The sequence below is a fragment of the Streptomyces sp. NPDC033216 genome, from assembly GCF_055577115.1.
This window is the reverse complement of sequence record NZ_JBVIQK010000023.1, coordinates 1-55,649: the sequence shown is the minus strand read 5'-3', so window position 1 is coordinate 55,649 and position 55,649 is coordinate 1. Positions and strand designations below refer to the sequence as shown.

Here is a 55,649-nt window from a genome sequence, read left to right as displayed (position 1 = left end):
GCTGCTCGCGTACGGCCGTTTCGTCGCCTCCCTCGGTGGGCGGTACGTGACCGCCTGCGACGTCGGCACCTATGTCGCCGACATGGACGTCGTGGCACGCGAGTGCCGCTGGACGACCGGGCGCTCGCCGGAGAACGGCGGCGCGGGCGACTCGTCGGTGCTGACCGCCTTCGGCGTCTACCAGGGCATGCGGGCCAGCGCCCAGCACCTGTGGGGCGACCCGTCGCTGCGCGGCCGCAAGGTCGGCATCGCGGGCGTCGGCAAGGTGGGCCACCACCTGGTGGAGCACCTGCGGGACGAGGGCGCCGAGGTCGTGATCACGGACGTGCGCGAGGACGCCGTGCGCCGGATCCTCGACCGGCACCCCGAGGGCGTGACGGCGGTGGCGGACACCGAGGCGCTGATCCGGGTCGAGGGGCTCGACGTCTACGCCCCCTGCGCGCTGGGCGGGGCGCTGAGCGACGACTCCGTGCCGGTCCTGACCGCGCGGATCGTGTGCGGGGCCGCCAACAACCAGCTCGCCCACACGGGCGTGGAGAAGGACCTCGCCGACCGCGGGATCCTCTACGCGCCGGACTACGTGGTCAACGCCGGCGGCGTCATCCAGGTCGCCGACGAGCTGCAAGGCTTCGACTTCGAGCGGTGCAAGGCGAAGGCGGCGAAGATCTTCGACACCACGCTCGCCATATTCGCACGTGCGAAGACGGACGGAATTCCGCCGGCCGCGGCGGCCGACCGGATCGCCGAACAGCGCATGCACGAGGCGGCTCAGGCACGCGGTTGGTGAGCGCGTTCGGTACCCGCCGGGGGGAAGTTCGAGAGAACTCTCACTCTCCCCGGCGGGTCGCCCGCCAATAAGTGGTTAAAATCGCCAGTGACCAGCGAGGACAGGGCGCCTCGAAGGTTCTGTGCACACGCGCGTGCTACGGGCGACGTACCGTATGGGTTCGGGCTCAGGTACCGTGGAAGCCCTACGGACCGGCCTCTCCGCGGAGAGTCCGTTCCGGACCATGAACGCGTGTCAAGACTCTGGGGCCGTCGAGCCCCGTCGTTGAGGGGGTCGAGCCATGGGGCGCGGCCGGGCCAAGGCCAAGCAAGCGAAGGTCGCCCGCCAGCTGAAGTACAACAGCGGCGGGACGGATCTCTCACGCCTGGCCGAAGAGCTGGGCGCATCGCCATCGAACATTCCGCCGAATGGCGAACCGTTCGAAGACGATGAGCAGGAGGACGACCCGTACGCACGGTACGCCGAGCTGTACGGGGACGACGACGAGGACGAGGACGAGGACTCCTCGCACCAACACCGTCGCGGCGCTTGACCTTGCTTCGAGCACTCACCCGGTCGGTGACTTCGGTCACCGACCGGGTCTTGTGCTGCGCACAGGTCCTCAGCCCGCATACCGGTCGCAGCAGGCCTGCCGGTTTCAGCAGGCCTGCTGGTTTCAGCCGGTGTAGTCCCCGACCAAGGCCGCACCGCTCGTGTGCTCCCCGCGGTCGGTGATCTCGCCCGCTACCCACGCCTCGACTCCACGGTCGGCCAGCGTGGTCAGCGCCACGTCCGCCGATTCCTCCGGGACGATGGCGATCATGCCCACACCCATGTTCAGGGTCTTCTCCAGCTCCAGCCGCTCGACCCGGCCGCTCCGCCCGACGAGGTCGAAGATCGGGGCCGGGGTCCACGTGGAGCGGTCCACGATGGCGTGCAGTCCGTCCGGGATGACCCGGGCCAGGTTGGCCGCCAGTCCGCCGCCGGTCACGTGCGAGAAGGCGTGCACGTCCGTCGTGCGGGTGAGGGCCAGGCAGTCCAGCGAGTAGATCTTCGTCGGCTCCAGCAGCTCCTCGCCGAGCGTGCGGCCCAGCTCCTCGACGCGCGCCTCCAGCGAGAGGCCGGCCTGGTCCAGCAGGACGTGACGGACCAGCGAGTACCCGTTGGAGTGAAGGCCGGAGGCCGCCATCGCGATCACGGCGTCCCCCGAGCGGATACGGTCGGGGCCCAGCAGCCGGTCGGCCTCCACGACGCCCGTACCGGCGCCGGCGACGTCGAAGTCGTCCGCGCCCAGCAGACCGGGGTGTTCGGCCGTCTCGCCGCCGACCAGGGCGCAGCCGGCCAGGACACACCCTTCGGCGATGCCCTTCACGATGGCCGCGACGCGCTCGGGGTGGACCTTGCCGACACAGATGTAGTCGGTCATGAACAGCGGCTCGGCGCCGCACACCACGATGTCGTCCATGACCATGGCGACCAGGTCGTGGCCGATGGTGTCGTAGACGCCCATCCGGCGGGCGACGTCGACCTTGGTGCCGACGCCGTCGGTGGCGGAGGCGAGCAGGGGGCGCTCGTAGTTCTTGAGGGCGGAGGCGTCGAAGAGGCCGGCGAAACCGCCGAGGCCGCCGAGGACCTCGGGGCGCTGGGTCTTCTTCACCCACTCCTTCATAAGTTCTACGGCGCGGTCGCCCGCTTCGATGTCGACGCCCGCGGCTGCGTAGCTGGCACCAGTTGTCTCAGACATGGCAGGTGAGAACTTTCGTGTCGTACGGCAGGTATGACGGGTCCGTCTACGGGCGGCGGATCGCGTCGGCGGCGGCCGTCGCGGCCGGGCCGGCGGCCAGCTCCGTCTCCAGGAGCTGCTTGCCGAGCAGCTCGGGGTCGGGCAGATCCATCGGGTACTCACCGTCGAAGCAGGCACGGCAGAGGTTCGGCTTGGCGATGGTGGTCGCCTCGATCATGCCGTCGAGGGAGATGTACGCCAGGGAGTCGGCGCCGAGCGAGGTGCCGATCTCGTCGATCGACATGCCGTTGGCGATCAGCTCGGCGCGGGTGGCGAAGTCGATGCCGAAGAAGCAGGGCCACTTCACGGGCGGCGAGGAGATCCGGATGTGGACCTCGGCGGCGCCGGCCTCGCGGAGCATGCGGACCAGGGCCCGCTGGGTGTTGCCGCGCACGATCGAGTCGTCGACGACGACCAGGCGCTTGCCCTTGATGACTTCCTTCAGCGGGTTCAGCTTCAGGCGGATGCCGAGCTGGCGGATGGTCTGCGAGGGCTGGATGAAGGTTCGGCCCACGTAGGCGTTCTTGACCAGACCGGCGCCGAAGGGGATGCCGGAGGCTTCCGCGTAGCCGATGGCGGCCGGGGTGCCGGATTCCGGGGTCGCTATGACGAGGTCGGCCTCGGCCGGGGCCTCCTTGGCGAGTTTCCGGCCCATCTCCACACGGGAGAGGTACACGTTCCGGCCGGCGATGTCGGTGTCCGGGCGGGCCAGGTAGACGTACTCGAAGACGCAACCCTTGGGCTTCGCTTCCGCGAAGCGGGAGGTGCGCAGACCGTTCTCGTCGATGGCGACGAACTCGCCCGGCTCGATCTCGCGGACGTACGCCGCGCCGCAGATGTCGAGAGCGGCGGACTCCGAGGCGACGACCCAGCCGCGCTCCAGGCGGCCGAGGACCAGCGGGCGGATGCCCTGCGGGTCGCGGGCGGCGTAGAGCGTGTGCTCGTCCATGAAGACGAGGGAGAAGGCGCCGCGGACCTGCGGGAGGATCGAGTGGGCCGCCTCCTCGATGGTCAGGGGCTTGCCGTCCTCGTCGACCTGGGCCGCGAGGAGCGCGGTGAGCAGGTCGGTGTCGTTGGTCGCCGCGACGCGCGGGGTGCGGCCTTCCTGCTTGGGCAGGTCGGCGACCATCTCGGCGAGCTGGGCGGTGTTGACGAGGTTTCCGTTGTGCCCGAGCGCGATGGAACCGTGCGCGGTGGCGCGGAACGTCGGCTGGGCGTTCTCCCACACGGAGGCTCCGGTGGTCGAGTAGCGGGCGTGTCCGACCGCGATATGACCCTGGAGCGAACCGAGCGAGGTTTCGTCGAAGACCTGGGAGACGAGGCCCATGTCCTTGAAGACGAGGATCTGGGAGCCGTTGCTGACCGCGATTCCCGCGGATTCCTGGCCTCGATGCTGGAGGGCGTAGAGCCCGAAGTAAGTGAGCTTGGCGACCTCTTCACCGGGAGCCCAGACCCCGAAGACGCCGCAAGCGTCCTGGGGACCCTTCTCGCCGGGGAGCAGATCATGACTGAGTCGACCGTCACCACGTGGCACATCTTCGAGTGTAGGCGAGATCGACCACTGGTCCGAATTGGGGATACCCGTCGGTAACTCGATCTTGGACTGTCAGGGGTGCCCGATGTCGCCACATCGCCCCAGGTCAGACCACGTTTAGGGTGGTCCGTTCACCGGCCGGCGGCGTCGCGACGGACGCCCTCCGGGGGTCCGCGCCACGGGCATGAGTGAGGTGTCGCACACCGTGGGGCATCCGCCGCGTCAGGACATGAGCGGCAGCAGCTGGGCGAGGTCCGCCCGCTCCCCGCTCGCGCCGACCTTCGCCTCCTCGACGGCCGCCTTCCAGGTCAGCCGCCCGGAGGCCAGCCGTACCCAGGTCAGCGGGTCGGTCTCGACGACGTTGGGCGGGGTGCCACGGGTGTGCCGGGGCCCCTCGACGCACTGCACGACGGCGTACGGCGGGATCCGCACCTCGGTCGCCCCACCGGGCGCCCTGACGGCCAGGGCGTCTGCCAGCAGCCGGGTGGCGGCGGCGAGGGCCTGGCGGTCGTAGGGGATGTGCAGGCCGGGGACGGCCGCGCTCAGGTCGTCGGTGTGGACGACGAGTTCGACGGTGCGGGTGACCAGGTAGTCGGCCAGGGTCAGCGCGCCCGCATTGGTCTCCAGCAGCCGGGAGCCCGGGTGGGCGTCGAGCTGCTCGACGAGGTCCTGCTCCACCGCCGTGAGGTAGGCGTCCAGGTCCGGGTGCTCCGCGGACAGCCGCCGGGTGAAGGCGTCGATGGCGGAGGCGCTCACGGACGTCGCGAACGGCCAGTCGAGGAGCGTGGCGTCGGGCTTCGCCGGCTCCGGCAGGTCCAGCGACCGCCCGACGGCCGTGACGGCCATCCCGATGTGCGCGACCAGCTCCCGTACGGTCCACTCCCCCAGCCGCGTCGGCAGCTCGAGCTGCTCCGGGGCGAGCGTGGCGACGGCCTGCCGCACATGGCCGAGCTGGGCCAGCACCGCGGCACGCGTCCGGGCGGGGTCATAGGTCCTGGTGCGCTTCTTCGCCGGGGGCATGGCGCAGAGCCTATTGCCCGGCGGCGAGCCCGTTCAGGTGGATTTCCGCGCGGCGGGGCCCGTGATCGCCGGTCGGGCCCCCGGTGTGCCGGCACGCCAGGAGCGCCCGCTTCCCGACCCGGTCGGGTTCGCCGGCCGGCACGAGGCAGCCGGCGCCCGGTGCCCGCGCCGAAGGCCGCCGTCCGGGCAGCGGGAGAAGCCCGGACGGCGGCCTTCGGCAATACGCACGGCCGAGAGCGCGGCGCGCTACGCGAGCAGCGCCGGGATGGTGTCCTCGTGGGCCCTGCGCAGCTCCTCCAAGGGGAGGGCGAACTCGCCCTGGACCTCGACCGTGTCGCCGTCGACGACACCGATGCGGGTGGCGGGCAGGCCGCGGGCGCCGCACATGTCGGTGAAGCGCAGTTCCTCCGAGCGGGGGACGGCGACGACCGCGCGGCCCGCCGACTCCGAGAAGAGGAAGGTGAAGGCGTCCAGGCCGTCCGGGACGACCAGGCGGGCGCCCTTGCCGCCGAGCAGGGCCGACTCGACGACCGCCTGGATCAGACCGCCGTCGGACAGGTCGTGCGCGGAGTCGATCATGCCGTCGCGGGAGGCGGAGATCAGGATCTCGGCGAGCAGGCGCTCGCGCTCCAGGTCGACCTTCGGGGGCAGGCCGCCGAGGTGGTCGTGGATCACCTGGGACCAGGCCGAGCCGCCGAACTCCTCACGGGTGTCGCCGAGGAGGTACAGCAACTGGCCCTCCTCCCGGAAGGCGACCGGGGTGCGCCGGGCCACGTCGTCGATGACGCCCAGGACCGCGACGACCGGGGTGGGGTGGATGGCCGCCTCGCCCGTCTGGTTGTAGAGGGAGACGTTGCCGCCGGTCACCGGGGTGCCGAGCTGCTGGCAGGCGTCGGCCAGACCGCGGACGGCTTCCGCGAACTGCCACATGACGGCCGGGTCCTCGGGCGAGCCGAAGTTCAGGCAGTCGGAGACGGCGAGCGGCTTGGCGCCGGTCGTCGCCACGTTGCGGTACGCCTCCGCGAGCGCGAGCTGGGCACCGTGGTACGGGTTCAGCTTCGCGTACCGGCCGTTGCCGTCGGTGGCGATGGCGACGCCGAGGCCGCTCTCCTCGTCGATGCGGATCATGCCCGAGTCCTCGGGCTGGGCCAGCACCGTGTTGCCCTGCACGAAGTGGTCGTACTGGGACGTGATCCACTTCTTGGAGGCCTGGTTCGGGGAGGACACCAGCTTCAGGACCTGGTCCTTCAGCTCCTCGCCCGTGGTCGGCCTGGGCAGCTTGTTCGCGTCGTCGGCCTGGAGGGCGTCCTGCCAGTCCGGGCGGGCGTACGGGCGCTCGTAGACCGGGCCGTCGTGGGCGACCGTGCGCGGGTCGACGTCGACGATCTTGCCGCCGTGCCAGTAGATCTCGAGACGGTCGCCGTCGGTCACCTCACCGATGACGGTGGCGATGACGTCCCACTTGTCGCAGATCTCCAGGAAGCGGTCGACCTTCTCCGGCTCGACGACCGCGCACATGCGCTCCTGCGACTCGCTCATGAGGATCTCCTCGGGCGAGAGCGTGGAGTCGCGCAGCGGTACGTCGTCCAGCGTCACGCGCATGCCGCCGGAACCGTTGGAGGCCAGCTCGCTCGTCGCGCACGACAGGCCCGCCGCGCCGAGGTCCTGGATGCCGACCACCAGCTTCTCGGCGAAGGCCTCCAGGGTGCACTCGATGAGGAGCTTCTCCTGGAAGGGGTCGCCCACCTGGACGGCCGGGCGCTTCGACGGCTTGGCGTCGTCGAAGGTCTCCGAGGCCAGGATGGAGGCGCCGCCGATGCCGTCGCCGCCGGTGCGGGCGCCGTACAGGATGACCTTGTTGCCCGCGCCGGACGCCTTCGCGAGGTGGATGTCCTCGTGTCGCATCACACCGATGGCACCGGCGTTGACCAGCGGGTTGCCCTGGTAGCAGGCGTCGAAGACGACCTCGCCGCCGATGTTCGGCAGGCCGAGGCAGTTGCCGTAGCCACCGATGCCGGCGACGACGCCCGGCAGGACGCGCTTGGTGTCGGGGTGGTCGGCCGCGCCGAAGCGCAGCGGGTCGACCACGGCCACCGGGCGCGCGCCCATCGCGATGATGTCGCGGACGATGCCGCCGACACCGGTCGCGGCGCCCTGGTAGGGCTCGACGTACGACGGGTGGTTGTGCGACTCGACCTTGAAGGTCACGGCGTAACCCTGCCCGACGTCCACCACGCCCGCGTTCTCGCCGATGCCCACGAGCAGGGCGTCGGATTGGGGCGCCTTCTCGCCGAACTGGCGGAGGTGCACCTTGGAGGACTTGTACGAGCAGTGCTCGGACCACATGACCGAGTACATGGCGAGTTCGGCGCCGGTCGGGCGGCGGCCGAGGATCTCCACCACCCGCTCGTACTCGTCCTTCTTGAGGCCGAGTTCGGCCCAGGGCAGCTCGACGTCGGGGGTAGCGGCCGCGTGCTCGACCGTGTCCAGAGGCGTCCGGCTCATGCGTTGACCAGCTTCTTGAGGATCGAGGTGAAGAAGGGGAGGCCGTCGGTGCGGCCGGAGCCGATGAGCGGCTCGACGGCGTGCTCCGGGTGCGGCATGAGGCCTACGACGTTCCCGGCCTCGTTGCTGATGCCGGCGATGTCACGGAGCGAGCCGTTGGGGTTGAGGTCCAGGTAGCGGAAGGCGACCCGGCCCTCGGCCTCCAGCTTGTCGAGGGTGTACTCGTCGGCGACGTACCGGCCGTCCATGTTCTTCAGCGGGATGTGGATCTCCTGGCCGGCCGTGTAGTCGGCCGTCCAGGCGGTGCCCGCGTTCTCCACCCGCAGCTTCTGGTCGCGGCAGATGAAGTGGAGGTGGTCGTTGCCGAGCATCGCGCCCGGGAGGAGGTGGGCCTCGGTGAGGATCTGGAAGCCGTTGCAGATGCCGAGGACCGGCAGTCCGGCCTTCGCCTGCTCGATGAGGGGCTCCATCACCGGCGAGAAGCGGGCGATGGCGCCGGCGCGCAGATAGTCGCCGTAGGAGAAACCGCCGCACAGCACCACGGCGTCGACCTGGTGGAGGTCCTTGTCCTTGTGCCAGAGGGCGACCGGCTCGGCGCCCGCGAGGCGGATCGCGCGCTGCGTGTCCCGGTCGTCCAGGCTGCCCGGGAAAGTGACGACGCCGATACGAGCGGTCACTTCGCGGCCTCCGCGACTTCCTCCACCTTGACGGTGAAGTCCTCGATCACGGTGTTGGCGAGGAAGGATTCCGCAAGATCGTGGATGCGGGCGAGCGCGGCCTCGTCGACCGGTCCGTCAACTTCCAGTTCGAATCGCTTTCCCTGACGTACGTCGGAGATGCCTTCGAAACCCAGCCGCGGCAGTGCGCGCTGCACCGCCTGGCCCTGGGGGTCGAGGATCTCCGGCTTGAGCATGACGTCGACTACGACGCGTGCCACTGGCACTCCCGGTGTTGTGGTGCTGAGCAGGTTCCTGCGTGTGTCTTCAGACTACCCGTACAAAATTTCTACGCGGGTAGAGTTGTAGGAAACTACGTGACCGTGATCACGATGGGGTACCGGTCCAGGTGGCGGAGCAGGTCCTTCACGAAAAAATTCCGGGAAAGATGCGCGATGCGCGCCGGTCGCCTATTGCGCCCACCCGTCTCCGACCCGCACCCTCAATGGAAGTCGCTCGCGTCCCCTTGATTCTCGGGACACGCTGACAGATTTAGTCGGGCTTCACATTCCATTGCCGGGCACTGTACAAATGAAATAGCAATAGCCGATACTTTGCCCCATAACAGGCGGACAGTCGACATCTCCGTGACGTCTCGGCACGTCATCGCAGAGCTGTCGCACGAAGGGACCGATATTCGTGGCGCAGAAGGTCGTGGTCACTCTCTTTGACGACATCGACGGCTCGGAAGCGGCGGAGACGATCGCCTTCGGACTCGACGGCAGGTCGTACGAGATCGACTTGAATGAAGCCAATGCCAGGAAACTGCGCAAGGCGCTCGCGCCCTACGTGGAGGCCGGCCGCAAGCGGTCCAGGTCCGGCAAGGCGTACAAGCAGACGGAGGTCGCTCCCGACCCGGCGGCGGTCCGCGCCTGGGCCCAGGCCAACAAGCTGGACGTGCCCGCGCGCGGGCGCATCCCCAAGAAGGTCTACGAGGCGTTCACCGAGGCGCAGTGACCCGGTCGGGCCGGTCGTGAGCACCGGCCCGGCACGGTCTCCGCGCGCCGCCCCGGGGTCCGTCAGGGGCCCCCGGAGGCAACCGACTTGCGCTACCCCCCACATGGTCGGCTAATGTCTGGAGCACGCCAGCGGGGCGGGGCCGAAAAGCCCAGCTCACAAAGGTCGTGCGGGTGTAGTTCAGTAGTAGAACATCCCCCTTCCAGGGGGAAGGCGCAGTGTGCAATTCCTGTCACCCGCTCCGCATCGCCGTCCCGATCACACATGTGGATCAGGTAGGCTGGTGCCCGCGCCGACCGGTGAAAGCCAGTCGGATGCAATGCGGACGTAGCTCAGTTGGTAGAGCGCAACCTTGCCAAGGTTGAGGTCGCGAGTTCGAGCCTCGTCGTCCGCTCCACATCGAAGGCCCCGGTCACCGACCGGGGCCTTCGGCGTATCTCCTTCTTTCCCGCTCCCCTTCGTCTCGCCGCCGGTCCTGACATTTGTCATGGCGAGCGATGACAAGGCGCACTGCCGTCGGCGGCCCTCCGACGGGACGCTGGAACCATGGAAGCCAGGAACACGAATGAACACGTGATCGAGGTCACCGACCTCCGGCGTGTGTACGGGGGCGGGTTCGAGGCGGTCCGCGGGATCTCCTTCCACGTCGGCCGCGGGGAGGTCTTCGCGCTGCTGGGCACCAACGGGGCCGGCAAGACCTCCACGGTCGAGCTGCTCGAAGGGCTCGAACGGCCCGACGGAGGGCGGGTCCGGATCCTCGGCCACGATCCCTTCACCGAGCGCGCCGCCGTACGGCCGCGGACCGGGGTGATGCTCCAGGAGGGCGGCTTCCCGTCCGAGCTGAGTGTCGCCGAGACCGCGCGCATGTGGGCGGGCTGTGTCAGCGGTGCCCGGCCGGTCGCGGAGGCGCTGGCCCTGGTCGGGCTCACCGGAAAGGCCCGGGTGCGGGTGAAGCAGTTGTCCGGGGGCGAGCGGCGGCGGCTGGATCTGGCGCTCGCGCTGCTCGGGGAGCCCGAGGTGCTCTTCCTCGACGAGCCGACCACGGGACTGGACGCCGAGGGCCGACGCGACACCTGGGACCTGGTGCGCGCCCTGCGGGACGCCGGTACGACCGTACTGCTGACCACGCACTACCTGGAGGAGGCGGAGGGTCTCGCCGACCGGCTGGCCATCCTGCACCAGGGGCGGATAGCGGCCTCCGGGACGCCCGCCGAGGTGACCGCCGAACAGCCGTCCCGGATCTCCTTCCGGCTCCCCGAGGGCTACTTCGTGGGCGATCTGCCGCCGTTGGACGAGCTGGGCGTGTGCGACCACGACATCGACGGACGGCTGGTGCGGCTGCGCACCCACGAGTTGCAGCGCGCGGCCACCGGGCTGCTGGTGTGGGCCGAGCGGGCCGGAGTCGAACTGCGGGGGCTCGACCTGCGGTCGGCCTCGCTGGAGGAGGCGTTCCTGGGCATCGCCCGGGAGGCCTCGGAGAAGAACGAGGAGGTCGCGGCATGAGCGGCGTTCCCGTCAGAGGCCCGGTGGGGGACTCGGTCAGGGGCGCGGTGACCACTCCCCTGAGCCGGATGGGCGCCCTCGCCCGTGCCGAACTCACCCTGCTCGGGCGCAGCAAGGCCACGGTGGTCGCGGCCGTGCTCGTGCCGCTCGGGCTGCCGTTCAGCCTGCGGCCGGTGGTGGACGACATGAACGTCGAGGACTCCGGGCTCAGCGTCGGGCTGGTGCTGCTGCCGGCCGCGATCGGGTTCTCGCTGCTGTTCGGGGTGTACTCGGCACTCACCGGCATCTACACCGCCCGGCGCGAGGAACTCGTGCTGAAGCGGCTGCGCACCGGCGAGCTGCGGGACGCGGAGGTCGTCGCGGGTTCCGCGCTGCCGGTGTTCACCATGGGGCTGGTGCAGTGCCTGGTGCTGGCGGTGGGTTGTACGGCCTTCCTCGGCGTGCCCGCCCCCGAGGCGCCCCATCTCGCCGTAGTGGGCCTGCTGTTGGGCCTTGTGATGTGTGCGGCACTGGGAGCGGTCACCGCGAGCGTGACGCGGACCGTGGAGAGCGCTCAGGTGACCACGCTGCCGTTCGTGCTGGTGTCGATGGCCGCCTCCGGGGTGGCCGTCCCGCTGGAGCTGCTGCCCGACCGGCTCGCCTCCGGCTTCGAACTGCTGCCGCTGAGCCCGGTCATCACCCTGGTCCGCGGCGGATGGACCGGCGACCTCTCGGCGTACGAGGCTCTGGGGGCGCTGGCGACCGCGCTGGCCTGGACCGTGCTCGCGGTGTTTGCTGTACGGCGGTGGTTCCGGTGGGAGCCGCGGCGCTGACGGACCGGGGTGACGGGGGAGAGACGCGGATGCGCGGGGTGGCACGGGAAGAGACGGATCCGGGCGGGCGGGGCGAGACCGACCCCCGTTGGACGGAGCTGCGCGGGGCGGGTGGCTGGTGGCGGCGGAAGAGTTCGCCGGCGAAGGTCGAGACCTACACACGGTGGTCGTTCCACTTCTTCGCGCTGGCCGAGTTCACGGCGGTGGGCGTGCCGCTCGGCAGCGGGGTGTGGCGGGGGCCCGTGCTGGGGCTGCCGCTGATCATGGCCGTGCACTGCGCGCTGTCCGCGGTGACGGCCTCGCGGGCGCTGGACTGGACGCGGGGCCTGCGACCCCGGCCGGTGCGGTTGATGGTGGCGTTCGCCGTCGTCACCGCGGGGGTCGCGGCGGTCGCTCTGTGGACCACGCGACACGGTCCGGGGGGCGAGGCGGTGGACACCGCGGCGGGCGGGGTCTTCGGCGTCGCCCTGGTCTTCGCGGCGTGCGTCACCACGCTCGGCGTCCGCGGCTGGCGCCACGCGCTCGCGGTCGTCGCCGGTCACTCCGCGGGCGCCGGGGCCCTGGCACTGCTGCTCGGCGCGCCCGGTCCGGCCGTCCTGGTCTCGGTCGCGGCGGTGCTGCTCGGCGGCGGCTTCATGGCCACCACCTCCGTCTTCTCGGTCTGGCTCCTCGACACCGTCTACCAGCTCGACGAGGCCCGCGAGACCCGCGCCCGGCTCGCCGTCGCCGAGGAACGGCTGCGGTTCGGCCGCGACCTGCACGACGTGATGGGTCGCAACCTCGCGGTGATCGCCCTGAAGAGCGAGCTGGCGGTGCAGTTGGCCCGCCGGGGCCGCCCGGAGGCGGTCGAGCAGATGATCGAGGTCCAGCGGATCGCGCGGGAGTCCCAGCGGGAGGTACGGGATGTCGTACGCGGTTACCGGGAGGCCGACCTGGGCGTCGAACTCGTCGGCGCGCAGGGCGTGTTGACGGCAGCCGGGATCGACTGCGAGGTGCGTGGGGAGGTCGGCGGGCTGCCCGCCGAGGTGCAGTCGACGCTCGGCTGGGTGGTGCGGGAGACGACCACCAACGTGCTGCGGCACGGGGACGCGGGGCGGTGTGCGGTGGAGGTCCGGACGAAGGGCGGGAAGGTGGTGCTGACGGTGGAGAACGACGGGGCGGACGGCGCCGGCTCGGCCGGCGGCGGTTCCGGGCTGGCCGGGCTGGCGGAGCGGTTGCGGAAGGTGGGCGGGACGCTGGAAGCGGGGATCGCCGGGGCCGGGGTGTTCCGGGTGGTGGCCGAGGTACCGCTGGTCGCGGAGGACGCCGTGGTGAGCGAGGTCGCCTCGTGAGCGGCGTGGTGCGGGTGCTGCTCGCCGACGACGAGCACCTGATCCGGGGCGCGCTGACCGCGCTGCTCTCCCTGGAGGACGATCTGCTGATCGTCGCCGAGGCGGCCACCGGGCCCGAGGCCCTGGCGATGGCGCGGGCGCACCGGCCGGACGTGGCCGTCCTGGACCTCCAGATGCCGGGTGCCGACGGTGTGAAGGTCGCCACATCGCTGCGGACCGAACTGCCCGGCTGCCAAGCCCTGATCGTCACCAGCCACGGCCGCCCCGGCCATCTGAAGCGGGCGCTTGCGGCGGGCGTGCGCGGGTTCGTCCCGAAGACGGTGAGCGCACAGCGACTCGCGGAGATCATCCGCACCGTGCACGCCGGAAACCGTTACGTCGACCCCGAGTTGGCCGCCGACGCGATCGCCGCCGGGGACTCCCCGCTGACCTCGCGCGAGGCGGAGGTGCTCGAACTCGCCGCCGACGGGGCGCCCGTCACGGAGATCGCCGAGCGGGCCGCGCTGTCGCCGGGGACGGTGCGCAACTACCTGTCGTCGGCCGTTTCCAAGCTGGGGGCCGAGAATCGTCACGCGGCGGTACGTCTCGCGCGAGAGCGCGGTTGGGTATAGTTGCTCTCGCGCCACGGCGCAGTGCGGACGTAGCTCAGTTGGTAGAGCGCAACCTTGCCAAGGTTGAGGTCGCGAGTTCGAGCCTCGTCGTCCGCTCTGGATCAAGCCCCCCGGTCTCGGCCGGGGGGCTTTTCCGTGCCGAGGCCCTACGACCAGCTCGTGCCCGTCAGCCGCTCGTACGCCTCGATGTACTTGGCGCGGGTCGCGTCCACGACCTCCTGCGGCAGCTCCGGCGGCGGCTGCTCGCTCGCGCGGTCCCAGCCGGACGCCTCGGAGGTCAGCCAGTCCCGCACGAACTGCTTGTCGAACGACGGCTGCGCGCGGCCCGGCTGCCAGGTGTCGGCCGGCCAGAAGCGGGAGGAGTCCGGGGTGAGGACCTCGTCGGCGATGACGAGCGTCTCACCCTCGAAGCCGAACTCGAACTTGGTGTCCGCGAGGACGACGCCCCGGTCGCGGGCGATGTCCCGGGCCCGGCCGTAGACCGCGAGGGTGGTCTGGCGCAGCCGGGCGGCGGTGTCGGCGCCCACCTGGCGGGCGACCTCCTCGTAGGAGACGTTCTCGTCGTGGTCGCCGACCGCGGCCTTGGTGGCCGGGGTGAAGATCGGGGCGGGCAGCTCGGAGCCGTCGACCAGGCCTTCGGGGAGGGCGAGGCCGCAGACGGTGCGGGACTCCTTGTACTCGGCCAGGCCCGAGCCGGTGAGGTAGCCGCGGGCCACGCACTCGACGGGGACCATCTGGAGCGACTTGCAGACGAGGGTGCGGCCGGCCCAGTCGGCGGGGGCGCCGACGGGGGGTTCGGTGCTCAGGACGTGGTGCGGTACCAGGTCGGCGAGCTGATCGAACCACCACAGGGAGAGCTGCGTCAGGACGCGGCCCTTGTCGGGGATCTCGGTGGGCAGGACCCAGTCGTAGGCGGAGATACGGTCGCTGGCGACCATCACGAGGTCGCCGGCCTCGTCCTGGTACAGCTCGCGCACCTTGCCGGTGTGCAGATGCACCAGGCCCGGCACCTCGAGGGGCTCGGGCTTTTCTACGAATCCGGACACGGTTCCTCCCCGTGGTTCTGTCTGAGTGGCTCGATTGTCCCGTACAACGGGATCGGCCGCGGACGGCGGGGGTCCGGGCACGGCCGGACGGGGGTGGACGGGGCCGGACGGAGCCGGGCACGGCCGAACGGGGTTGGACTGGGCCGGGCACGGCCGGACGGAGCCGGCAATCCTCAGGCACGCTTGCAGATGCGGTCCAGGAGGTTCGCGGTGGCGCGCTGGACGCGGGGGTCCACGTGGCCGGGGCGGTCCAGGGCCGGGGACCAGGCGAAGGTGCCGGAGGCGAAGACCAGGGCCCCCGAGGGGGCGCGGTAGAGGGAGGTCTCCTGGTGGCGCGGGGCGCCGCGGCTGTCGGTGTACGGGGAGTGGGCGAGAAGGGTGCGCTCCTCGTGCGGTGGCAGTGGCGTGCGCGGGAAGTAGCGGTCGGCCTCGCCCGCGACCAGGCCCTCGATGCCGTCGCCCTCGTGCGCGCCGGTCGCCTCCCACAGCCAGTGGTCGGCGTTGCGGACGATCAGGGGGTGGGGTTCGGGGACCCGGCCCGCGTACTGGATGCCCAGCAGCCGTTGTTCGGCGCGGTCGATCTCGCGCCACAGGACGGGCCTGCCGGGACCCTTGCGCTTGCGGCACGTCAGCAGTCGGCCGGGGACGCCGGACGGGGAGGGGGCCAGCTCCACCTGCCAGTACAGGGTGTTGGCGGAGAGGAAAACGAGCGAGGTGCCGCTGTCGCGCGCGAGTTCCACGGTGCGGCGCATGGCCGTCGACCAGTACTCGTCGTGGCCTGGGAAGACCAGGCCGCGGTAGCGGGTGGGCCGGACGTGACCGGCGTGCAGATCGCGGGCGTCGGCGTAGGCGAGGTCGTAGCCGTAGCGCTCGGCCCAGCGGATGACGTCGTAGGCGTGGCCGACGTGCAGGGGAAGTCCGGCACCCGCGTAGGGCCGGTCGAAGGAGACGGTCGTCGCGGCGTCGGCCTCGCCGAGGAGGCGGCCGTCCTCGTCCCAGGCGTGGTAGAGGCTGGCGCCGGTGCGGCCGTCCTCCGGATAGAGGTTGTAGGCCTGCCAGGTGATGTCGGGGAGCAGCAGGAGGAAGTCGGCCGGGCGGTCGTCGCGGACGGTGAACGGGATGTGGGAGCGGTAGCCGTCGGCGGTGGTGAGGACGGCGACATACGCTCCGACGTTCCAGTACGAGGGGACCTGGAGGCGCCAGGAGAGCCACCAGTGGTGGCAGGACACCGTGCGGTCGGCGGTCAGGGGCGGGGACTGCACGATGCCGGGGAGACGGGGGCTGCTGGTGATCTTGGCGGCGCCGTCACCGTCGTAGTGACCGATGCGGTAGATGTCGACGCTGAATTCCTGGGGCGGGTCGACCGTGATGTGGAAGTCGACGGCTTCGCCCGGGGCGACCGCGCCGGTGGAGGTGAAGCCCTTGATCTGGCGGCCGACGTCGTCGGCGGAGCGGGGGCCTCCGGCCGAGCGGGGGGACGGGATCCGGGGAGCCGCGCCAGGGGTGGCGGCGGGGGCCGGGTCGACGTACCAGGGGACGACCTGGCCGGTGTCGTCGAAATAGGTCTCGCTGCCGCGCAGCCACGGGAGGGGGCCCTGGCCGAAGGGATCCGTCACGGCGTGCGCCAGCGCTCCCGACTCCCATCGGCGGATGTGTCGGTGTCCCATGGTGCTTCCCTCCCTCTGACCCCCGTCTTGCTGGTGCGTGCGCGGCTGTGCGTGCTCGGCCTGTTCCCCTGCGGTGCGGATACGGCTGTGCGGTTGCGGGGCGTGTACCTGTGGTCGGCAGGCGGTGCGCCGGGGGCGTGCGGGTTGCTGCGTGTTCGGGCGTGCCTGATTGCTCGCGTCCGGCCCGTGGTGGCCTGGTGCGGTGCGACGGTTCGTGTGCTTGTCCTATGTCGCGAGCCCTTGCCATGGGCGGCATCGGTCCAAGCACATCACATGATGCGCGCAGACAGTCACTATTCGTTGCGAATTGACTGGAAGTGGAACTAAGCGCTCCGCTACGGGCGGACGATCGGCGGCCTCCTGTCCTTCGGGGCCATCGGGCCTTCCGGACCCCTCGGTCTTCCTGGTCTTACCGGTCGGTCTGAATTTCCTGGTCTTCCGGGGTCTTCGGGGGCCCTTGGCCTCCCGGTCCTTTCGGTGCCCCTGGCCTTCCGGCGCTGCGTCGGCCGGCCCGCGTCAGCCCAGGCGTACCGGCTTCTCCGGGCGTATGCCCACTTCCACCAGCCAGGTGCGCAGGGGGATCGCGTCGCCGTCCTCGACCAGGCTGAGCACGCGGGGCATCAGGTCGGTCACGCGCTCGCCGTCGACCAGGAGGGTCGGACCGTCGAGCCAGTCGAGGCCCGGTGTGGCGCCCACGGTGTCCATCGCGGCGCAGCAGACCATCGCCGTGACGTGGTCGGTGAGGAGTTCGCGGTCGGTGCGCGGGGGTTGGAGCGGGAAGAGGGGGAGCGCGCGGTCGTCCCAGAGCGCGGCCTCGGGCCCCTGGCCGACCGGCTGTCCGACCGCCCCCGAGGGCCTGCCCTCGGCCTCCTCGCGGGCGACCTCGGCCCCGAGGCGGATGGCCAGGGCGGCCCCACGGGGGTTCTGGGGCAGGTCGTCGTGCTCGTCACCGAAGGGGGTCCGGGAGGTGGGGCCGGGGCCCGGTTCTCCGTCCCAGGTGGGGCCCTGGCCGGTGAGGTGGTTCAGTACGCGGGCCAGGGTGGGGCCGTCCGCGGCGGCGGGGGTGGTGCGGCGGACGCCCAGGGCGTCCAGCACGCGGTGGAGACGGGCCGCGTCGGCACGCCACTTGCGGTCGACGACCTCGTCCGGATACTCCTGCCAGGCGACCGGGGACCAGTCGGGGCCGGTCTCCGCGGGGCCGCCGTGGAAGAGGCGGGCGGCGAGGAGGGAGGTGGCCTCGTCGACCGCGCCGGGCTCCTCCAGCAGATCGCAGGCGGGGCGCTCGCCCAGCCGGGAGGTGAAGCCCTCCGCCAGACGGTCGCGCCGGGACAGCTCGGTGAGGGCGGCGACGACACCCGCGTCCAGCCGGGAGGGCCAGCGGCCCATCCGCCAGGCGGGCAGCGCCACGCGCGTGAGGAGCCGGTCCCAGCCGGCGTACGCCAGTCCGACCTGTTCCTGGGCGACGATCCGCAGCCCGTAGTCCACGGCCTGGGCCCGCTCGGCCGCCGCCGCCGCCACCCCCCGCTCCATCTCCGCCGCGTGCACCTGGCAGCTCCGCAGGAGCAGGCGGGCCGCCCAGCCGACGCCCGCGCAGAGCAGACGTAGGGCGGGGCCCCGTCCGCGGTCGGCCGACGACGCGGCCACCGCGGCGTCCAGCCCGCGCACGAAGCGCCGGGCCGCCGCTATGTCCGGGTGCGCCGACGGGCCCGTACCGGCGACGACCGGTGCGAGGACGGCGCGCAGCTCGCCCACCCGCATCCACCACAGGAACGGGGAGCCGATGACGAGGACCGGCGCCGTCGGACGGCCGTGGGGGTGGTGGCCGGGACCGGCTATCTCGTCGGGTGCGCGGGGCGCGGGCGGGCCGTGAGCCGGGTGGGTGCGGTCCTCCAGCCAGCTGTCGCAGTCCGGGGTGAGCGCTATCGCGGAGGGCGCGGGAACGTCGAGACGGTCGGCGAGTTCACGCACCAGCCGGTACAGATCGGGGGCCGAACTCTCGGCGATGGCGACCGTGGGAGTGACGGCGGGCCGGGCCCGCGCGACGACCAGGGCGACCGCCCCGGCGGCCAGCAGCACCAGGACCGCGAGCACGGACGTCGCCCACCGGGCGATGTCCCAGCCGTGACCCACGAAGTGGCCGCTGGAACCACCCGCGAGCAGGATCACCGCCGCAGCCGTGGGCAGCAGCGCGATCGCCAGCGCCCGGCTGCGGACCCGCAGCACCGCCAGCGCCCTCGTCCGCGCGCCCTGGGCGCGCGCCTCCACTCCGATACCGGTCACGCCGGACCTCACCCCCTCCCCTCGGTGCAGGCCGTCCTGGCTCTCCTGGTCTTGCTCACTCCCCCACTGTGGCAGCCGCCACTGACATCGCAATGCCGGTGGGCCAAGTGCCGGAACGCTTGCGCCGCACCCTAGTTGGCACGTCGGCCGCCGTCAGCCGGATGGAACAGCGCTCACCCGATGGAATGGCTTTGGGGAAAGGTGGATGACTGCGGGCAACGAACAGGCCCCGGGTTCGGTGGGTGTTCCCATCCTGAGCCCGGGGCCTGGAAGTGCCTGCTGGGGGCGGTGTCTCCGCTGAGGGCTACGCCTGAGACGCGGCCTTCGCCGCGATGTCCGTACGGTGCTGGGAGCCGTCCAGACCGATCCGCGCGACCGCCCGGTACGCCCGTTCCCGCGCCTGCGTGAGATCCGCGCCGGTCGCCGTGACGGACAGGACACGGCCGCCCGCGCTGACCACCGCGTCGCCCTCGCGCCGGGTGCCGGCGTGCAGGACGTACGCGTGCGGGGCGTCCTCGGCGGCCACCTCGTCGAGGCCGCTGATCGGGTCGCCCGTGCGGGGGGTGCCGGGGTAGTTGTGCGAGGCCACGACCACCGTGACGGCCGCCTCGTCGCTCCAGCGCAGGGGCGGCAGGTCGGCGAGGTCGCCGGTGGCGGCGGCCATCAGGACACCGGCCAGCGGAGTCTTCAGACGGGCCAGGACGACCTGCGTCTCGGGGTCGCCGAAGCGGGCGTTGAACTCGATGACCCGCACGCCCCGGCCGGTGATCGCGAGGCCGGCGTAGAGCAGGCCCGAGAACGGGGTGCCGCGACGGCGCATCTCGTCGACGGTCGGCTGGAGGACCGTCTCCATGACCTCGTCGACCAACTCGGGATCGGCCCAGGGCAGCGGGGAGTACGCGCCCATGCCGCCGGTGTTCGGGCCCTCGTCGCCGTCGAGGGCGCGCTTGAAGTCCTGGGCGGGCCGCAGCGGGACGACCGTCACGCCGTCGGTGACGGCGAAGAGGGAGACCTCGGGGCCGTCGAGGAACTCCTCGATGACGACACTCCCCCGCTTCGTGGGAGCGTCCCCCATGCAGGCGGCGGCGTGCGCCTTCGCGGCCTCCAGGTCGCCGGTCACGACAACGCCCTTGCCGGCGGCCAGACCGTCGTCCTTGACGACGTAGGGCGCGCCGAACGCGTCGAGGGCCGTGGCGACCTCGGCGGGCGTGGTGCAGACGTAGGAGCGGGCGGTCGGCACGCCGGCCGCCGCCATCACGTCCTTCGCGAACGCCTTCGAGCCCTCCAGCTGCGCGGCCTCCCTGGAGGGACCGAACACGGGGATGCCCGCCTCGCGCACGGCGTCGGCGACCCCCGCGACCAGCGGCGCCTCCGGGCCCACGATCACGAGCCGGGCGTCCAGCCGGACGGCCAGCTCGGCCACGGCCTTGCCGTCCAGGGCGTCGACCGGGTGCAGCTCGGCCACCTCGCCGATGCCGGCGTTGCCGGGGGCGCAGTGCAGCGCGGTGACCGCGGGGTCGAGGGACAGTGAGCGGCACAGGGCGTGTTCGCGGGCGCCGCTGCCGATGACGAGGACGTTCACGGGGTCAGCCTAACGGGCCGGGCCGCGGGCTCTTGTGCGGGCTTCCGAAGGGCGGGGGCTTCGGCGTTCGTAGGTTTCTCCGAGGAGGGGCCGCGGGCGGGGAGGTCGCCGACTCCTCGTCGGGGGCCTCGTCCGGCGGCGTGGGGCGTCGCCCGCGCGCTACTCGTTGGTGAACTCCTCGACCACGGTCGCCCCCAGTTCGCGCACGATCAGGTCGTGTCCGGAGAGGGCCGACTCATTGAGGTCGGGGTCGTCGTCCTCGGGGATGTCGTCCTCGATGGAGACGTGCTCGGGGGCGGACGCCTGGGGTCTGGGGGCCGCGTGGGCGGAGGCCGCGGGCGGGGCGGACCGGGCCTGCGGCGGGCCGGGGGGAGGGGAGGAGTGGGAGGAGTTCGGGGTGTGGGAGGCCGGCATGCCGCCGCTCGTACCGGCGCCGGGGGCGGGGGCTCCGTAGCCACCGCCGTAACCGGCCGGGGCGTTGGTGCCGCCAGGGCCGGACGGGGCCGGGGGACCGCCGAAGCCGCCCGACGGGGGCGCGGAGCCGCCGCCGGACGGGTCGACGAGCGCGTCGATCTTCCACTGCACGTTGAACTGCTCGGCCAGCGCCTGTCGCAGCACGTCCTCGCTGCCGCTGCTGACGAAGTTGTCGCGGGCGCCGGAATTGACGAAGGCGATCTGGAGAGTGGTGCCGTCGAAGCCCGCGACCTGGGCGTTCTGACTGAGGAGGATCCAGGTGAAGCGGCGGCGGTTCTTGACCGCTTCCAGGATGTTGGGCCAGAGCGTGCGCGGGTCGAGGCCACCGGCGGGCGGAGCGTAGGCGGCAGCCTCCGGAGCGGGGGCGGCCGGCGCCGGGGTGGCTGCCGGGGCGGGGGTCGCCGGGGGGCGTCCGCCGCCGGCGGGCGTGGGCGTGGGCCAGCCGCCGGGCCTGCGTCCGCTGCCGGCGGCCGTGGGGGTGGGCCAGGCGCCGGGGGCGGGGGCAGCGGGGGTCTCTACGGGTCTCGCTTCGGCCGGGGCGGCCGGAGGCTGGGCCTGGGACCGGGCCGGGGGCGCCGACTGGGGCGGCGGAGGCGTCTGAGGATTCTGGGGCGGCTGGGGGGCCTGGGCCGCCGGGACGCTCGGGGCCGCCGCCGGTCCGCGCACCGCCGCGCGGGCGGCCGCCGCTCCGCCGCCGGGCGGGATGGGCGCGCCGGTCGGGGGGACGGGCGCACCGCTCGGGGGCATGGTGGCGCCGGTCGGGGCCGGGGGGGCCGCCGCGTGGGCCTCCGCGCCGGGCACGTATCCCACGGCGGGCATTCCGGCGGGGGCCGCGCCCGCGGAGAAGTTCACGCCGCGCTCGATCCGGTCGAGACGGGCCAGCACGGACCGCTCGTCACCGTAGGCGGCCGGGAGCAGTACGCGGGCGCAGATCAGCTCGAGCTGGAGGCGGGGCGAGTGGGCGCCGCGCATCTCGGTGAGGCCCTGGTTGACGAGGTCGGCGGCGCGGCTCAGCTCGGCGGCGCCGAAGACCCCCGCCTGGGCCTGCATCCGCTCGAGGACGTCGGCGGGGGCGTCGATGAGCCCCTTCTCCGCGGCGTCCGGGACGGCGGCGAGGATGACGAGGTCCCGCAGCCGCTCCAGCAGGTCGGCGACGAACCGGCGCGGGTCGTTGCCCCCCTCGATGATCCGGTCCACGACCTCGAAGGCGGCGGCCCCGTCACCGGTGGCGAACGACTCGACGACCGAGTCGAGCAGCGAGCCCTCCGTGTAGCCGAGGAGGGAGGTGGCCATGGCGTATGTCACACCGGCCTCACCGGCGCCCGCGAGGAGCTGGTCCATGACGGACATGGAGTCACGCACGGAGCCGGCGCCGGAGCGCACGACGAGCGGCAGGACCCCCTCCTCGACCGGGATGTTCTCCTTCTGGCACACCTCGCCGAGGTACTCCCGCAGCGTCCCCGGCGGCACGAGGCGGAAGGGGTAGTGGTGCGTCCGGGACCGGATGGTGCCGATGACCTTCTCGGGCTCGGTGGTGGCGAAGATGAACTTGAGGTGCTCCGGCGGCTCCTCGACGACCTTGAGCAGCGCGTTGAAACCGGCCGACGTGACCATGTGGGCCTCGTCGATGATGTAGATCTTGTAGCGGCTGCCGGCCGGCCCGAAGAAGGCCTTCTCCCGCAGGTCACGGGCATCGTCCACACCGCCGTGCGAGGCCGCGTCGATCTCGATGACGTCGATGGAGCCCGGGCCGGTCCGCGCCAGGTCCTGACACGACTGGCACTCACCGCACGGCGTGGGGGTGGGGCCCTTCTCGCAGTTCAGGCAGCGGGCCAGGATGCGCGCGCTGGTCGTCTTGCCACATCCGCGCGGCCCGCTGAACAGGTACGCGTGATTGACCCGGTTGTTCCGCAGCGCCTGCTGCAACGGGTCGGTGACATGCTCCTGCCCAATGACCTCGGCGAACGACTCCGGGCGATAGCGGCGGTACAGCGCGAGAGACGACACGCATACGAGGTTATAGGCGCCCGCCGACAACCGGCCCCGCCCCGGAACGCGAGCGCCCCCCACGCACCCGCCAGAGCCGACCTACCCTTGCTGCCTTCCGGCCCTGGGGGAGTTCAGTCAGATAGCGCCGCGTGAGGGGCTGCGCCAACAGTACCCGATGGCGGCCGGGCTGAACGAGTTCGCGAGCACTCCTCAACGTCTTGTATTGTTTGCCGCGGAGGATTCGCCTAGAGGCCTAGGGCGCACGCTTGGAAAGCGTGTTGGGGGCAACCCCTCACGAGTTCGAATCTCGTATCCTCCGCCAGTGCCTCACCGGGCACGATGTCGAAGGGCCCCGCTGCTTGCAGCGGGGCCCTTCGTCGTTGTCCGTCTCGGTCGGTCCTGCTTCGGTGCCGGGCGGGCCGACGCCGGTGCGGGCGTGCTGCGCTACGAGCGCACCTTCATGCGTCCACTGCTCCCCGGCTCCTCTTCAGCGCCGTGTGCGCGTCTCCGACGTGCCGGCGAAGCGCGGACGCGCTGTCCCCCGGCGGTGGCGCCCCGGTGGCGGGCGTCGGCGTCACGGGCACTCCCTCGGTGGCCTGGACGAGAGGTTCGCGCGGCCGGGGTCGCGGCGCACGGCCGCCGTCCCGGCCGACACCGGGCCGGGGTCGCGGCGCACGGCCGCCGTCCCGGCCGAGGCCGCCCCGACCCGTCGGCGGTCCCGCTCAGCGGGAGATGCGTACCGTCTCCGTCTCGGTCACCTGGTCGATCTCCGAGGCCCGTACCGTCACGTGCATCTCCCAGGTGCCGGGGAGGGGCAGGTTGACGGCGTCGGCGGTCCAGTAGCCGCCCTGGTCGGTGATCCTCGCGTCGAGGGGGCCGATGTCCTGGCCGGGCAGGCTGAAGGACACGCGGAGTTCGGGCACGGTGGCGAAGCCGCCGTCGGGGCCGTAGACCACGGCCTGTACCGAGTTCTCGCCGACACGGCCCGGGTCGAGGGTGATCTGCACGCTGCCACGGGCTCCGGGGGCCTCGGGGCTGCTCATGTCGAAAGGAACCGTGGTCACGGAGGCGACGGGCAGCCCGATCGCCTGACCGGGCGTCGCCGCCTCCGCCTCCGCCCGGCCGGGCAGGGTGCCTGTCAGCACGGTCGTGAGACCGAGTACGACGACGGAGACGGCGACCTCCGCGAGGACGGACCGGCGCAGGGCTCGGCGGTGCGCGTGCTCGGCCGGGGTGAAGGGGGTGCCGTCGTCGGAACGGGGGGCGGCGGGCGGGAAGGAGCCGTCCGCGGGGGTCCGCGCCCCCTCCTTCGTGGAAGCGCCGGCCGCCACCGCCCCCGCCACCTGCATCTGCATCCGCGCCTTCGCCTCCTCCTTCTGCCCCTCCAGCGACTCGTTCTCCGCCACGTCCGGCATGTCCGCCTCCTTCACGTCCGTGTGCTGGTCCGCTTCCGGTCTCACCAGCCGCCGCGTCCACCGCCGCGACCAGGCGCCCGCCACCAGCAGCAGACCCACCGCCGCCAGCTTGGCCAGGAGGGTCCGGCCGTACGTCGTGTCCGTCAGGGCGTCGCCGGTGCCGAGGCCGCGCCAGGCCTGGTAGACGCCGGTCACCACGAGGACGGTGACCGAGGCCGTGGCGAGCCGGGAGAAGCGGGCGGCCACGGCGGCCGGGAGGGTGCCGTGGCGGAGCAGGGTGAGCAGGGCGGCGAGGCCGCCGAGCCACACCGCCATGGCCAGCAGGTGCAGTACCGAGGAGGCCATCGCGGCGGGGACCTGGATGCCGGCGGACGCGTGTTCGGCGGCGGCCCAGGTCAGGGCGAGGCCCAGGGACAGGGCGAGGCCGGCGGCGAGGGTCGCGCGGGTGGGCCGTGCGCGGCCGGGCTGCCGGAGCAGGAGGACGGCGGCCGCGGCCAGCAGGAGCAGCCGGGCGGCCAGGGCGATGCCGGGGCGGCCGGAGAGGGTCCGGGTGAGGCCGGAGGGGTCGAGGGCCTGGGCGGGGCCGGCGCCGGTCTCGTAGGGGGCGCGCAACAGGAGCAGCAGGACCGTGGACGCGGTGAACGTCCACCAGCCGGCCACCAGGAGCCCGCGCAACGGCCGCAGGTGCGGGGGGCGGCACAGGGCGGCGAAGGCGGCCGTACCGATGAGCAGGGCGGCGGCGCCGTACGCCAGGAAGCGGCCCAGTTTGTGCAGGCCGGCGGTGGCCGGGTCCTCGACGGGGCCGCTGGGGAGGGTGACCGGTGTCGGGGAGGGGGCGCCGATCGAGAAGGTGAAGGCGCCCGCGATGGGATGGCTGTCGGCCGAGACGACCCGCCAGGCCACGGTGAAGGTACCGGTGCCGAGCTTGGCGGGGAGGGTGACGCGGGCGGTGTCGGAGCGGCCGTCGGCGTGCTGTGCCTCGCCCGTCCCGACGCGGCCGTTGTCGGGGTCGAAGACGCGGAAGGTGTCGTCGATCAGCCCGACGGACTCGGTGAAGGTCAGGGTGATGCTGCGGGGCGCGGTCTTGAGGACGGACCCGTCGGCGGGGTCGGCGTCGCGGAGGGCGGCGTGGGCCGACGCCTGGCCGGCGCTCCCGAGGAGCAGCAGGACGAACGTGGTGCCCAGCAGCACCAGTCCCCGCAACCGCCGGCCGGTGCGGCTCCGGCTGTTCCCCGTACCGCGCCGTCGTCCGCCGTCGCGCCCTGCGTTCACGTCACCGCTCCGTACTTCGGACTCCCGTGCTCGCGGATACGTACGGACCGCGGGCCGGTCCTGCTCACCACGGCGGTCGTGCCGACACCCCGCCGTCCACGACCAGGTCGTGTCCGGTGATCCAGGAGGCGAGCGGCGAGGCGAGGAAGACGCAGGCGTCGCCGACGTCCTCGGGGCGGCCGAGCCGGCCGACGGCGACCGCCTCGCGCCAGCGCCGTACGCCTTCGGGCCAGGCCTCGGCGAGGCCGTCCCGTTCGATCAGGCCGGGCGAGACGGAGTTGACGCGGATGCCGTGGGGGCCGTACTCGCGGGCCGCCGCGCGGGCGTGCTGGACGACCGCGGCTTTCGAGGCGGCGTAGTGGGCGTGGCCCTCGGCGGGCGACGTCGCCTCCACCGAGGCGATGTGGGTGACGGTGCCGCCGCCATGGGTCCGCATGACCTCGGCGGCGGCCTGGGTGCAGGCGAAGACGCTGGTCAGGTTGGTGTCGACGACCTCCCGCCAGTCGGCCGCCGTCATGCCGGGCAAGGGCTGCACGGGTTGCACGCCCGCGTTGTTGACCAGGGTCGTCAGCCGTCCCCCGGCCCCTCCCCGGGCCCATTCGGCGGCCTCCCGGACGAGCCGCCGGCACTCCTCCTCGACCCGTAGATCCGCCTGGAGGACGACGGCCCGGCCCCCCGCCGCCACGATGTCGGCGCCGACGGCCCGCGCCGCCGACATCGCCGTACGGCAGTGCAGGGCCACCGCCGCGCCCTCCTGGGCGAAGCGCAGCGCGATGCCGCGGCCGAGACCGCCGCCCGCGCCCGTGATCAGGGCCGTCCGGCCCGCCAGCAAGGTCATGGACGGCACAGTTCCGTGATGTGGGCGGCCCGGTCCGGGTAACGCGCCGTCAGGGCGGCCCGATCCCCGTGTTCGTAGCCCGCGTAGGTGAAGCCGGGGGTCATGGTGCAGCCGAAGAAGGCCCAGGCGCCGCCGGACGTCACCCGCGCGCCCATCCAGGTGCGCGCGGGGACCGTGAGCTGCGGGTGCTGACCGCCGAGGACGTCCGGGCCGAGCACGGCCGTGCGGGAGGTGCCGTCGGGGGCGAGGAGCAGCAGCTCCAGCGGGTCGCCGAGGTAGAAGTGCCAGATCTCGTCGCCGGGGAGGCGGTGCAGGGCCGAGAAGTCGTCCGCGGTGAGCAGGGCGACGATGGCGGACCCGGCGGGGGTGCCGTCGGGCAGTCCGGGTCCGGTCCAGGTACGGCGGAACAGGCCGCCCTCGCGGGGGATCGGCTCCAGGCCGTAGTGGGCGACGAGGTCCTCGGGGGTCATCCGGGGAAGGCTACCTCCCTGCGGAGGAACGCCAGTTGGGCCGTCTTCTCCGGCAGGTACACGTCCGGCAGGTCGATCTCCGGAAGGGTGACGACCGGTCCCGCGTCGAAGCCCTGGCGGACGAAGCGGGCGAGAGCCTTCTCGTTGCGCACGTCCGGGTCCACCACGATCCGCCGCCGGTCCATCCCCACCAGCACGTACGACGCGAACACGCCCATCAGCGCCGACGACCAGCCCGGCCGCGCGCCCCGCTCGCCGGCGGGCGCGAGCAGCACGTGGACGCCGATGTCCCCGGGCCGGACCTCGTAGCACTCGCCGACCCGGTCCTCTGACGGCTCGTACGTCTGGAGCAGGGCGACGGGCTCGCCCTCCAGCTCGACGAGGTGGGCGTGGTGGGTGTCGAGGCCCGCCATGTGGGCGTAGATCTCGGCGACCTGATCTCTCGTCAGGCCGTTCATGCCCCAGAACGCGGCCCGTGCCTCGCTGACCCAGCCGTGCACGACCGCCGCGTCGGCCTCGGCGTCGAGGGGCCGGATACGGACGGTGCCGAGACCTTCCGCCATCTCCGTGTGGACGTACCGGCCGCTGAGGGCCTCGGGGACGTGCACGTCAGTCATCGGTCTCCTTCGTCAGGCGCGCCCAGTCGGTGACGACCGGGGCCAGCTCGCCCGTGAGCCAGAGGGGGAGCTGGTCGTGGTGGTGAGGGCTGTCGGGGTGGCCGCAGGCGCCGTAGGGGACGATCCAGCGGCTGTCCTCGCGGCGGGCCAGGTCCCAGACGTAGCGGGCGGCCGGGCCGCGGGCGGCGAGGTCGGTCCAGCCGGGCACGGCGGAGGTGCACAGCACGCAGTCGTGGTCGCCGGAGAGGGCCGGGGCCTGCGCCTGCTGGGAGGGGTCGGGCAGGGCTCGCCAGGCGGCGAGGCGGTGGGTGTCGCCCCAGCGGGCGGCCGGCTGCCCGGCGACTTCCTCGAGGGCTTCCCGCACGAGTCTCGGCCGGTCGATGCCGTACACATCCTCGGCTCGCAGGAGGTGTTCGAGGGCGAAGCCGATGCGCGGGAGGAGGGCCGTCCAGGGCAGGAGTACCTCGGGGTAGGCGGGCGGGGTGGCGAGGGCGGCGAAGGCCGGCTCGGCGGCGAGGCGGCGCACGAGCGCGCTGCGCACGGCCGCGAACCGCGCCGCTTCCTCACTGTCCGCGTCCATCCGGCGGTCCCATCCCAGGAGCCGGTCGCGCAGGTCGGCCGCCGCCGCGGTGAGGCCGTCGAGGGCGGCCAGGTGGTCCAGCAGGGCCGCGGCGGAGGCGAGATGAGTGTCGGTGTGGATGGCCGGCATGTCGGCGGCGGACCACTCCCGGCGTTCGTCGAGCAGCGCGCGGATGCGGTCGGCGCGGTGCGGCGGGGCGAACTCGACGCCCAGCTCGGCGGCCGGTCCGCGCTGGTTGGCCATGACGGCGACGCCGTCGGTGAGTCCGGCGCGGGGCGTCTCGTGCCAGCCGGTCCACTCGTGGCCGGGCTCCCAGGCGGGCACCAGCCGGATGCGGTTGGCCCGCGCGCGTACCGGCACGCGGCCCGCGACCCGGTGCAGCAGGCCGCCCTCGGTGTCGGCGGCCTGGACGACGTTGACCGGCTCGGCCCAGTGGTCGAGGGCGCGGTCGACGTCGGCGACCCGGCGGGCCCGCAGCAGGGGGAGCAGGGCGGAGAAGCCGAGGTCACCGGTGACGCGGGGCGGGTAGCGCAGCGCCAGCGCGAGCGGGGTGCCGTCGTCCGTGCCGTCCGGATCCCCGTCCTCCAGGCCCTCGGGGCCGCCCGCGATCACCGGGCCGCGTTCGGTCTCCAGGACCTCGACCTCGACGGTCTCCTCCCCCGCCACCCGGACGAGTTCGGTGTGCCGGGCGACCCGCCGCCAGGCGCCGTCCGGGCCGAGGGCCTCGACGCCGGCGCCGGTGCGGCGCAGGCGTTCGCGGTAGAGGTCCTGGTAGTCGGCCATGGCGTTGGTGATGGCCCAGGCGACCGTGCCCGTGTGCCCGAAGTGGGCGATGCCGGGGACGCCGGGCACGGCCAGTCCGACGACGTCGAACTCGTCGCAGGCCAGCCGGATCTGCTGGTAGACGCCGGGGTCCTCGATGAAGCGGTGCGGGTCGCCTGCGATGACGGCGTGTCCGGTGACCGTGCGGTCCCCGCTCACCAGCCAGCCGTTGCTGCCGGAGGTGCCGGGCCCGTCGGTGGCGAAGAGAGCGACGGCGTCCTCGCCGAGGTGGCGGACGGCTTCCTCGCGCCACAGCTTGGCGGGGAAGCCGGCGAAGAGGATGTGGGTGGAGAGCCAGACGGCCAGCGGGGTCCAGGGCTCCCAGCGGCCGGGGACGAGGCCGACGCGGGTGAACTCGGGGGTCACGCGCAGGCCTTCGTTGACGCCGTCGGCGTAGGCGCGTACCCAGTCGGCGGTCTCCGGGTCACGCTCGTGAAGCGTGGTGAAGCAGCGGCGGGCGGTGTCGTCGAGACGGGCGCGGCGGACGAAGCGGTCCCAGGGGAGGGCCTCGGGGCCGAGGAAGGACGCCGAGGTGCCCCGCGCGCGGTGCCGCTCGACCTCCAGCTGCCAGGCGCGGTCGCGGGCGGTGACCCGCCCCTGGAGGCGGGCGAGGGCGAGGGCGCTGGCGGCTCGCAGATGCGGAATGCCCCAGGTGTCCCGGTAGATCTCACCGGTGTCGCCCCTGGAGTCGCCCCCGATCGCCGCGTCCGCCCGGCGGGCGGCTCCGTCCGTCTCGCTCGTCACCCTGTGACCTCTCTGATGTTTAGGTTAGGCTCACCTAATTAGTCGGTGCAGGAATCGTACGCGAGAGGTGAACAGGCATGGCGCAGGGGAGGGGCTGGGAGGGCGCGGTCCTCAAGTTGATGCGGGCGAAGGACTTCACCCTGACCGTCACGGGGGCCGAGGACGTCACCCCGGAGTACCGGAGGCTGCACCTCACCGACGGCGGGTTGCTGGCCGCGACCGGCGTCCACCCCACCATGTGGGTACGACTGTGGTTCACCAACGCGGGCAAGCCGCACCAACGGGCCTACACGCTGGTCGACCCCGACCCGGCGACCGGAACCTTCTCCCTGGAGTTCGCCCTGCACGAGGGTGCCGCCAGCGACTGGGCGCGGGCCGCCGAGCCCGGCGACACCATCGAGGCCACCGTCCAGGGCACGGGCTTCGCCGAGCCCGCTCCGGCCCCCTCCCACGTCCTCGCGATCGGCGACCCGGCCTCGCTCCCCGCGATCAACTCCCTCCTGGAGGCCCTCGGCTCCGCCCCGGCCACGATCTGGTTCGAGGGTGGCGGGGACGGCCTCCCCTTCCGCACCGACCCGGCCCGGCACGACCTCCGCCGCGTCCCCCGCTCGGAGTTGGTCGACCGCGTGAGGACCGAGCTGCCCGCCCTCCTGACGGCCACGGCGGACCCGTACGTCTGGATCGCCTGCGACACCCAGACCACCCGCACCCTGTCGGCGTACGTCCGCAAGGACCTGGCGGTCCCGAAGGAACGGACGCACGCGCTGGGGTACTGGCGGGTCGCATGACCGACGGGGCGGGCCCACGGCGAACGCGCGACGCCCTCCCCCACGCGGCATGATCGAAGGCATGGACGTCACCCTTCACCTCGCTCAGGATCCCGGGGCCGACGAGCTTCTGGGCCGCTCTCCGCTCGCCGCGCTGGTCGGGATGCTGTTGGACCAGCAGGTTCCGATGGAGTGGGCGTTCAGGGGACCCAGGACGATCGCCGACCGGCTCGGCGCGGACGATCTGGACGCGCACGACATCGCCGCCCGCGACCCCGAGGCCTTCACCGCCCTGCTGTCCGAGAAGCCGGCCGTGCACCGCTATCCGGGTTCGATGGCCAAGCGGATCCAGCAGCTGTGCCAGTACCTCGTCGAGCACTACGACGGTGACGCGAGCGCGGTCTGGGAGGGCGCGTCGACCGGCGCGGAGCTGCTCGAGCGGCTGGAGGAACTGCCCGGCTTCGGCAAGCAGAAGGCGCAGATCTTCCTGGCCCTGCTGGGCAAACAGCTCGGCGTCCGCCCACGGGGGTGGCGGGAGGCGGCCGGCGCCTATGGCGAGGAGAAGTCCTTCCGGTCCGTCGCCGACATCACCGGCCCCGAGTCCCTGGCCAAGGTGCGGGCGCACAAACAGGAGATGAAGGCGGCGGCGAAGGCGGCGAAGGCCGCCAAGGGGTAAGCCGGGCGGCCCGCCCCGGTGGCGGGCCGCCCCCGCCGGGTCTGAGCTGGGGGCATGACCGAGCCACCCACCGGCTCCCCCTGGGGACCGGAGTACGACGACCGCAGAGTCCACGCCCGGCACACCGCGCCTCCACACACCGCGCCACCGCACGCGGCCCCACCGCACCGGCACGAACCCGAACCGCCGCTCGAGGGCCCGCTGCACGCCCTGTCCCGCGCGGCCTGGCAGGTCGTCCTCGCCACCGGCGTCGCGTCGCTGGCCCTCGGGATCCTGGTCCTGGTCTGGCCGGGCGCCTCCCTGTTCGCGGCCGGCGTCCTCTTCGGCGTCTACCTCGTCGTCAGCGGCGTCTTCCAGCTCGTCGCGGCCTTCGGCACCCACCGGACGACCTCGCTGCGCGTGCTGGCCTTCGTCAGCGGCGCCCTGTCGGTCCTGCTGGGCCTGTTCTGCTTCCGCGGCCCGATGCAGTCGATCCTGCTGCTGGCCCTGTGGATCGGCATCGGCTGGCTGATCCGCGGGATCACCCACACCCTGGCCGCCCTCTCCGACCGGAGCATGCCCGCGCGCGGCTGGCAGATGTTCCTCGGGATCGTCACCCTCGTCGCCGGGGTCGTACTGATCGACTCCCCCTTCGAGTCGGTCGCCGTCCTCACGCTCGTGGGCGGCATCTGGCTGGCGGTGGTCGGAGTGGTGGAGATCGTCACCGGGCTGCGCATCCGGGTCCGTGCGGGGCAAATCCCCCACACCTTGTGACCCCGCCGGGCGAGGCAGGACTCCCTCACCCCCGAGCCCCCGCCGGGCGAGGCGGAACCCCCGCGCCCCGTGGGCCCGTCAGGTGCTCCGAACGGGCGGTTCTCGCGTCCGTTGTGCGCAACGGCGGGCGCCCCGCGGGCAGATGACCTGCCATGAGCAGCACCGCAAGGAACCTCGCGCGCCATCGCTCCTGGCTGCGGGTGCTCGTGCTGCTGCTCGCCGTCCTGGTCCCGGTCGCCCCCGCCGCGGCCCCCGCGCCGGTGGCCGCCGCGGAGATCGTCGAGTACGACGCGCTCGACGCCCTGCGTCCCGCCGGGACCGCCGCGCGCCGTGCCGTGGCACCCCGTCCGGCCCCTGGCCCCACCGTCCCGCCCGGCCGCGCACTCCCCACGCCGCTCCCGCCGCCGCGCCCCCTGGCCGCCTCGAACACGCTGCGCACGGTGGTCCTGCGTTGCTGACGCCCTCGGCTCCGCCCCGAGGACGACCCGTCAGTTCGACGCTTCGAGGAACACAGGATCACGCCATGCCGACAGACCCGTACGCGGTCCTGCGCGCCCTGCTGCGCGCGGAGGCCGTACGCAGCGCGCCGAAACCGCAGACCAAGATCATCGACCGGCAGAAGACGCGGCCGGTCCCGGAGAACGACCGGGGTCGCTGACGCGTCGGGCGGAGGCGGGCTACCGCCTCCGCCGTGCGGTGCCGAAGAGGGAGCGTGTGATCTCCCGCCCGATCTGTGTGCCCACGGACCGGGCCGGCGACTTGAACATGCCACTGCCGGCGACCTGCTCGACGACGGAACGGTCCTCCGCCCTCTCCGACGCCCGACGCTTCGCCGCCCCGGCTCTCCCGGCGCTCCCGGCCTTCCCGCGGGTCCCGGACCGCTCCGCCGGTACCTCCTCGGCAGCCCGCGCCGCCAGCTTCTCGTGGGCCGACTCCCTGTCCACAGGCTGTGCATAGCGGTCGTGGAGGGCCGACGCCTGCGCCGCCCGGTCCAGGGCCGTGCCGTCGACCGGGCCCATCAGGGACTCGGGGGCGCGCAGCCGGGTCGCCGCGACCGGCGTCGGGGCGCCGTTCTCGCCGAGGACGGTGACGACGGCCTCACCGGTGCCCAGGCCGGTGAGGAGTTCCTCCAGGTCGTAGGCGGAGTCGGGAAAGGTCTTCACCGTCGCCTCGAGCGCCTTCCGATCGTCCGGGGTGAAGGCCCGCAGGGCGTGCTGCACACGGTTGCCCAACTGGCCCAGGACATCGCCGGGCACGTCCTTCGGGGTCTGCGTGACGAAGAACACGCCGACCCCTTTGGAGCGGATGAGCCGCACGGTCCGGGTGACGGCGTCGAGGAAGGCCTCGGAGGCGTCGTCGAACAGCAGATGCGCCTCGTCGAAGAAGAAGACGAGCTTGGGTCTGTCGGCGTCGCCGACCTCGGGAAGGTCGTGGAAGAGGTCGGCCAGGAGCCACATCAGGAAGGTGGAGAACAGTTGCGGCTTGTCCTGGACGGCGGGCAGCTCGAGGACGGAGACGATCCCGCGGCCGTCGTCCGCCGTACGCAGCAACTCCGCCGTGTCGAACTCCGGCTCCCCGAAGAAGTCGGACATGCCCTGCGCCTCGAAGGCGGTGAGGGACCGCAAAATCACACCGGCCGTGGCCGCCGACAGGCCGCCGATGCCCGTCAGCTCGCTCTCTCCCTCGTCGGAGGCGAGGAAGGCGACGACCGACCTCAGGTCCTTCAGGTCGACCAGCTCCAGACCCTTCTGGTCGGCGTAGTGGAAGACCAGCCCGAGGGACTGCTCCTGGGTCCGGTTGAGCTGGAGCACCTTGGACAGCAGGAGCGGGCCGAGGCTGGTGATCGTGGCCCGCAGCGGGACGCCGTGGCCCAGGCCGCCGAGGGCGTAGAACTCGGCGGGGAAGCCGGTGGCCGCCCATCGCTGCCCCACCTCGGAGGAGCGGGAGGCGACCTTGGCGTTCGACGCGCCCGGCGCGGAGATCCCGGACAGGTCCCCCTTCACGTCCGCGAGGAAGACCGGCACCCCCTGCGCGGAGAGCTGCTCGGCGACGAGCTGGAGGGTCTTGGTCCTACCGGTGCCGGTGGCGCCTGCGACGAGGCCGTGCCGGTTGAGCATGTGCAGGGGGATGCGGACCTGCGCCTCGGGCAGACAGGTCCCCTCCCACAGCAGGGCGCCGAGATCGAGGGCGGGGCCGGTGAAGGCGTACCCGGCGGCGATCTCGGCGGCCCTCCTCGGCAGACTCATCGACAGCCCCTCGTTCTGTTATGCACCTGTTCGTCACCTCTTTTCCAGCCTCGCACTGCGCCGCCATGGCTGCGCCCGGAACGTCAGGACCGGTAGGCTTTCCGTGTGATCTTCAAGCGCATCGGAAACGGCCGGCCGTACCCCGACCACGGCCGGGAAAGCACCCGGCAGTGGGCGGACGTCGCGCCGCGCCCGGTCCGCCTCGATCAGCTGGTGACCACCAAGCAGCAGCTCGACCTGGAGACCCTGCTCGCCGAGGACTCCACGTTCTACGGCGACCTCTTCGCGCACGTCGTGAAGTGGCAGGGCGACCTGTATCTGGAGGACGGCCTCCACCGCGCGGTACGAGCCGCGCTCCAGCAGCGCCAGGTGCTCCACGCGCGCGTGCTCGAACTGGACTGAGCCGACTCCGAGCCGCCCGGCCCACCGCAGCCGACCCCTCGCCGGTTGGCCCTTTCGGGTGCTCTGCGCGCTATCGAATGATCATCTAGTAGGCATGGCCGCTCCGGCGCACTACGCTGCGCTCATGAGCATGCTGACTCCCCCCGGCATGGGCGGCCAATACCGGATCACGGGGGACAAGTACCCCCGGATGCGCCCGACCCGGCGACGCGGCAGGCTGGTCGGCGCGGTCGTCGCCTGCGGAGCCGTGCTCGGTGTGGCCGGTTGGGGAACCCTTCAGCTCATCGACGTCTTCACCGGCGGCGGGGGCACCGCCTCGGCGGCCGGCGCGAAGGCCGGCTGCTCCACCAAGGCGAGCCCCGCGGCCACCGCGTCCCCGGTCGTCCTGCCCAGGCCGGCGCAGATCACGGTGAACGTCTTCAACGCCACCACCCGCAAGGGCCTCGCCAAGACCACCGCCGACGAACTCAAGAAGCGCGGGTTCCGCATCGGCGAGGTGGGCAACGCCGGCCCGCAGTACGACAAGAAGGTCACCGGCACCGGCGTACTGCTCGGCCCGGCGTCCTCGCTGAACACCTCGCTGCCGGTCCTGGCCACCCAGCTCGCCACCGCCGAGCGCCGCACGGACGCCGCCCACAAGGGCACCGCGATCGACCTGATCATCGGCAATGGCTTCAAGGCGCTGACGGGTCAGCCGGAAGCGGCCAGGGCGCTGACGGCCCTGGCCGCACCGAAGCCGACGGCGACGGCGAAGAAGGACTGCTGACCGCCGTACCCCGCGGGTACGGCGGGTGTCACTCGGCCGCGCCGTACAGGCGGTCGCCCGCGTCGCCCAGGCCCGGGACGATGTAACCGTGCTCGTTGAGGTGGTCGTCGACGGCCGCCGTGACGACGGTGACCGGGGTGCCCGCCAGCTCGCGTTCCACGATCTCCACGCCCTCGGGCGCGGCCAGCAGCACCACCGCGGTGACGTCGTCGGCGCCCCGCCTGATCAGCTCGCGGATCGCGGCGACCAGCGTGCCGCCGGTGGCCAGCATCGGGTCCAGGACGTACACCTGACGGCCGGACAGGTCCTCCGGCATGCGGGTGGCGTACGTGGCGGCCTGGAGGGTCTGCTCGTCGCGGATCATGCCCATGAAGCCCACCTCGGCGGTCGGCAGCAGCCGGACCATGCCGTCCAGCATGCCGAGACCGGCCCGCAGGATCGGCACCACCAGCGGACGCGGACGGGCGAGCTTGACGCCGGTGGTTCCGGCGACCGGCGTCACGATCTCGACCTGCTCGGTACGCACGTCCCGCGTGGCCTCGTAGGCGAGCAGGGTGACCAGCTCGTCGGCGAGGCGACGGAAGGTCGCGGAGTCCGTGCGGCGGTCGCGCAGCGTGGTGAGCTTGTGGGCGACCAGGGGATGGTCGACGACGTGGAGACGCATGTCCACAACAGTAACCGGGCCCGACCGCCCCGGCGTCCGCACGCACAGTGACCCTCTTCGCCTGGGGTGGGCCGTTCGTCGGCATCAAACCGCCCTTCGGAGGGAAGGTGGTGGACACGACCAGGGTGGTGGACCAATGCGTGACCTGCCAGAGCGTGCGGCGCCGCAATCGGGGCGGCCGCCGCAGGACCCGACGCAGGAGCCGTCGGAGACCGAAGCCGAGCGCCGTCGGCGCCGCGCCCAGTTCCTGCGCGAGCTGGCCGAGGCCCGTGCGCTGCGCGACCGCGTCCAGCCGCGTCGCGCCAAGACCGCCCGGCTCCGACACGCGATGCGCATGCGCACGTTCCGCTGGTAGCGGCCTGCCCGGCGCCCGTTGGGAAGAGCGCCGACGCCCCGCGGGTTCACGGGGGTGGACATGCGTGGCCGTACGGCAAAGCCGCGTACGATCCGCGGTGGTGGCAACGAGTGCGCCGGCGAGTTGCTCGCGGACGTCCCCCTGGGGGACTCGCGATCAAAACGTCCGGACACAGGGAGCCGAAGACGTCCCCTGGACGCCTTGTTTCTGCCACGATTCCGAGTGGGTGGGGCTCGGAGCCTGAGCTCTCTCCGCCCGTAACCTCCGCCGGGGGGACCCCCAACCGGCACGCCTATGACCAGTGGGAGAGTCACGGTGTACTTCGCCGCACTGCTCGCGCGCACCGAAGACGGGTGGGAAGCGAGCGACACAGAGCTCGACGATGTGGAAACCCTGTCGGATCTGGCCGACCTGGCCCGGGAAGCCTCTCCCGACGAGGACACCGTCCTCGTGCTGATCGAGCAGGAGGACTCCTGGTTCGGGGTCGTCCGCATCGACGGCGAGGAGGACCCGCGCATCTTCGTCTCCGACGCAAGCGCCGCCGCCCGCAGTTCGTACGGCGAGATCCTGCTCACCGACGAACTGCTCGGCCGAGATCCGGGTGACGCCGACGACCTGGACGTCCTCGACCTCGACGGCACCGAGGACGAGGACGAGGAGGGCAACGACGACGACGGGGACGGCGTGGAGAGCGCCGGTTCGGCCGAGACGGTGCCGCACGGCCCCGTCGGCGACGCCGGCATCCTCGACGACCTCGGCGTCGGCGAGAAGGAACTGAGGTCGCTGACCTCGGACGCCCTCACCGAGATCGCCGAGTCCCTCGGGGCCTCGGAGGTCCTGGAGACCGTCCGCTGACCGCACCGACCGAGGGGGGCCGGTCCGCCGACCCCGTACGTGACCCGTGGCGGGCCGCGATGCGGCTCGCCCTGGACGAGGCCGCGCTGGCCGCCCGCGGGGGCGACGTCCCCGTCGGCGCCGTCGTGCTGGCCGCCGACGGCACCACCGTCCTCGCGACCGGCCACAACGAACGCGAGGCGGGCGGTGACCCCACCGCCCACGCGGAGTTGCTCGCCCTGCGGCGGGCCGCCGCGCGGACCGGGGAGTGGCGGCTGACCGGCTGCACACTCGTCGTGACACTGGAGCCGTGCACGATGTGCGCGGGCGCCCTCGTCCAGTCCCGCGTGGACCGCGTCGTCTACGGCGCCCGGGACGACAAGGCGGGCGCGGCCGGCTCCCTCTGGGACGTCGTCCGCGACCGGCGGCTCAACCACCGCCCCGAGGTGATCGAGGGCGTCCTCGCCGAGGACTGCGCCAGACTGCTCACCGAGTTCTTCCGCTCCCGCTGAAAGCCCCCCGCGGAATCCGATTTCAAAGCGGGGCTCACCTTGTTGTAGGGTCTCTCTCGGTAGCGTGTCCGAGCGGCCGAAGGAGCTCGCCTCGAAAGCGAGTGTGGCGCAAGTCACCGAGGGTTCAAATCCCTCCGCTACCGCCTGAGAGAAGGGGCGTCCGGTTCATCGAACCGGACGCCCCTTCGGCTTCCGTCTCCCTTGCCCACCCCGCCGCCCATCCGGCGCGACAGCCGGGAACACGCGTGCGGCGGCCGCTCGGGGAGCACGATCCGATGACAGGGATCGCTGCGTCTCCCGTCGCGACGACGCGCCTGAGGCGGGAAGGTACTCACGGCACCGTTTGTTCCGGCCGCCCTGTCAGGGGCGGCACGCGCCTCTGCGCCGGTCATCGGCCGCACCGCGCGTGGCCTCCGGCGCGCGATCTTCCGACACCTCGGCGCGACGGTCGGCCGGGGAATGGCAAGGCCGTGAGCCGGTCAGGCATGATCCGGACCGGCGAGACGAGTGAGGCAGGGGCGCCGGAGTGCACGTCGGCGGACTCGGGTGGGGGCGTCACGGGCGGCCCGAAGCCCGCCCTCGGACGTGGGACGCCTCGTGCCGCCCCGAGGGCGCCGGAAGGGCCGGTCCGGAGGAACGACCTCTGAACCGGCCCCCGGGGCGGCCCTCGTCAGGTGTTCCTGGTCTCCGTGTACGAGTCCGCCACCGTGACCTTGGCGTAGGTGTTGGTGACCTTGCAGCTGCGGAACTGGTGCGAGACGTACACCTGGTAGACCCGCTTCTTGATGCCGATCTTGTAGCTGACCCGCTTCCTCGCCGGCACGACGATCATCGTGGTCTTGCCCCGCGCGATGGACGCGCTGGCCTCGACGGTGACGGAGCCCCTGGCGTTGATCTCCGCGACGGCGAGATCGATCTTGCCGCCGAGCTCACCGGTGACGCTGCCCTTGAGGCCGGCGCTGATCTCGGCGGAGATGGACTCCCGCACCGACGCGCTGCTGCGACGGTTGTCGATCGTCCCGGACGCGACGACCTTGTGCCACGAGGACGAGATCTCGGTGTACTTCCGGTGGTACGAGTCGTCGCAGTCCTCCCCGGCCGACGCCGGCCCGGCGGCCAGGACGGTCAGGCATCCGGCGAGGACGGCGGACGCGGTCGTGGCAGTGACGAACTTAGGCGCTGATGAGCGCAACGTTGCTCCCCGTTTTTCGGTTCCAGCCCGGTCAGGTGCTGGAATGTCGATCAGACGTTAGCCCTGCCCTACGGCCGAGACCGCTTACTTGATCAAGATCAGAGGTGTTCGGATCAATCCAGATCAAGTCGCTCCACGCCGTCGCCCGCGGCGGGGGCACTGAACCGTGGCGAGACGGGTCAGGGGGTGTCTCGCGGTACGGCCGACGCCGCCGCGCATCCCGAAACGGCTCTGATCGTCGTGGCGTTGATCGGGAGAAATGATGTGAGGGTTACACTCGCGGCCGGCAACAGGGGGCCCTAGGGGCAGTACTCAGAGGGAGGCCGCGGTGGCGGTGAACGCAAAGAGGATCGCCGTCTACATACTCGTGGTCTTCGTGCTGTACGTGATCATCACGGACCCGGAGAAGGCGGCGGACTACGTCCAGATAGGCTTCGAGGGCATATCGGACGCCGCCAGCGCCGTGGGCGACTTCTTCACCTGGCTCGCCGACGGAGCGAAGTAGCAGCCGCCAGCCGCAGCCACCGGGAGTGCCCTTGATCCGCCATCTGGTCCTCTTCAAGCTCAACGAGGGCGTCACCCGCGACGACCCCCGCGTGGTGGCGGGCGAAGCGGCCTTCCGCGCCCTGGGCGGGCAGATCGAGGAACTGCGCTTCTGGGAACTGGGCTGGAACATCAGCGACCGGCCCATCGCCTACGACTTCGCGATCAACTCCGCGGTCGAGGACGCGGACGCCCTGAAGCGGTACATCGAGCACCCGGCGCACCAGGCGGGCGTCGCCCTCTGGCGCGAGTTCGCCACCTGGGTGGTCGCCGACTACACGGTCTGACCGCGCGTCCTGCCTGCGCGGTCCGTCACGCGACCCCGTCTTCTGCCCGCGTGCTCCGGGAGGCGACCGGTCCCCCGTCTGCATGCTCCGTCACGCGACCGGTCCCCGGTCTGCGCCTGCCCGCGCGGTCCTGTTTCCGCGGCCCGTAGCCGCGTCGTGATGCCGTGGCCCCGCCGTCGCGCTTCCCGCACGCGTTCCGAACCGCGCCGCACCGAGACCTCCTCCGAGACGGCGGCGTCCTTGCGCGCGTCCTGCGCCCAACTTCTCCCTCAACACGGTGTTATGGGGTGCTTGCACACAGTGCACATGTCTTGTGATGCTATGACCGCTTTTGACGGATGAGTTGACCGATGTTGACCTGACGAAGAGGTGGCGTTGACCGTGTCGGCCAGTACTGCGCCGCCTCAGGAAGAGGCACCCGCCCCGACGCCCGAACGGCGCCGCGGCGCGGACACCCGGGCGCTGACCCAGGTGCTCTTCGCCCAGCTGAAGAACCTACAGCCGGGCACCCCGGAGCACGACCGTGTGCGCGGGGCGCTCATCGAGGCCAACCTTCCGCTCGTGCGCTACGCCGCCGGACGCTTCCGCTCCCGCAACGAGCCGATGGAGGACGTCGTCCAGGTCGGCACCATCGGCCTGATCAACGCCATCGACCGCTTCGACCCCGACCGGGGCGTGCAGTTCCCCACCTTCGCGATGCCGACGGTCGTGGGTGAGATCAAGCGGTACTTCCGCGACAACGTGCGTACGGTCCACGTCCCGCGCCGGCTGCACGAGCTGTGGGTACAGGTCAACAGCGCCACCGAGGACCTGACCACCGCCTTCGGCCGTACGCCGACCACCGCCGAGATCGCCGAGCGGCTGCGCATCCCCGAGCACGAGGTGCTGTCCTGCATCGAGGCCGGCCGGTCGTACCACGCGACGTCCCTGGAGGCCGCGCAGGAGGGCGACGGGCTGCCCGGCCTGCTGGACCGGCTCGGCTACGAGGACCCGGCGCTGGACGGGGTGGAACACCGTGACCTGGTCCGCCACCTCCTGGTCCAGCTCCCCGAACGCGAGCAGCGGATCCTGCTGCTGCGCTACTACAGCAACCTGACCCAGTCGCAGATCAGCGCGGAACTCGGGGTCTCCCAGATGCACGTGTCGCGCCTCCTGGCGCGCAGCTTCCAGCGGCTGCGGTCGGCGAACCGCATCGACGCCTGACGGCCTCGTCCGCCCCTCGGCGACCTCTCGGCGGCCGTGACGTGTAGGCCTTCGGAGTGAAGACACGTAACCGAACGCGGAAGCGATCCATCACCGTTGCGGGCGAACCGCTCAGCGGGGTGCTTCCCTGCGGAACTGTGCTGATAAGCCGTCACACCCCGTTTTTCCAGGGCCGATTCGCGCCTCACATGTCGACATGTCACTACAGCGTGTTGCCGACATGTGACATTCTGCCGGAAGCGCGTTTGCCGGAGCTTCGGCTCCGGTATTCAGGTGAAGGCTGGCGTTCCTCGATCCGGAGCGTTCGTCACGACCGTCCCGCGACCCAAAGGGGGTGGCATGTCCGCAGACCAGGGCAGCTCGAAGGTGCTCATGCTCACGAAGAGCGAGTCCGCGCCCACCGAGCCCGTCACGCCCGTCGAGCCCGACGTGCTCGACGCCGTCACGGCCCTCGAGGCCGCTCCCGTCCCGGCCCTTCCGGCCACGGGAGCCATCGACACCCGCACCCTGTCCCGCTCCCTGTTCCTGCGGCTGGCCGCGCTCGACGAGGAGAGCCCCGAGCGCGCGTACGTCCGGGACACGCTCATCGAGCTGAACCTCCCGCTCGTGCGGTACGCGGCAGCGCGCTTCCGCTCGCGCAACGAGCCGATGGAGGACATCGTCCAGGTCGGCACCATCGGCCTGATCAAGGCGATCGACCGCTTCGACTGCGAACGGGGCGTCGAGTTCCCGACCTTCGCGATGCCGACGGTCGTGGGCGAGATCAAGCGCTTCTTCCGCGACACCTCGTGGTCGGTGCGTGTCCCGCGCCGCCTCCAGGAGCTGCGGCTGGCCCTCACCAAGGCCAGCGACGACCTCTCCCAGAAGCTGGACCGCTCGCCGACGGTGGCCGAACTGGCCGCGGTCCTGGGCGTGTCGGAGGAGGACGTGGTCGACGGCCTGGCCGTCGGCAACGCGTACACGGCCTCCTCCCTCGACTCCCCGGCCCCCGAGGACGACGGCGGCGAGGGCTCCCTCGCCGACCGCCTCGGCTACGAGGACACGGCCCTGGAGGGCGTGGAGTACCGCGAGTCGCTGAAGCCACTGCTGGCCAAGCTGCCGCCGCGCGAACGGCGCATCATCATGCTGCGCTTCTTCGCCAACATGACCCAGTCGCAGATCGGCGAGGAGGTCGGCATCTCCCAGATGCACGTCTCTCGCCTCCTCACGCGCACCCTGTCCCAGCTCCGCGAGGGCCTGATCTCCGACTGAGTCACCGGGCGGACCCTCGCCGGGTCCGCGCCCGTCCGCGGGCTTCCTTCCTGACGGACCGTCAGCCACACTGGCGCGATGCGCCGACCAACGTGGACACAAGGCCGCCGAGGCGTCTTACTGGGCGCCTCGGCGGCCTTCGTCATGGGTACGGGAGCCCTCCTGGTCTCGGGAGACGGCGGCCAGGACGGGGGCCATGTGGCGACAGGCGCGGCGCCGGGGGCCTCGGGTGCCGCGGCGCCGTCCCCGGCCGAGGTGAGGCTGGTGCCCCTGGACGGGCAGGCCGCCGGGTCGCCGTCGCACGGGAGCGGCCCGACGGCCCCGACGCCCGTGCGGCCGACGAGGGGCGCCACGTCGGCCCCGGCTCCGGGTCCAGAACCGTCCCCGCCGGAGACGCGTGCGGCACCCGGCCCGACGCCCTCCGGCCCCTCCCGTTCCCCGTCGGCCCGGCCCGGTTCATCGCCGCCTCCCTCCCCCACCGCAAAGCCCACCGCAACGCCCACCGCCCGGCCCGCCGGCCCGGCCGTCCTGAACGTGGGCAAGCCCGAACGGGCCGCCACGGACCGCCGGTGGTGCGAGCAGGTGACGCTGACCTTCCACAACTCGGGCGGTACAGCGATCCGTTCGGGCTCGGTGACGCTGGGGACGCACGTCATCGGCGCCCTGGGCCTCGACTGGGCGACGATCCAGTCCGTGGAGGACCTCCCGACGCCGATCGCCCCCGGAGCCCGCGAGCACGGCACCTGGACGGTCTGCGTGGACGCCTGGCGTGTCCCCCTGGGCATGCGCGTGGAGACACGGGACGTCTCGGTGCGGTGGGAGTGACTCGGCCGCTGTGAAGGGGCCCGGTGCCGACCTGGTGGGTTCGGCGTCTCGGGGGCCCATGTCGTGCGTGGCTCGTGGATTCGCCCCCGGCGCTGGGAACAGGGGGGTGGGCGGGGAGTTCGCCCCGGTGCCGGCACGGGGCGTGGACGGGCGGCTCGGCCCGACGTGCGGCCTCGGGAGGACCGCCGAGAGCGGGGAACGGCCGGACAGGGGAGCCGGCGCGTCAGGGCCGGGCCGAAGGGGTGCGGCCGTGCCGAGCGGGACACGGCCGAGAGGTGGGCCCGGGGGCTCGGGCGGAGCGGGTGCGGCGGGCCCTCGAGACGTCCGTACGGGGACCAGCCGCAGGCGCGCCCCGCCGTCGGGGCGTCGTACCGCCCGGACTGGTCGCCCTCTCCGTTGCCTACTTCAGTGCCAGCCAGGCCACCGCCGCGACGATCGCCACCGCCGCGACGACGGCCAGGATCAGGCCGAGGCGGGGGCCGGTCGGGGCGGGGGCCTGGCGGGATGCCTGGGGGGTGCCCTCGTCGACGAATGCCCGGAACATCTGGGTGCTGCCGGCGGGGTCGTGGTTGCCCTGGGGGCCCTGCGTGTTAGCCATGCCCCGAGACACTAGCGAAAGCGGCCGTGCGGACCCAAGCGGGGGGCGTGCTCCGCCGGGGACGGATCACCACCCCCGGCCGGCCCGCCGACCTCGGCATTTACTTCCGTAACCCTTGCCTTTGCCAACTTTTTGCGGCCCTCGGTCCGATTTTGTTTGCCTGTAGCAACCAAGCGCTTCTATGGTTGCCCTAAGCAACGAATACGGAGGTGTGATGGCCGGGCAGGCGCAGTTCGAGGAGCTGGCCCGTCAGCTCAGCGCCGTCGGAGCCGTGAAGCGGGATCTCGGGCGGATACTGCCGGCCGACTGCTCACCCGGCTCGGCGGGTGTGCTGACGCTGCTCGACCGTCATGGCGACCTGCGCATGAGCGCCCTGTCCGAGCTGCTCGCCGTCGACATGTCGGTGACCAGCCGGCACGCCGCGCACCTCGCCGAGCGGGGCTGGATCGAGCGGTCCCCGGACCCGGCGGACAAGCGCTCGCGCATCCTGCGCCTCACCCCCGAGGGCCACGCGATGCTCGCCGAGCTGACCCGGCGCAGCACCGATCTGCTGGCGGAGCGGCTGAGCGACTGGACCGACGACGACGTCGGCCAGCTCATCGGACTGATGACCCGGCTGCGGGCCAGCTTCGGCGACTGCCGGTCCACCCCGCACCGGCCCCATCGGACCGCTGCCGTTCCCGTGAGCGAACACCCGCGTGGGCCGGCACGTGAACAGACCACCCGTACACCCGCACAAGCGACGTAAGAGAAGGAAGCCCATGGCAACGACCACACCAGCCGGTGTGCGGGCTCACGCGAAGCACGGCGGAGGGTCCGCCGGCGACGCTCCGATGACCCACCGGCAGATCATGGAGGCCCTCTCCGGGCTGCTCCTCGGCATGTTCGTGGCGATCCTGTCGTCCACGATCGTCTCGAACGCCCTTCCGGAGATCATCGGCGACCTCGGCGGCGGGCAGTCCGCCTACACCTGGGTCGTCACCGCCACCCTGTTGTCGATGACCGCGACCACCCCGCTCTGGGGCAAGCTCGCGGACCTGTACGACAAGAAGGCGCTCGTCCAGGTGGCGCTCGTCATCTACGTGCTCGGATCCGCCGCCGCCGGTCTGTCGCAGAACCCCGGCATGCTCATCGCCTGCCGGGTGGTGCAGGGCGTCGGCGTGGGCGGCCTCTCCGCCCTCGCGCAGATCGTCATGGCCGCGATGATCTCCCCGCGTGAGCGCGGACGTTACTCCGGCTACCTCGGCGCGACCTTCGCCGTCGCCACCGTCGGCGGTCCGCTGCTCGGCGGTGTCATCACCGACACCGACTGGCTGGGCTGGCGCTGGTGCTTCTACGTCGGCGTGCCCTTCGCCGTGATCGCGCTGATCGTGCTCCAGAAGACCCTGCACCTCCCCGTGGTGAAGCGGGACGTCAAGGTCGACTGGGCCGGCGCGTTCTTCATCTCGGCGGCGGTGTCGCTGCTGCTGGTCTGGGTCACCTTCGCCGGTGACAAGTACGACTGGCTGTCCTGGCAGACGGGCGCGATGGTCGCGGGTTCGATCCTGCTCGGGCTGGTCTTCGTGTTCGTCGAGTCGAGGGCCAGCGAGCCGATCATCCCGCTGCGCCTCTTCCGCAACCGCACCATCGCGCTGTCCTCCGCCGCCTCGATGTTCGTCGGCGTCGCGATGTTCTCCGGCACGGTCTTCTTCGCCCAGTACTTCCAGCTGGCCCGTGACGAGTCCCCGACCATGTCGGGCGTCATGACGATCCCGATGATCGGCGGCCTGTTCGTCTCCTCCACCGTCTCCGGGCAGTTCATCACCCGCACCGGGAAGTGGAAGGCCTGGCTGGTCGGCGGCGGCGTGCTCATCACGGCGGGCCTCGGGCTGCTGGGCACCATCCGCTACGACACCCCGTACTGGAAGACCGCCGGGTTCATGGCCCTGCTCGGCCTCGGCGTCGGCATGATGATGCAGAATTTGGTGCTGTCCACGCAGAACCAGGTCGCCCCGAGCGACCTCGGCGCGGCCAGTTCCACGGTCACCTTCTTCCGCTCCCTCGGCGGTGCGATGGGCGTCTCTGCGCTGGGCGCCGTCATGGCCGACCGCATCGGCGACTACGCCCGTGACGGCATCGCGGGCCTCGGCCCCGACTACGCCTCCCTCGCCGCCGGTTCCAACTCGGGTGACTCCATACCCGACATGGACAAGCTGCCGCTGCCGCTGCGCACGGTCATGGAGAGCGCGTACGGCCACGGCATCGCGGACGTCTTCCTGATCGCCGCCGCCATGGCCCTGCTGGCCTTCCTCATCACGCTGTTCATCAAGGAGGTCCCGCTGAGGACCCGGGGCGCGTCGGCGCAGACCGCCTCCGAGGACACCCCCGCCGAGGCCCAGGCTCCCGCCGAGGTGCAGGCTTCCGCCGGTGCGAAGGTCCTCACCGGTGCTGCCACCGAGGCCGGGCCCGAGGGCACGCGGCGGCTCGCGGCAGCCGCCACCGTCGACGCGCCCGCGGCCTCCTCCGGCGGCGTCCCGGTCCGCGGCTTCGTCCGCGGCGCGGAGAGCGCGCCCGTCCCACAGGCCGCCGTCACGCTGATCTCCCTGGCGGGCCGTCAGCTGGGCCGCTCGGTCGCCCAGGCCGACGGCTCCTACGAGGTGGACGCGCCGGGCACGGGATCGTACGTCCTGATCGCCTCCGCCGACGGGTTCCAGCCGCAGGCGTCCACGATCGTCGTCAACGGCGAGCCGGTCGCGTACGACATCCTGCTGAGCGGGACCAGCGGACTCGGCGGTGTCGTGCGGGCCGCCGAGTCGGGGGAGCCTGTCAAGGACGCCATGGTCGTCGTCACCGATGTGCGCGGCGATCTGCTGGCCACCGGGACCACCGGTGAGCAGGGCGGGTTCTCCTTCGCGGAACTGGTACCGGGTGCCGTGACCGTCGCGGTGAACGCCGCGGGATTCCGGCCGCGCGCCCTGCCCGTCGAGGTGGGTGCGACCGGGGTGACCCGCGTGGAGCTGGTCCTCGACGCGGGGGCCCAGGTCCAGGGTGTCGTCCGGGCGCCGCACGGTCCGCTCGCCGACGCGCGGGTGACGCTCGTCGACGCGGCGGGCAACGTGGTCGGCACCTCCACCACCGGCGTCGACGGGGCGTACGCCTTCACCGACCTCGACGGCGGCGACTACACGGTCATCGCGACCGGATACCCGCCGGTGGCCACCGCGCTGACCGTCGCCGGCACCGACGTGGACGGTCACGACATCGAACTCGCCCACCCCGGCGAGTAGCACGACACGGCACCGGCCCGTGGCGGGGTCCGCCCCGCCACGGGCCGGTCTCTTCGAGGAGTTACGTGAGATGGGACTGACCGCGAGGATCCGCACCCGGGACGGATGGGCCGTGTCGCACGCGGTCGTCACGGTGACGGACACGACGGGCACGCAGGTGCTGCGCGCCGAGGCCGACGCGGAGGGCGCCGTACGCGAGGCGACCGCGCTGGCGCCGGGGGCGTACACCGTGATCGTCACCGCCGTCGGATACGCGCCGGCCGCGGCGAGCGCGCTGGTCACCGCGAGCGGGCGGGCCGAGGTCGGCACGGTCACGCTGGCCCGGCAGGGAGGAACCGAGCTGCCGCCGCCCGGCCCGTGGACCGTCGACCCGGCGCACTCCACGGTCGGCGCGGTCGCCCAGCACCTGGGCATCTCCAGCGTGCGCGGCCGGTTCACCGACTTCACCGCGTCCGTCGAGATCGCCCCCGACGACGTCAGCAAGTCCCGGGTGGAGGCGGTGATCCGGGCCGCGTCCATCGACACCGGCAACGGCATGCGCGACACCCATCTGCGCTCGGCGGACTTCCTGGACGTCGAGGCGCACCAGGAGATCACCTACCGCTCGACCGGCCTGACGGCCGCGGGCCCCGACCGCTGGACGGTCCACGGCGACCTTTCCCTGCGCGGGATCGTCCGCCCCGTCGACCTGGACCTCGCCTACCTCGGCACCGGCGCCGACCCGTGGGGCGGCACCCGCGCGGCCTTCCGCGCGACGGCCGACCTGCACCGGGAGGACTTCGCCATCCACTACAACCAGGTCGTCCAGGCCGGCATCGCCGCCATCGGCACGACGCTCAAGGTCGAACTGGACATCCAGGCCGTGCAGGGAGGGTCTCTGCCGCAGGCGTAGGACGGGCGGGGTCGCCGCTGCGGCCGTCCCCGCCCCTACGCTGGCCCCATGGCACCGAACATCGCGACCAACACGTCCGTCTCCCTCGACGAACTGCTGGACTTCGTACGTCCCCGGCACCGCGCGATCCTCCTCACGCGGCGGGCCGACGGCAGCCCCCAGGCCTCGCCGCTGACCTGCGGGGTCGACGACTCGGGCCGGATCGTCGTGTCCACCTACCCGGAACGGGCCAAGACGCGCAACGCCAAGCGGGACGAGCGGGTCAGCGTCGTCGTGCTGAGCGACGAGTGGAACGGTCCCTGGGTCCAGATCGACGGCACCGCCGAGGTCATCGACGCGCCGGACTCCGTCGAGGCGCTGGTCGAGTACTACCGCAACATCGCCGGTGAGCACCCCGACTGGGACGAGTACCGGGCGGCGATGGTGAAGCAGGGCAAGTCGATCATCCGGGTCACACCCGAGCGGTGGGGGCCGGTCGCCACCGGCGGCTTCCCGGCACGGCTCGCCCCGGGGGAGTGAGGCTGCGGCCCTGCCGTCTCAGCCCCGTTCCACCATCGCCTCGATGCCCGCGACCAGCAGGTCCAGGGCGAAGGTGAAGTCGCGGTCCAGCATTTCCGCGACCGTGTCGCCGCCGCGGGCCGCCATGAGGTTCTTGGACTCCTCGATGACCTCGGCGGTCTCCGGCGCCTCGGTCGCCTTGCTCATGGAGTGCCGCAGGTACTCGTCCGGGGTCATGCCCGCGTCCGCGACGCGGCCGAAGAAGTGGCCCTCGATCGTTCCGTAGCCGTACACGAACTGGAAGACCGCCGAGATCGCGCTCGTGAGGCGGTGGTCGGGCAGGCCCGTGCGGCGGATCACTCGCTGGACCGTTCGGGAGAAGACCAGCGAGTTCGGCCCGATGTTGAGGTACCGCCCGGCCAGCGGCGACAGCCAGGGGTGTCGCACCAGCAGCGCCCGGTACGACGTCGCCAGGGCCCGGAGTTGTCCGCGCCAGTCCTCGCCCGCCGCCTCCGGGTCGGGCAGCTCCAGCTCGCCGAAGGCCGCGTCGAGAGCGAGTTCCAGCAGGTCGTCCTTGGTGTCGACGTACCAGTAGACCGACATCGCCGTCACGCTCAGCTCGGTCGCCAGCCGGCGCATGGAGAACCTGTCCAGGCCCTGCGCGTCCAGCAGCCGCACGGTGACCTCGGTGATCCGGTCCCGGTCCAGCCCCGACGCCTGGCCCCCGCCCCGCCCCCGGCGCGCTTTGCCCTCCGACCACACGCTGGTCCGCGCGGCCTGCTTGGCAGCCCTCACCATGGCGCACCTTTCCGGGGTCTTCCGGGTCACTGCTGATGACGATGCTAGGCGGCGGCCGAGTCTTCAAGGGCGCGGAGCTGTGACGACGGGCGGCTCACGCGGCCGCCGTCGCCGCGTCCTTCTTCGGCGCCCTGCGCGGCAGCACCAGCCGGCCGGCACAGCAGGCACACCAGGCACACCAGGCACACCAGGCACACCAGGCACGCAACGAAACAGGGACGGCAGGGACAGGAAGAAGGGCGGCGACCGCGGTCACCGCCCTTCCCCCCGACCACCGGACGTCAGCCGGTCGCTTTCTGCGTCAGGTCGTAGAAGGTGGCCGAACCGACCGTGACCTGCTGGAAGTTGGCCTCGATCCACTCGGTGATCTGCGCGGACGTGCCGTCACCGCTGCCGCCCGTGGCGCCGCCGCCCGATCCGCTGCCGATGAAGTAGTGGATCTCGCCGTCGGCGACGTACTGCTTGAACTGCGCCGGCGTCGGCGACGGGTCGGTGCCGTTGAAGCCGCCGATGGCCATCACCGGGTCTCCGGTCGCCAGTTGGTAGCTCGCGGCGTTCTGGGAGCCGATGGCCGCCGCGGCCCAGGTGTACGCGTCGGAGTCGGTGTGCAGCAGCCTCTCGGCCTCGTCGGTGACGCTGGCGCCGTTGATCAGGCCACCCATGCCGCCTCCGCCGCCCGTGCGGCCGCCGTCGCCGTTCGCCTGTCCACCGGGAGCGGCCTGGCCCTGCCCCTGCCCCTGCCCCTGCGCGTTGCCGTTGCCGTTCTGCTGGCCTGGCATGCCGCCGCCGGGGAAGCCGCCCCCGTTCTGCCGGCCCTGACCCTGCTGGCCCGGCATGCCGCCGAAGCCGCCACCGCCGCCGGGACCGCCCCGGCCGCCGCCCATCATGGACGCGCCCGCCGGGCCCGCGGTCGGGATGGAGCCGGTGTGGGCGGAGTTCACGGTGCTCAGCGTGTACGCCGCCGGTCCGGCCAGCGACGCGATGACGCTCACGGCCGCCGCCGCGAGGGCCAGCCGCCGGGGCAGCCGTCCCGCGAAGACCAGGCCGAGCGCGCCGGCCAGGCCCCCGACCAGCACCAGCCACTTCAGCCAGGGCAGGTGGTCCGGGGTGCGGTTCAGCAGGACGTAGCCCCAGGCCGCGGCGGCCACGGCGGAGGCGGCCAGGGTGAGGGACGCCCGGATCTCGGCGCGCCTCTCCCACAGGAGGCCGGCGCCCATGCCGATCACGGCGGCCAGGTAGGGGGCCAGCGCGATCGTGTAGTACTGGTGGAAGATGCCGGCCATGTAGCTGAAGACCGCCGTGGTGATCAGCAGCGAGCCGCCCCAGATGAGGAACGCGCCGCGGGTCGCGGAGGTCCGCTTCAGCCTGCGCGTGGCCACCAGGGCCGCGACCAGCAGGATCAGCGCGGCGGGCAGCAGCCAGGAGATCTGAGCGCCGATCTCGGAGTTGAACATCCGGTCCCAGCCGGTCTCGCCCCACTGACCGGTCCCGGCTCCGCCCCCGCCGCCACCGCCGACGCTGCCGGTCTCCTCGCCGTTGAGGCGGCCGAGCCCGTTGTAGCCGAAGGTCAGCTCCAGGAACGAGTTGTTCTGCGAGCCGCCGATGTACGGACGGGAGGACGCGGGCCACAGCTCGACGATCGCGACCCACCAGCCGCCGGAGACGACCAGCGCGGCCGTCGCCAGGGCCAGCTGCGAGAAACGCTTCCTCAGCGACACCGGCGCGCAGACGGCGTACACGATCGCCAGCGGCGGCAGGATCAGGAAGGCCTGGAGGGTCTTGGCGAGAAAGGCGAAGCCGATCGCGACACCGGCCCACACCAGCCACTTCGTGCGGCCGTCCTCCAGGGCGCGGACCACGAGCGAGCAGGCCACCGCCATCAGCAGGGCCAGCATGGCGTCCGGGTTGTTGAACCGGAACATCAGCGCGGCGACCGGAGTGAGCGCGAGCACCACGCCCGCGATCAGGCCCGCCGCGGGGCTGAAGAGGCGCCGGACGGACGCGTGGACGACGGCGACCGAGCCGACGCCCATCAGCACCTCGGGGACGAGGATCGCCCACGAGCTGAGGCCGAAGATCCGCACGGACAGCGCCATCGGCCACAGTGCGGCCGGAGGCTTGTCGACGGTGATGGCGTTGGCCGAGTCCAGCGAGCCGAAGAAGAAGGCCTTCCAGCTCTGGCTGCCGGCCTGTACGGCCGCGGAGTAGAAGGAGTTCGCGTAGCCGGAGGCGCTGAGGTTGTACAGGTACAGGGCGCAGGTGGCGAGCAGCAGTCCGAGGAGGGCCGGGCGCGCCCAGCGGGGGTCCTCGGGCCGGCCGCGCAGGAGTCCGCGGGCGAAGGGCCGCGTCGGCTCCCCCGGCCCGGGGGCGGGGGCGTCCGGTTCCCGCGACGGCGCGGGAGGTGCCGTCCCGGCCTCGCTCGAGGTGGCCGTAGTGGCCGTAGTGGCCGTAGTGGCCGTAGTGGCCGTCTGGGCGGTGTCGTGGAAGGGGGTGGTCATCGGGCGTCCCCCGGATCGGTGTCGTGGGGGCGAACCGGCTGCGACCGCGCGGTGACGTCCCGCCAGGGGCCGTCCGCCGCGGCCTCGCCGGCGTGGGGCCGGGGCGTGCTGCTGTTCCGCGGAGAGGTGTGGGGGTTCCGCGGCGGGCCGCCCGGCCGCTGCGGCAGCGGACCGGGGGCGGGGTGCGTCGGCGGGGCGGCGGTCCGCGCCGGAGGCTGGGCCCGGAGTGGAGGCTCGGGCTCCTCGTCGCCCCGCCGGTCCGGGAACACCCAGGCGCGGAAGAGGAGGAAGCGCAGAACCGTCGCCGCCAGGTTGGCCGCGACGAGGACGGCCAGCTCGGTGGCGTGCGCCGGGTCGGACGTCGCCGCGTCGAGCGCGAGGAGGGAACCGCTGGTCAGCGCGAGCCCGATGCCGAAGACGACCAGACCCTGGGCCTGATGGCGGACGGAGTCGGCCCGGCCGCGCACCCCGAAGGTGAGCCGGCGGTTGGCGGCGGTGTTGGCGACCGCGGAGACGAGCAGCGCGAGCGCGTTGGCCGCCTGGGAGCCGGAGAACTGCCGGAAACCGCTGTAGAGCAGCAGGTAGAGGAGGGTGGACAAGCCACCGACGACACAGAAGCCGACGAGCTGACGGGCCAGGCCCTTGGGTACGTCCATGATGTCGCGGTCGCGGGGATCGTCGCCGAACGGCCTGGTCAGCCGGTCCAGGGGGAGCGAACCGGTGGCCAGCGCCCGGCCCACGCGCCATACCCCTTTCAGGTCGTCGGTCGCCGTCTTCACGATGTGCACCGTGGAGTCCGGGTCGTCGACCCAGTCGACCGGCACCTCGTGGATACGGAGACCGGCTCGTTCGGCGAGCACCAGCATCTCAGTGTCGAAGAACCAGCCGGTGTCTTCCACCAGCGGGAGGAGAAGTCGCGCCACATCGCGGCGGATCGCCTTGAAGCCGCACTGGGCGTCCGAGAAGCGGGCCTGGAGCGAACCGCGCAGGATCAGGTTGTAGGAGCGGGAGATGAACTCCCGCTTGGCTCCGCGCACCACCCGGGAGCTGCGGGCCAGCCGGGAGCCGATCGCCAGGTCGGAGTGGCCCGAGATCAGCGGCGCCACCAGCGGCAGCAGCGCGTTGAGGTCGGTGGACAGGTCCACGTCCATGTAGGCGAGGATCGGGGCGTCCGAGGCCGACCAGACGGTCCGCAGGGCCCGTCCGCGGCCCTTCTGCTCCAGGCGGACGGAGGTCACCTCCGGGACCCGCGCCTCCAGCAGCCTCGCCACATCGGGAGTGCTGTCCGTCGACGCGTTGTCCGCGACGGTGATGCGGAACGGGTACGGGAAGGTCCGCGTCAGGTGGTCGTGCAGTCTGCGCACGCAGGGCTGGAGGTCCTTCTCCTCGTTGTAGACGGGGATCACTACGTCCAGGACAGGCGTACCGGCGGTGGCGGCCGGGAGGTGCTCCCGCGCCGGCGGAGTGCCGGGAGAAGAGTCGGTTCGCATGTCAACGACTCTCGTCAGGCGCCCTGTCGCACCCATGTGGTGACCCTGTGCCGGCCCTGTGAGTCCCGTTGGCCGTTCGTTCCGGGCGTGGGCCGGGGCACGGCGGGGACGGGCAGGTGCAGGGTGAAAACGGTCCGTCCGGGCACGCTGTCGACGGTCACGGCGCCGCCGTGCGCGGTCGCGACGGCCTGCACGATGGCGAGTCCCAGGCCGGTCGAGCCGGTGGCGCGGGAGCGCGCGGAGTCGCCGCGGGCGAACCGCTCGAAGACGCGCGGGAGCAGGCCCGACGGGATGCCCTGACCGTTGTCGTGGACGTCCACGCACAGCCACGGGCCACGCCGCCGCACGCGCGCGGTGACGGTCGTCCCCGGCGGCGTGTGGGTGCGGGCGTTGGCCAGCAGGTTGACCAGGACCTGCTGGAGACGCGCCGCGTCGGCGGACACGAGGGCGGGCTCCTCGGGAAGTTCCAGGCGCCACACGTGGTCGGGCCCGGCGGCGCGGGCGTCGCTGACGCTGTCGATGACGAGCGGGACGAGGTCGGTCTGCTCGAACTGGAGCGGGCGGCCCGCGTCGAGGCGGGCGAGCAGCAGCAGGTCCTCCACGAGGAAGGTCATCCGGTCGGCCTCGGACTCGATCCGGGCCAGCGCGTGCCGGGTGTCGGGCCCGACCTGCTCGCGTCCGCGGCGGGTCAGCTCGGCGTACCCCCTGATGGAAGCCAGGGGCGTTCTGAGTTCGTGGCTGGCGTCCGCGACGAACTGGCGGACCCGCGTCTCGCTCTCCTGGCGGGCGTGCAGGGCGCCGTGGACGTGGTTCAGCATCCGGTTGAGCGCGGCGCCGACCTGGCCGACCTCGGTGTGCGGGTCGGTCTCGGACTCGGGCACCCGCTCGGAGAGGTTGACCTCCCCGGTGTGCAGGGGGAGTTCGGAGACCCGGGTGGCGGTGGCGGCGACCTTGCGGAGCGGTCGGGTGGCGAGGCCGACGAGCACGTATCCGGCGATGACGGCGGCACCGAGACCTGCGGCGGTGACGCTGAGCTCGACGAGGATCAGGGTGTCGACGGTGCTGTCGGCATCCTCGGCGGGCAGGGCGACGTAGTACGTGTCACCGCCGTCCGAGCTGGTGACGTACGCGGCGCGGTACGCGCCGATGCCCGGAACGTGCACCGAATGGGCCCTGCCGTCCTTCGCCACGGAGGCGAGGGCCGCCTTCTGCGCCGCGTCGAGGCTGCCGGCGCTCATGTCCTTGAAGACGCCGTTGCTGTCCTTCTCCTGCTCGGCGATGGCGGCGCCGACGATCTTGCCGTCCTCCACGTACGCGGCGATGGTCGCGGGCTGTGTCGGGCCCTGCGTGACGAACTTCGCGGCCCTGGCGCTCGCCGGCGTGACGTCGTTCGAGTCGGCGGGCGGGGTCGCGCCGTCGGGTGGCCGCTTGCCGTCCATGCGGCCGCCCACCGCGCGCATCGCGGTCTCACGCACCTTGCCGTCCAGCTGTTCGTACAGATGCGACCGCAACGCCAGCGTCGTCACCGTGCCGATCACCGCGCAGACCACCGCGATCAGTACCACCGACGCGACGACGAGCCGGGTCCGCAGGGTGCGGGGCTTGCCTGCTCGCTTCCGCGCACGCGGCCGTCGTCGCCCGCTCATGACGCGGCGGGCTTGATCAGGTAACCGGCGCCGCGCCGCGTGTGGATCATCGGCTCGCGCCCCGCGTCGATCTTGCGGCGCAGATACGAGATGTAGAGCTCGACCACGTTGGCCTGGCCGCCGAAGTCGTACGACCACACGCGGTCCAGGATCTGTGCCTTGCTGAGCACCCGCCGGGGGTTGCGCATCAGGAAGCGCAGCAGCTCGAACTCGGTGGCGGTGAGGTGGATGTTGTCGCCGGCCCGTGAGACCTCGTGGCTGTCCTCGTCCAGGGTGAGGTCGCCGACGACGAGCACCGACTCGGAGCGGCGGTCGGCGGCGCCGGAGCGGCGGATCAGCCCGCGCAGCCGGGCGACGACCTCTTCCAGGGAGAACGGCTTGGTGACGTAGTCGTCACCGCCGGCGGTGAGACCGGCGATCCGGTCCTCGACGGCGTCCTTGGCGGTGAGGAACAGGACGGGGACGTCCGGCAGGTCACGGCGCAGCCGGCCGAGGACGGTCAGCCCGTCCATGTCGGGGAGCATCATGTCCAGGACGACGGCGTCGGGCCGGAGCTCACGGGCGGCCTGGATGGCGCCCGTGCCGTCGCCGGCACTCCGGATCTGCCAGCCCTCGTAGCGCAGGGCCATGGACAGCAGTTCGGTGATCGACGACTCGTCGTCCACCACCAGCACGCGGACGGGGCTCCCGTCCGGCCTCAGCAGTTCGGTGCGCCCCTGGGGCGAGGTCGTGGTCATGGCAGACACCATGTCGGGGTCCTCTGAGAACGTGCTTTCCGCTGTCTGTGATTTCCCTGAGAAACGCACAGGGAGCTCCCGGGGGAGCGCGGGCAGGTGCGTTCGGGCGGTCCGTACGTCGGCTTAGACCGTGTCCTACATGGTCGGTTGGTCGTTGGGTTGGGCATGGGGCGGGGTACGTGGAGTTGGATTGTTCCGGACGGCTTGTGGGAGATCGCCAAGCCGCTGATCCCGGAGGACCGGGTGCGGCCGCAGGGCGGCGGAAAGCAGAACACGCCTGATGAGACGCTGTTCGCGGCGATCATCTACGTACTGGTCAGCGGCTGCGCCTGGCGGGCTTTGCCGCCGTGTTTCGGGATATCGAAGTCGACCGCACACCGCCGCTTCATGATCTGGTCGCGGGCCGGTGTCTGGGGCCGCCTCCACGAAGCCGTGCTGCACCGGCTCGACGAGGCCGGCCTCGTGGATGTCTCCCGCGTGGTTCTCGACTCTGCTCACGTACGCGCTAAAAAGGGGGCGAACACACAGGTCCGAGCCCCGTGGACCGGGGCAAGCCGGGTTCCAAGATGCACGTCCTGTCGGACGCGAACGGACTGCCCCTGGTCGTCGGGATCTC

General features: G+C 72.3%; 51 protein-coding genes, 5 tRNA genes, 1 other RNA gene and 1 pseudogene (1 of these 58 running past the window's edge). 32 read left to right on the top strand and 26 right to left on the bottom strand.

What is annotated here, in order from left to right:
* Positions 1-787 carry the 3' portion of a Leu/Phe/Val dehydrogenase gene (locus ACZ5Y0_RS30435; RefSeq protein ID WP_469131883.1) on the top strand. The gene continues 317 nt to the left of window position 1, outside the view, so only the last 787 of its 1,104 coding nucleotides appear in the window; the start codon falls outside the window, past its left edge; its stop codon occupies positions 785-787.
* 280 nt (positions 788-1,067) lie between these two features.
* Positions 1,068-1,319 (top strand): DUF3073 domain-containing protein, encoded by a 252-nt coding sequence (locus ACZ5Y0_RS30430; protein ID WP_469131882.1) that lies wholly within the window; start codon positions 1,068-1,070, stop codon positions 1,317-1,319.
* Between the two features lie 123 nt (positions 1,320-1,442).
* Here the strand turns inward: ACZ5Y0_RS30430 and purM are convergent, their stop codons facing one another.
* The 6 genes from purM to purS all read right to left on the bottom strand — a co-directional run bounded on the left by purM (position 1,443) and on the right by purS (position 8,545).
* On the bottom strand, positions 1,443-2,510 hold the full coding sequence (gene purM, locus ACZ5Y0_RS30425; protein WP_469131881.1) for a phosphoribosylformylglycinamidine cyclo-ligase: 1,068 nt from the start codon (positions 2,508-2,510) through the stop codon (positions 1,443-1,445).
* Between the two features lie 46 nt (positions 2,511-2,556).
* A complete protein-coding gene (gene purF, locus ACZ5Y0_RS30420; RefSeq protein ID WP_469131880.1) occupies positions 2,557-4,083 on the bottom strand; it encodes an amidophosphoribosyltransferase in 1,527 nt (508 codons plus the stop codon).
* Between the two features lie 222 nt (positions 4,084-4,305).
* Positions 4,306-5,103 carry a maleylpyruvate isomerase family mycothiol-dependent enzyme gene (locus ACZ5Y0_RS30415; RefSeq protein WP_469131879.1) on the bottom strand — a complete coding sequence of 266 codons (798 nt, stop codon included), beginning with the start codon at positions 5,101-5,103 and terminating at the stop codon, positions 4,306-4,308.
* Positions 5,104-5,349: 246 nt separating this feature from the next.
* A complete protein-coding gene (gene purL, locus ACZ5Y0_RS30410; RefSeq protein ID WP_469131878.1) occupies positions 5,350-7,608 on the bottom strand; it encodes a phosphoribosylformylglycinamidine synthase subunit PurL in 2,259 nt (752 codons plus the stop codon).
* Positions 7,605-8,285 (bottom strand): phosphoribosylformylglycinamidine synthase subunit PurQ, encoded by a 681-nt coding sequence (gene purQ / locus ACZ5Y0_RS30405; protein WP_469131877.1) that lies wholly within the window; start codon positions 8,283-8,285, stop codon positions 7,605-7,607. Before purQ ends, purL begins: the two co-directional genes overlap by 4 nt.
* On the bottom strand, positions 8,282-8,545 hold the full coding sequence (purS, locus tag ACZ5Y0_RS30400; protein ID WP_015659417.1) for a phosphoribosylformylglycinamidine synthase subunit PurS: 264 nt from the start codon (positions 8,543-8,545) through the stop codon (positions 8,282-8,284). The genes purQ and purS overlap by 4 nt, the downstream gene beginning before the upstream one ends.
* 418 nt (positions 8,546-8,963) lie before the next feature.
* Here purS and ACZ5Y0_RS30395 point away from each other — a divergent pair, with 418 nt between their 5' ends.
* From ACZ5Y0_RS30395 to ACZ5Y0_RS30360, 8 genes are all read left to right on the top strand, one after another.
* Entirely contained in the window at positions 8,964-9,281 is a 318-nt protein-coding gene (locus ACZ5Y0_RS30395) for a histone-like nucleoid-structuring protein Lsr2 (protein WP_469131876.1), read from the top strand.
* A gap of 169 nt (positions 9,282-9,450) precedes the next feature.
* Positions 9,451-9,522: transfer RNA gene (locus tag ACZ5Y0_RS30390), tRNA-Gly, on the top strand.
* Between the two features lie 80 nt (positions 9,523-9,602).
* Positions 9,603-9,678 (top strand) — tRNA-Gly (locus ACZ5Y0_RS30385).
* 149 nt (positions 9,679-9,827) lie between these two features.
* Complete coding sequence (locus tag ACZ5Y0_RS30380; protein WP_469131875.1) at positions 9,828-10,784, top strand: ABC transporter ATP-binding protein; 957 nt, start codon at positions 9,828-9,830, stop codon at positions 10,782-10,784.
* On the top strand, positions 10,781-11,596 hold the full coding sequence (locus ACZ5Y0_RS30375; RefSeq protein WP_469131874.1) for an ABC transporter permease: 816 nt from the start codon (positions 10,781-10,783) through the stop codon (positions 11,594-11,596). The genes ACZ5Y0_RS30380 and ACZ5Y0_RS30375 overlap by 4 nt, the downstream gene beginning before the upstream one ends.
* A 98-nt stretch (positions 11,597-11,694) precedes the next feature.
* The gene (locus tag ACZ5Y0_RS30370; RefSeq protein WP_469131919.1) at positions 11,695-12,927 is read left to right on the top strand and encodes a sensor histidine kinase; all 1,233 of its coding nucleotides are present in this window, start codon (positions 11,695-11,697) and stop codon (positions 12,925-12,927) included.
* 5 nt (positions 12,928-12,932) lie between these two features.
* Positions 12,933-13,538: a response regulator gene (locus tag ACZ5Y0_RS30365; RefSeq protein WP_469131918.1), complete on the top strand. Its 606-nt coding sequence runs from the start codon at positions 12,933-12,935 to the stop codon at positions 13,536-13,538.
* A gap of 23 nt (positions 13,539-13,561) precedes the next feature.
* A tRNA-Gly gene (locus ACZ5Y0_RS30360) sits at positions 13,562-13,634 on the top strand.
* Positions 13,635-13,684: 50 nt separating this feature from the next.
* On the opposite strand, the gene ACZ5Y0_RS30355 is transcribed toward ACZ5Y0_RS30360, so the two are convergent.
* From ACZ5Y0_RS30355 to ffs, 6 genes are all read right to left on the bottom strand, one after another.
* A complete protein-coding gene (locus tag ACZ5Y0_RS30355) occupies positions 13,685-14,584 on the bottom strand; it encodes a phosphoribosylaminoimidazolesuccinocarboxamide synthase (protein ID WP_469131873.1) in 900 nt (299 codons plus the stop codon).
* Between the two features lie 173 nt (positions 14,585-14,757).
* The gene (locus tag ACZ5Y0_RS30350; protein WP_469131872.1) at positions 14,758-16,251 is read right to left on the bottom strand and encodes a N,N-dimethylformamidase beta subunit family domain-containing protein; all 1,494 of its coding nucleotides are present in this window, start codon (positions 16,249-16,251) and stop codon (positions 14,758-14,760) included.
* 516 nt (positions 16,252-16,767) lie between these two features.
* On the bottom strand, positions 16,768-18,531 hold the full coding sequence (locus ACZ5Y0_RS30345; RefSeq protein ID WP_469131871.1) for a hypothetical protein: 1,764 nt from the start codon (positions 18,529-18,531) through the stop codon (positions 16,768-16,770).
* A gap of 304 nt (positions 18,532-18,835) precedes the next feature.
* Entirely contained in the window at positions 18,836-20,113 is a 1,278-nt protein-coding gene (gene purD / locus ACZ5Y0_RS30340) for a phosphoribosylamine--glycine ligase (RefSeq protein ID WP_469131870.1), read from the bottom strand.
* A 159-nt stretch (positions 20,114-20,272) separates the two neighbouring features.
* Entirely contained in the window at positions 20,273-22,594 is a 2,322-nt protein-coding gene (locus tag ACZ5Y0_RS30335) for a DNA polymerase III subunit gamma and tau (RefSeq protein ID WP_469131869.1), read from the bottom strand.
* A gap of 45 nt (positions 22,595-22,639) precedes the next feature.
* Positions 22,640-22,738: signal recognition particle sRNA small type (ffs, locus tag ACZ5Y0_RS30330), an RNA gene on the bottom strand.
* Between the two features lie 72 nt (positions 22,739-22,810).
* Between ffs and ACZ5Y0_RS30325 the strand changes: the two genes are divergently transcribed.
* A tRNA-Ser gene (locus tag ACZ5Y0_RS30325) sits at positions 22,811-22,898 on the top strand.
* 400 nt (positions 22,899-23,298) lie between these two features.
* Here ACZ5Y0_RS30325 and ACZ5Y0_RS30320 read toward each other — a convergent pair.
* From ACZ5Y0_RS30320 to ACZ5Y0_RS30300, 5 genes are all read right to left on the bottom strand, one after another.
* Positions 23,299-25,182: a copper resistance CopC/CopD family protein gene (locus ACZ5Y0_RS30320; RefSeq protein WP_469131917.1), complete on the bottom strand. Its 1,884-nt coding sequence runs from the start codon at positions 25,180-25,182 to the stop codon at positions 23,299-23,301.
* Positions 25,183-25,327: 145 nt separating this feature from the next.
* Positions 25,328-26,101: an SDR family NAD(P)-dependent oxidoreductase gene (locus ACZ5Y0_RS30315; RefSeq protein ID WP_469131868.1), complete on the bottom strand. Its 774-nt coding sequence runs from the start codon at positions 26,099-26,101 to the stop codon at positions 25,328-25,330.
* Positions 26,098-26,571: a cupin domain-containing protein gene (locus tag ACZ5Y0_RS30310; RefSeq protein WP_469131867.1), complete on the bottom strand. Its 474-nt coding sequence runs from the start codon at positions 26,569-26,571 to the stop codon at positions 26,098-26,100. Before ACZ5Y0_RS30310 ends, ACZ5Y0_RS30315 begins: the two co-directional genes overlap by 4 nt.
* Positions 26,568-27,134, bottom strand: a complete 567-nt coding sequence (locus tag ACZ5Y0_RS30305; protein WP_469131916.1) for a GNAT family N-acetyltransferase — start codon at positions 27,132-27,134, stop codon at positions 26,568-26,570. The genes ACZ5Y0_RS30310 and ACZ5Y0_RS30305 overlap by 4 nt, the downstream gene beginning before the upstream one ends.
* 46 nt (positions 27,135-27,180) lie before the next feature.
* Positions 27,181-29,289: a penicillin acylase family protein gene (locus ACZ5Y0_RS30300; protein ID WP_469131915.1), complete on the bottom strand. Its 2,109-nt coding sequence runs from the start codon at positions 29,287-29,289 to the stop codon at positions 27,181-27,183.
* A gap of 122 nt (positions 29,290-29,411) precedes the next feature.
* Between ACZ5Y0_RS30300 and ACZ5Y0_RS30295 the strand changes: the two genes are divergently transcribed.
* From ACZ5Y0_RS30295 to ACZ5Y0_RS30275, 5 genes are all read left to right on the top strand, one after another.
* On the top strand, positions 29,412-30,122 hold the full coding sequence (locus ACZ5Y0_RS30295) for a siderophore-interacting protein (protein WP_469131866.1): 711 nt from the start codon (positions 29,412-29,414) through the stop codon (positions 30,120-30,122).
* Between the two features lie 61 nt (positions 30,123-30,183).
* Positions 30,184-30,777 carry an HhH-GPD-type base excision DNA repair protein gene (locus ACZ5Y0_RS30290; RefSeq protein ID WP_469131865.1) on the top strand — a complete coding sequence of 198 codons (594 nt, stop codon included), beginning with the start codon at positions 30,184-30,186 and terminating at the stop codon, positions 30,775-30,777.
* Between the two features lie 54 nt (positions 30,778-30,831).
* Positions 30,832-31,530 (top strand): HdeD family acid-resistance protein, encoded by a 699-nt coding sequence (locus tag ACZ5Y0_RS30285; protein WP_469131864.1) that lies wholly within the window; start codon positions 30,832-30,834, stop codon positions 31,528-31,530.
* 152 nt (positions 31,531-31,682) lie between these two features.
* Positions 31,683-31,988, top strand: a complete 306-nt coding sequence (locus tag ACZ5Y0_RS30280; protein WP_469131863.1) for a hypothetical protein — start codon at positions 31,683-31,685, stop codon at positions 31,986-31,988.
* A gap of 65 nt (positions 31,989-32,053) precedes the next feature.
* Positions 32,054-32,188, top strand: a complete 135-nt coding sequence (locus ACZ5Y0_RS30275; protein WP_469131862.1) for a hypothetical protein — start codon at positions 32,054-32,056, stop codon at positions 32,186-32,188.
* Between the two features lie 19 nt (positions 32,189-32,207).
* Here the strand turns inward: ACZ5Y0_RS30275 and ACZ5Y0_RS30270 are convergent, their stop codons facing one another.
* On the bottom strand, positions 32,208-33,776 hold the full coding sequence (locus ACZ5Y0_RS30270) for a helicase HerA-like domain-containing protein (protein ID WP_469131861.1): 1,569 nt from the start codon (positions 33,774-33,776) through the stop codon (positions 32,208-32,210).
* 105 nt (positions 33,777-33,881) lie between these two features.
* Between ACZ5Y0_RS30270 and ACZ5Y0_RS30265 the strand changes: the two genes are divergently transcribed.
* Positions 33,882-34,178: a type II toxin-antitoxin system VapB family antitoxin gene (locus tag ACZ5Y0_RS30265; protein WP_004943146.1), complete on the top strand. Its 297-nt coding sequence runs from the start codon at positions 33,882-33,884 to the stop codon at positions 34,176-34,178.
* A gap of 148 nt (positions 34,179-34,326) precedes the next feature.
* Complete coding sequence (locus ACZ5Y0_RS30260; RefSeq protein WP_469131914.1) at positions 34,327-34,944, top strand: LytR C-terminal domain-containing protein; 618 nt, start codon at positions 34,327-34,329, stop codon at positions 34,942-34,944.
* Between the two features lie 28 nt (positions 34,945-34,972).
* On the opposite strand, the gene upp is transcribed toward ACZ5Y0_RS30260, so the two are convergent.
* On the bottom strand, positions 34,973-35,608 hold the full coding sequence (gene upp, locus ACZ5Y0_RS30255; RefSeq protein ID WP_469131860.1) for a uracil phosphoribosyltransferase: 636 nt from the start codon (positions 35,606-35,608) through the stop codon (positions 34,973-34,975).
* 136 nt (positions 35,609-35,744) lie between these two features.
* Here upp and ACZ5Y0_RS30250 point away from each other — a divergent pair, with 136 nt between their 5' ends.
* The 4 genes from ACZ5Y0_RS30250 to ACZ5Y0_RS30235 all read left to right on the top strand — a co-directional run bounded on the left by ACZ5Y0_RS30250 (position 35,745) and on the right by ACZ5Y0_RS30235 (position 37,452).
* Complete coding sequence (locus ACZ5Y0_RS30250; protein WP_469131859.1) at positions 35,745-35,963, top strand: hypothetical protein; 219 nt, start codon at positions 35,745-35,747, stop codon at positions 35,961-35,963.
* Positions 35,964-36,278: 315 nt separating this feature from the next.
* Complete coding sequence (locus ACZ5Y0_RS30245; protein WP_469131913.1) at positions 36,279-36,818, top strand: tRNA adenosine deaminase-associated protein; 540 nt, start codon at positions 36,279-36,281, stop codon at positions 36,816-36,818.
* Positions 36,819-36,877: 59 nt separating this feature from the next.
* Complete coding sequence (gene tadA / locus ACZ5Y0_RS30240; protein ID WP_469131858.1) at positions 36,878-37,309, top strand: tRNA adenosine(34) deaminase TadA; 432 nt, start codon at positions 36,878-36,880, stop codon at positions 37,307-37,309.
* A gap of 58 nt (positions 37,310-37,367) precedes the next feature.
* Positions 37,368-37,452 (top strand) — tRNA-Ser (locus ACZ5Y0_RS30235).
* A 527-nt stretch (positions 37,453-37,979) separates the two neighbouring features.
* Here ACZ5Y0_RS30235 and ACZ5Y0_RS30230 read toward each other — a convergent pair.
* Positions 37,980-38,501, bottom strand: coding sequence for a hypothetical protein (locus tag ACZ5Y0_RS30230; protein ID WP_469131857.1), 522 nt, complete (start codon positions 38,499-38,501; stop codon positions 37,980-37,982).
* A gap of 328 nt (positions 38,502-38,829) precedes the next feature.
* Here ACZ5Y0_RS30230 and ACZ5Y0_RS30225 point away from each other — a divergent pair, with 328 nt between their 5' ends.
* From ACZ5Y0_RS30225 to ACZ5Y0_RS30205, 5 genes are all read left to right on the top strand, one after another.
* Positions 38,830-39,006: a hypothetical protein gene (locus ACZ5Y0_RS30225; RefSeq protein WP_469131856.1), complete on the top strand. Its 177-nt coding sequence runs from the start codon at positions 38,830-38,832 to the stop codon at positions 39,004-39,006.
* 31 nt (positions 39,007-39,037) lie between these two features.
* Positions 39,038-39,331, top strand: coding sequence for a Dabb family protein (locus ACZ5Y0_RS30220; protein ID WP_467509360.1), 294 nt, complete (start codon positions 39,038-39,040; stop codon positions 39,329-39,331).
* A gap of 369 nt (positions 39,332-39,700) precedes the next feature.
* Positions 39,701-40,534, top strand: a complete 834-nt coding sequence (locus tag ACZ5Y0_RS30215) for an RNA polymerase sigma factor SigF (RefSeq protein ID WP_469131855.1) — start codon at positions 39,701-39,703, stop codon at positions 40,532-40,534.
* Positions 40,535-40,873: 339 nt separating this feature from the next.
* Positions 40,874-41,785, top strand: coding sequence for an RNA polymerase sigma factor SigF (locus ACZ5Y0_RS30210; RefSeq protein WP_469131854.1), 912 nt, complete (start codon positions 40,874-40,876; stop codon positions 41,783-41,785).
* A gap of 534 nt (positions 41,786-42,319) precedes the next feature.
* On the top strand, positions 42,320-42,610 hold the full coding sequence (locus ACZ5Y0_RS30205) for a hypothetical protein (protein WP_469131853.1): 291 nt from the start codon (positions 42,320-42,322) through the stop codon (positions 42,608-42,610).
* A 400-nt stretch (positions 42,611-43,010) separates the two neighbouring features.
* Here ACZ5Y0_RS30205 and ACZ5Y0_RS30200 read toward each other — a convergent pair whose 3' ends face one another.
* Positions 43,011-43,208 carry a hypothetical protein gene (locus tag ACZ5Y0_RS30200; RefSeq protein WP_469131852.1) on the bottom strand — a complete coding sequence of 66 codons (198 nt, stop codon included), beginning with the start codon at positions 43,206-43,208 and terminating at the stop codon, positions 43,011-43,013.
* A gap of 214 nt (positions 43,209-43,422) precedes the next feature.
* Here ACZ5Y0_RS30200 and ACZ5Y0_RS30195 point away from each other — a divergent pair, with 214 nt between their 5' ends.
* The 4 genes from ACZ5Y0_RS30195 to ACZ5Y0_RS30180 all read left to right on the top strand — a co-directional run bounded on the left by ACZ5Y0_RS30195 (position 43,423) and on the right by ACZ5Y0_RS30180 (position 47,885).
* A complete protein-coding gene (locus tag ACZ5Y0_RS30195) occupies positions 43,423-43,956 on the top strand; it encodes a MarR family winged helix-turn-helix transcriptional regulator (protein WP_469131851.1) in 534 nt (177 codons plus the stop codon).
* A gap of 85 nt (positions 43,957-44,041) precedes the next feature.
* On the top strand, positions 44,042-46,474 hold the full coding sequence (locus ACZ5Y0_RS30190) for an MFS transporter (protein WP_469131912.1): 2,433 nt from the start codon (positions 44,042-44,044) through the stop codon (positions 46,472-46,474).
* Between the two features lie 70 nt (positions 46,475-46,544).
* On the top strand, positions 46,545-47,366 hold the full coding sequence (locus tag ACZ5Y0_RS30185; protein ID WP_469131850.1) for a YceI family protein: 822 nt from the start codon (positions 46,545-46,547) through the stop codon (positions 47,364-47,366).
* Between the two features lie 48 nt (positions 47,367-47,414).
* Entirely contained in the window at positions 47,415-47,885 is a 471-nt protein-coding gene (locus tag ACZ5Y0_RS30180) for a PPOX class F420-dependent oxidoreductase (protein ID WP_469131849.1), read from the top strand.
* An 18-nt stretch (positions 47,886-47,903) separates the two neighbouring features.
* Here ACZ5Y0_RS30180 and ACZ5Y0_RS30175 read toward each other — a convergent pair whose 3' ends face one another.
* The 5 genes from ACZ5Y0_RS30175 to ACZ5Y0_RS30155 form a co-directional block, all read right to left on the bottom strand.
* On the bottom strand, positions 47,904-48,662 hold the full coding sequence (locus ACZ5Y0_RS30175) for a TetR/AcrR family transcriptional regulator (protein WP_469131848.1): 759 nt from the start codon (positions 48,660-48,662) through the stop codon (positions 47,904-47,906).
* A gap of 281 nt (positions 48,663-48,943) precedes the next feature.
* Entirely contained in the window at positions 48,944-51,160 is a 2,217-nt protein-coding gene (locus ACZ5Y0_RS30170) for an ArnT family glycosyltransferase (protein WP_469131847.1), read from the bottom strand.
* Entirely contained in the window at positions 51,157-52,650 is a 1,494-nt protein-coding gene (locus ACZ5Y0_RS30165) for a bifunctional glycosyltransferase family 2/GtrA family protein (protein ID WP_469131846.1), read from the bottom strand. The genes ACZ5Y0_RS30170 and ACZ5Y0_RS30165 overlap by 4 nt, the downstream gene beginning before the upstream one ends.
* A 14-nt stretch (positions 52,651-52,664) precedes the next feature.
* On the bottom strand, positions 52,665-54,296 hold the full coding sequence (locus ACZ5Y0_RS30160) for a sensor histidine kinase (RefSeq protein WP_469131845.1): 1,632 nt from the start codon (positions 54,294-54,296) through the stop codon (positions 52,665-52,667).
* Entirely contained in the window at positions 54,293-55,033 is a 741-nt protein-coding gene (locus ACZ5Y0_RS30155) for a response regulator transcription factor (protein WP_469131844.1), read from the bottom strand. Before ACZ5Y0_RS30155 ends, ACZ5Y0_RS30160 begins: the two co-directional genes overlap by 4 nt.
* Positions 55,034-55,198: 165 nt before the next feature.
* Here ACZ5Y0_RS30155 and ACZ5Y0_RS30150 point away from each other — a divergent pair.
* Positions 55,199-55,649, top strand: a pseudogene (locus ACZ5Y0_RS30150) (IS5 family transposase); the annotation flags it as partial.

What these genes read in the sequence shown, in the direction of transcription:
- ACZ5Y0_RS30210 (WP_469131854.1), top strand. Translation starts at nt 40,874, where the DNA reads ATGTCCGCAGACCAGGGCAGCTCGAAGGTGCTCATGCTCACGAAGAGC.
- purL (WP_469131878.1), bottom strand. Translation starts at nt 7,608, where the DNA reads ATGAGCCGGACGCCTCTGGACACGGTCGAGCACGCGGCCGCTACCCCC.
- ACZ5Y0_RS30270 (WP_469131861.1), bottom strand. Translation starts at nt 33,776, where the DNA reads ATGAGTCTGCCGAGGAGGGCCGCCGAGATCGCCGCCGGGTACGCCTTC.
- ACZ5Y0_RS30295 (WP_469131866.1), top strand. Translation starts at nt 29,412, where the DNA reads ATGGCGCAGGGGAGGGGCTGGGAGGGCGCGGTCCTCAAGTTGATGCGG.
- ACZ5Y0_RS30315 (WP_469131868.1), bottom strand. Translation starts at nt 26,101, where the DNA reads ATGACCTTGCTGGCGGGCCGGACGGCCCTGATCACGGGCGCGGGCGGC.
- ACZ5Y0_RS30160 (WP_469131845.1), bottom strand. Translation starts at nt 54,296, where the DNA reads ATGAGCGGGCGACGACGGCCGCGTGCGCGGAAGCGAGCAGGCAAGCCC.
- ACZ5Y0_RS30280 (WP_469131863.1), top strand. Translation starts at nt 31,683, where the DNA reads ATGAGCAGCACCGCAAGGAACCTCGCGCGCCATCGCTCCTGGCTGCGG.
- ACZ5Y0_RS30310 (WP_469131867.1), bottom strand. Translation starts at nt 26,571, where the DNA reads ATGACCCCCGAGGACCTCGTCGCCCACTACGGCCTGGAGCCGATCCCC.
- ACZ5Y0_RS30170 (WP_469131847.1), bottom strand. Translation starts at nt 51,160, where the DNA reads ATGACCACCCCCTTCCACGACACCGCCCAGACGGCCACTACGGCCACT.
- ACZ5Y0_RS30380 (WP_469131875.1), top strand. Translation starts at nt 9,828, where the DNA reads ATGGAAGCCAGGAACACGAATGAACACGTGATCGAGGTCACCGACCTC.
- ACZ5Y0_RS30195 (WP_469131851.1), top strand. Translation starts at nt 43,423, where the DNA reads ATGGCCGGGCAGGCGCAGTTCGAGGAGCTGGCCCGTCAGCTCAGCGCC.
- ACZ5Y0_RS30165 (WP_469131846.1), bottom strand. Translation starts at nt 52,650, where the DNA reads ATGCGAACCGACTCTTCTCCCGGCACTCCGCCGGCGCGGGAGCACCTC.
- ACZ5Y0_RS30200 (WP_469131852.1), bottom strand. Translation starts at nt 43,208, where the DNA reads ATGGCTAACACGCAGGGCCCCCAGGGCAACCACGACCCCGCCGGCAGC.
- ACZ5Y0_RS30190 (WP_469131912.1), top strand. Translation starts at nt 44,042, where the DNA reads ATGACCCACCGGCAGATCATGGAGGCCCTCTCCGGGCTGCTCCTCGGC.
- ACZ5Y0_RS30185 (WP_469131850.1), top strand. Translation starts at nt 46,545, where the DNA reads ATGGGACTGACCGCGAGGATCCGCACCCGGGACGGATGGGCCGTGTCG.
- ACZ5Y0_RS30275 (WP_469131862.1), top strand. Translation starts at nt 32,054, where the DNA reads ATGCCGACAGACCCGTACGCGGTCCTGCGCGCCCTGCTGCGCGCGGAG.
- upp (WP_469131860.1), bottom strand. Translation starts at nt 35,608, where the DNA reads ATGCGTCTCCACGTCGTCGACCATCCCCTGGTCGCCCACAAGCTCACC.
- ACZ5Y0_RS30350 (WP_469131872.1), bottom strand. Translation starts at nt 16,251, where the DNA reads ATGGGACACCGACACATCCGCCGATGGGAGTCGGGAGCGCTGGCGCAC.
- ACZ5Y0_RS30430 (WP_469131882.1), top strand. Translation starts at nt 1,068, where the DNA reads ATGGGGCGCGGCCGGGCCAAGGCCAAGCAAGCGAAGGTCGCCCGCCAG.
- ACZ5Y0_RS30285 (WP_469131864.1), top strand. Translation starts at nt 30,832, where the DNA reads ATGACCGAGCCACCCACCGGCTCCCCCTGGGGACCGGAGTACGACGAC.
- purM (WP_469131881.1), bottom strand. Translation starts at nt 2,510, where the DNA reads ATGTCTGAGACAACTGGTGCCAGCTACGCAGCCGCGGGCGTCGACATC.
- ACZ5Y0_RS30290 (WP_469131865.1), top strand. Translation starts at nt 30,184, where the DNA reads ATGGACGTCACCCTTCACCTCGCTCAGGATCCCGGGGCCGACGAGCTT.
- ACZ5Y0_RS30375 (WP_469131874.1), top strand. Translation starts at nt 10,781, where the DNA reads ATGAGCGGCGTTCCCGTCAGAGGCCCGGTGGGGGACTCGGTCAGGGGC.
- ACZ5Y0_RS30175 (WP_469131848.1), bottom strand. Translation starts at nt 48,662, where the DNA reads ATGGTGAGGGCTGCCAAGCAGGCCGCGCGGACCAGCGTGTGGTCGGAG.
- ACZ5Y0_RS30155 (WP_469131844.1), bottom strand. Translation starts at nt 55,033, where the DNA reads ATGACCACGACCTCGCCCCAGGGGCGCACCGAACTGCTGAGGCCGGAC.
- tadA (WP_469131858.1), top strand. Translation starts at nt 36,878, where the DNA reads ATGCGGCTCGCCCTGGACGAGGCCGCGCTGGCCGCCCGCGGGGGCGAC.
- ACZ5Y0_RS30305 (WP_469131916.1), bottom strand. Translation starts at nt 27,134, where the DNA reads ATGGCGGAAGGTCTCGGCACCGTCCGTATCCGGCCCCTCGACGCCGAG.
- ACZ5Y0_RS30415 (WP_469131879.1), bottom strand. Translation starts at nt 5,103, where the DNA reads ATGCCCCCGGCGAAGAAGCGCACCAGGACCTATGACCCCGCCCGGACG.
- ACZ5Y0_RS30250 (WP_469131859.1), top strand. Translation starts at nt 35,745, where the DNA reads ATGCGTGACCTGCCAGAGCGTGCGGCGCCGCAATCGGGGCGGCCGCCG.
- ACZ5Y0_RS30180 (WP_469131849.1), top strand. Translation starts at nt 47,415, where the DNA reads ATGGCACCGAACATCGCGACCAACACGTCCGTCTCCCTCGACGAACTG.
- ACZ5Y0_RS30260 (WP_469131914.1), top strand. Translation starts at nt 34,327, where the DNA reads ATGGGCGGCCAATACCGGATCACGGGGGACAAGTACCCCCGGATGCGC.